The following is a 57,671-nucleotide window of genomic DNA, read 5'->3' as shown; positions in this document are numbered from 1 at the left end:
GACCTCGCAACACTATGGTTCACAGGTAAGTTCGGAGCTAAGCCGATGCATTTCTTCGGACTCTTGGGCTCGCTCATGTTCATCATCGGATTCATCGCAGTCATGGTGGTCGGATTCGGGAAACTCTGGGACATGGCTCACGGCAATCCTTACATACTCGTGACGGATTCACCATATTTCTATCTCTCGCTCACAATGATGCTACTGGGAACGATGCTGTTCCTTACAGGATTTATCGGCGAGCTGATTGTCCGCAACGCTCCGGGACGCAACCACTACGAGATCAAGGAGTGGCTCGGAGTCAAGGAGAATGAATGAAGATCCCGCCACCGGCAGAGGAACGAACAAGAACATACGCATTACCACGCCGGCCAGACTGACCGGCCAATAAAATAGGACTGACAATGAAATCAAACGCATACCCCCAACTATACCGCATAGCCGAACAGCGATTCTCATGCCGCGCCTACTCCGACCGCAAGGTCGAGCGCGACGCCATCCTGACGGTCATCGACATTGCACGTCTCGCACCCTCGGCCTGCAACCGCCAGCCATGGATGTTTCTCGTGGCAGACTCCGAGGAGCAGCGCGCTGCAATCCTGAAAAGCTATGACCGCGACTGGGCACGCACAGCACCGGAATTTATCGTGGCCTGCGGTCTCCATGACGAGGCTTGGCACCGCGGAAGCGACGGCAAGGACCACACCGACATCGACGTGGCAATATCCGTGGAGCATCTCTGTCTCGCCGCAACGACCATCGGACTTGAGACATGCTGGATCTGCAACTTCGATCCGCAGCCCGTCCGCGAGGCTTTCGGACTACCTGATGGCGTAGAGCCCATAGCCATTCTCCCCATCGGCTATCCCGCCGAAGGGACAGAAGCTCCCGTCAAGAAGCGTAAAGAGCTTTCGGAAATAGTCAAATGGGGTAAGTTCTGATCCTTACGGGACGCGGCGTGCCGCGTATGCCGACCTGAATGGCAAACCCGCACACGATAAACAATAATATAAACGCCCACTCTCTTTTGTGAAAAGCTTTTTCCACATAATCACGGTCGTCGTGGCGATATGGCTCGCTGTGAGCGCGTGCAGCAACGTCGGATGTACGGAGAATCAGAATTCGGTTCCCCTCGCCGGCTTCTACTCAAGCTCGACCGAAGAGTCCATACTCCCCGACTCTATCGCAGTCGGAGGTGTCGATGCCCCCAACGACACCCTCCTGCTCGGACCGGGTTCGCGCGCCTCACAGGTCTATCTTCCTCTGCGTGCCACAAGTCCTTCAACGGAGTTCTACATCAAGTACAAACAGAAGGCCCTTGATTATCCGTGGCTCGTCGATACGATCCGCTTCGACTATACGGCTACACCCTACTTCGCATCGGAGGACTGCGGAGCAATGTATCACTACCTAATCACTTCTTACTCCTACACCACTCATCTCATCGACTCCGTCGCGGTCACGGATTCACTCATCACGAATCTTGACATCGAGCGGATCAAGATTTTCTTCCGCACGGCTGACCCTGACGAGGGTGACGGTGACGGCGACGGCAATGGAGATGGAGATGGGGACGTACAGGAAGAATGAGCACTTGGAAGCTGCCTATGACAATGCACAGACTCATATCACACATACGTCCGTCCTTCGGATTGCCGGCGCGCTTGCTGACGCTCGTAATCGTGACTGCCGTCGGCCTTCAGCTGTCGGCACAGCGACGCGTCACTCCCGTCCAGCCCACTTCACCCGGAACTACACCGACTGTGGAGCGCGAACGGAAACTTGACCGCACGAATCTCGTCGAGATGCTTGATCCCAACGGCAATACCATCCTTGTCGATACCGTCTCCGGCAAGGAAGTGGTCGATTCAGGAATGCTCGCTGCTCCTCCTAAGATGGAATACCCGCTGCTCCATGAGATAATTGGTGGTGTAAACCTGTGGAACGGCCTCATGCGCGCCACCGGATCTCACTACGGACTCGGCGACGTATGGGCTGAAGTCAGCCTCCATAACCGCTATTTTCCCTTCCTCGCCATCGGAGTGGATAACTGCAACGACACCCCCGACGGATCTAACTTCACGTTCAGGACTCCCGTGTCGCCCTACGTGAAACTTGGTGCGTCCTATAATTTCTTTTACAACTCAAATCCCGACTACAAACTGCAGATGGGTCTGCGTTACGGTCTGACCAACTTCAAATGGAGCGTTACAGACGTGACGGTCGATGAAGGCTACTGGAATGATCCGTCGCATTTCACCATCCCTGATCAAAGATCCACCGTAGGTTACATCGAGATAACTTTCGGACTGAAAGTTAAGATCTACAAGGCGTGGTCGCTCGGATGGAACATCATCTATCACTCGGTCATGCACGAGAGCAAAAATCCTGTGGGAGAACCGATGTTCATCCCCGGTTTCGGCAAACGCGGTGCATCCATGACCGGCAACTTCTCGCTTATGTACACCATTCCCTTCAAAAAGCTCAAGAAGGGAAATGACAGAATCGTTATCGAAAAGCCGGAACAGAGCACCGAGCCACAAAATATTGAGTAGCAAGTAGAGACAAGCCATAACACTAAACAATTTACCTTAACCAACTCTTAAATATTAAAACGTCAATAAGTTTTTTCGTTAGTAACCCTTGCGGGACTTTTATACTCTCTATGGCTTTATTTTGGCTAAAATCCATTCATCGGACTGTATATCCTATACGCTCCATCACCATTCTCGGATTTTATCTCAAAATAAATCTCACACATCGTATAAATTAATTTTTAAGAGTTACTTATCTTTAATCAGATCATATACATTAATTCTCATGATTGAACGAATTGTTATTATAGATAATGTTGATCCGGTGAATTTTTACGGAGTCAACAACTGCAACATGCAGCTGATACGCAACCTCTTTCCGAAACTCCGCATGGCTGCGAGAGGATCGGTGATAAAGGTGATCGGCGATGAGCAGGAAACCGCTGAATTTGAAAAACGCATAAAGGAACTCGAAGAATACTGTGTCAAATACAATAAGCTCACTGAGGACGTGATCCTCGATATCGTCAAGGGGAAATCGCCTGAAACACCCAAGCATGACGATGTGATCATCTACGGTATAAACGGCAAGCCTATCAGCCCGCGCAACACAAATCAGAGCCTCATGGTAAAGTCGGTACATGAAAATGACCTGACTTTCGCTCTCGGTCCTGCCGGCACTGGTAAGACCTATCTTGCCATCGCTCTTGCCGTGCGCGCCCTGAAGAACCGCGAGGTCCGCAAGATCATCCTGTCGCGTCCGGCTGTGGAGGCAGGTGAAAAGCTCGGCTTTCTGCCCGGTGACATGAAGGACAAGATCGATCCGTATCTCCAGCCCCTCTACGATGCTCTGGAGGACATGATTCCGGCCGTGAAACTTAAGGAATACATGGAGACAAACGTCATACAGATCGCACCATTGGCGTTCATGCGCGGCCGCACGCTCAACGATGCAATCATCGTGCTCGACGAGGCTCAGAACACTACCGTGCAGCAGATCAAGATGTTCCTTACCCGTCTTGGCATGAATGCCAAGATGATCATAACCGGCGATGCCACACAGATCGATCTCCCAAGGTCAGTCACGTCAGGTCTCATCCAAGCACTGAAGGTGCTGAAGGATGTCCCCGGTATAGGACGCATCGAATACGGTAAAAAGGACATTGTCCGCCATCCCCTCGTGCAGCGCATAGTCGAAGCGTACAATCAATTCGACAAGCAGGAAGGGGAGAATAAAAATATAGAGGGGAAAGTGTAAAGTATAGAGGAATAGGTGTAGAGTATAGATAATACCTATATCTATATCTTTTCTTATGACTTGCAGGGATTTTTCCCTATAATTTGTAGGGAATTTTTCCCGATGAGTTGTAGGGACGCGGCGTGCCGCGTCCCTACAAATTTTATTCCGTCTAAATGATATTTTTAATCTTATTCCGCCTAAATGATAGTTTAAATTTTATTCCGCGTAATGATAATTTATGCCGGAGGGAGGGAACGTTTCTTGAGGTCAGGAAGGAGGAGGGCTACAACGCCGAGCAGGGGGGTGTAGGCGCAGAAACGATAGACGGCTTCAATGCCGTAAGCGTCAGCGAAATCACCGAGGACAGCCGATGCAATGCCACCCACACCGAAAGCGAAGCCGAAGAAAAGGCCGGAGATCATGCCGAGTTTTGTCGGAAGAAGCTCCTGCGCGTAAAGCAGTATGGCCGGGAACGCCGACGAGAGCATGAAGCCCGCACAGAAACTCAGGACGATTGTTAGCGAAAGGCCAGCATGAGGCATAAGCAGCGAGAACGGTGCAGTCCCAAGTATTGATATCCATATCACCGTCTTACGTCCGTAACGGTCACCGACGGGACCGCCGACAAGAGTGCCGACAGCTGTCGAGACCACAAATACGAAAAGACAGATCTGCGAAAGCGACACTGTGATCCCGAAACGGTCGATGAGATAGAATGTATAATAGCTCGAAAGGCTCGCCATATAGACATACTTCGAGAAAATCAGTATGACTATGACACAGATAGTGAAGATTGTGCGAGATTTAGACAGCGGAAGATGCGCCTTGCGTTCGGCTCGGACCTCACGGCTACGCACATCGCGGAGATATGAGGCGTACCAGCGGCATATCGGTGCCATGGCTCGGAAACATAGCAGGGCAAAGATCAGGAACAGAGCTACATACTGACGACCATGAGGAGCGACGATCAGAGCTACAAGCAGCGGACCGATCGAGCCGCCGAAATTGCCACCGACCTGAAAGACCGACTGCGCAAAACCACGCCGTTGACGGCCGGCAAGCGAAGTGATGCGCGAAGCCTCCGGATGGAGAGTCGAAGAGCCCAGACCCACCATGAACACGGCAAAGAGGATGCCGGGAAGGGATGTACTGAAAGCGAAAAGCAGGATACCGATTGCCGTGGAACACATGCCAATCGGAAGACTCCACACGAACGGACGGCGGTCGAACACATAGCCTACCACCGGCTGAAAGATAGAGGCAGCAAGCTGATAGACAAGCGTGATGAGACCGATTTCGGCAAAATTAATACCGAGGTCAGCTTTTAGCATGGGATAGACAGCCGTGATGACTGACTGGAGCAGATCATTGAGACAATGGGCGGCACTGAGCGCAAGCAATATGTGGAAATTAGGCGTTGCAGCCAGTCCTTTGAGTTTCCGGAAAAAATTTGCCATGATTGGAATGATGAACTGGGTCTTTATTTTGGGAGTGCAAAGGTAGGAATTTATTTTCAAGGTTGCTATATTGGATTTACAAAATGCCGATTGGTCAAAACAGGAAGAAATGAGGGCATTATTGACAATTTTACAATTTTTATTGTGCCATTTTTCGCTTATTGGCTAATCATTTGGTAATTTTGCACCTTAAAATTCGGAAAATAGTAAAAATAGGTATAAATAAGTAACGAAAAGAATGACAATGAAATCCATCGCGTTATCGAAAAGCAGCATCGGAATGATGCTCGCAGCCGTGGCCTTGTTTCCCTCATGCTCGAAGCAGCAACAGCAGATGCAGATGCCGGCACCCGAAATCGCAACAATCACTCTTACACCACAGACAGCGGATCTGAACTCGACTTTCCCCGCTACCATCAAGGGTAAGACAGACATCGACATCCGTCCGCAGGTGACAGGATTCATCACCAAGGTTCACGTAGATGAAGGCCAGCACGTACGCAAAGGCCAAGTGCTTTTCACACTTGACCAAGTGACATTCCAAGCAGCTGTGGATCAGGCCAAGGCTGCTGTCAACAGCGCGCAGACCGCAGTCAACACCGCCAAGATGACCGCCGACAGCAAAAAAGCTCTTTTTGACAAAAACATCATCAGCGAATACGAGTATCAGCTCTCTCAGAACTCTCTCGCTCAGGCACAGTCACAGCTCGCCAACGCAAAGGCTGCTCTGGCTTCAGCACAGAAGAACCTCGCATACACTGTAGTCACCTCGCCCAGCGACGGCGTGGTCGGCACTATCCCCAGCCGTGAAGGTTCACTCGCATCTCCCTCTTCAGCCCAGCCCCTGACCACCGTCAGCGACAATTCACAGGTCTATGCCTATTTCTCACTTACCGAAAATGATCTCCTCAACCTCGTCGGTGAAGGCGAGCGCAGCATGGAAGCAGCCATCAAGGCACTCCCCGAAGTCCGCTTCAAGATGAGCGACGGCAATATCTATCCCCTCGAAGGCAAGGTTGCCACAGTTTCGGGTGTGATCGACAACAATACCGGTGCGTCAAGCGTCCGCGCCCTCTTCAATAATCCGCAGGGCATACTCCGCAGTGGTGCCACAGGCCAGATCATCATGCCTGACAACAAGGAATCAGTGCTCGTGATCCCCCAGAAGGCCACTTTCGAACTTCAGGACCGCCGCTTCGTCTATGTGGTCAACGACTCCAACAAGGTTGTCTCCACTCCCATCGTAGTCGAGGCCAACAATGACGGCAAGAACTTCGTGGTCACTTCCGGCCTCCAGCCCGGTCAGCGCATCGCCATCGAAGGTGTGGGCACCAAACTTTCCGACGGCATGGCTATCAATCCCGTAGCTCCCAAAACCGAGGGTACACCCGCTCAGGCCGGTGAAGCTCCCGCCGAAGCCGCACAAGCTCCCGCAGCAAAATAATCAAAAATTCATTCACATTTCTGTCAGTCAAAGGATGTCTCAAGTCCGGCAACTGACTTACGAACAAAGAAAAAGCAATGAAATTAGATACTTTTATCAATAGGCCGGTGCTTTCGACGGTGATCTCCATCTTCATCGTCCTTCTGGGTCTGATCGGACTTTTCACCCTCCCCGTCACCCAGTTCCCTGACATCGCACCTCCTACCATCCGCGTATCGACCACCTACACAGGTGCGAACGCTCAGGCCGTGCTCAACTCCGTCATCGCCCCTCTCGAAGAAGCGATCAACGGTGCGGAAGGCATGACCTACATGGAATCAACCGCGACCAATACCGGTTCGGCTGACATCACAGTATATTTCGAGCAGGGTTTTGACCCCGACATGGCAGCCGTCGATGTGCAGAACCGTGTGGCCAAGGCTCAGAACCTCCTCCCCGCTGAAGTAACACAGGTGGGTGTGCTTACGCAGAAACGCCAGACCTCAATGCTTCTCATGATCGCCCTCTATGACGCTTCGGGCAACTACTCGTCCGAGTTCCTTGACAACTACGCGAAGATCAACATGATCCCTCAGTTGCAGCGTGTGTCCGGCGTAGGTGACGTGATGAGCTTCGGCGCGGACTACTCAATGCGTATCTGGCTGAAGCCCGACGTGATGGCTCAGTACGGACTCGTCCCCACCGATATCTCCTACGCTCTCGCAGAGCAGAACATCGAGGCCGCTCCCGGTTCGTTCGGCGAGCAGGGTGACCAGAGCTTCCAATATACAATGAAGTACAGAGGACGTCTGACAACCCCCGAACAGTTCGAGGACATCGTCGTGTCGGCCAAACCGACCGGTGAGGTGCTCCGTCTCGGCGACGTGGCAGACATCGAACTCGGCCGCGTGACCTACGGTTTCTCCAACTCACTCAACGGTTATGCTTCGACGAGCTGTATCGTATTCCAGACCGCAGGTTCAAACGCGACACAGATCATCAACGACTGTCTCAAGGTGGTTGACAGCATGAAGAAAGAACTTCCCGCCGGTCTTGAGATCGCCGTCCCGATGAACAATAATGACTTCCTCTACGCTTCAATCCATGAGGTTATCAAGACCCTCATCGAGGCGTTCATCCTCGTGTTCTTCGTGGTTTATGTGTTCCTTCAGGACATCCGTTCGACCATCATCCCCGCTATCGCCATCCCCGTGGCACTTATCGGTACATTCTTCTTCATGAACCTGATCGGCTTCTCGATCAACCTCATCACTCTCTCGGCTCTCGTCTTGGCGATTGCGATTGTGGTCGATGACGCGATTGTGGTGGTCGAGGCAGTCCATGCGAAACTTGACGTGGGCTACAAGAGTGCGCGCAAGGCATCCATCGACGCGATGAGCGAAATCGGTGGTGCGCTTATCTCGATCACACTCGTCATGATGCTCGTGTTCATCCCGGTGTCGTTCATGAGCGGTACGACAGGTGTGTTCTACCGTCAGTTCGGTCTTACGATGGCCATAGCGATCGGTCTTTCGGCACTGAACGCGCTCACGCTGTCGCCCGCACTCTGTGCCGTGTTCCTTAAAGCCCACGGCGACGAGTCATCACTCAGAGAGCGCATGGGCAAAGCATACAAGGCTGCCGGCGAAGCTGTGGTAGGTCAGGCAAAGCGTCGCTTCACACTTGACCTTCCCCCGCTGATCACATTCGCCTTCCTTGTGGCAACCATCACATTCATGGTGCTCGGATGGTACAACATCCATAAGCCCCTCCAGCTCTCCATCGCAGCCATCTGTGCCATCATCACTATCCTCGGCATATTCGGTAAGCGATTCCACAAAGGCTTCGACGTCGGTTTCAACCGCATCCTCAAGGTCTATGACAGACTGACAGCTTTCTATATCAACCACAAGATTCTCTCTTTCGGCTTCGTTGGTGCGGCTATCGCCGTCCTCGTATGGCTTATGAGCATCACGACTTCGACACTTGTCCCCAACGAGGATACCGGTACGCTTTTCTGTATGATCGACATGCCTCCGGGCACATCTCAGGAACGAACCAAGGAGGTCCTCGACCAACTTGACAAGATCCTTGCCCAAGTACCGGAAATCGAGTACCGTCAAGAGATTGCCGGTTATAGCTTCCTTGCCGGACAGGGTGCCACCTACGGTACATTCATTCTCAAGCTCAAGAACTGGGAGGACCGTAAACAGGCCGACCAGACCTCTGACGCAATCCTTGCCAAACTTTACGGAATGACATCCAGCATCAAGGACGGACGTGTGATGATCTTCGCTCCTCCTATGATCACTGGTTACTCCATGACAAACGGTTTCGAGCTCAAGATGCAGGATAAGACCGGCGGTGATGTCAACGAATTTTTCGCCGTGGTCCAGAACTTCCTTGCCGTGCTGAACCAGCAGCCTGAAATCCGTATGGCATATACGACATTCAACCCGACCTTCCCGCAGTACATGATCGATATCGATGCCGCCAAGGCAAAGCAGGCAGGTCTCTCGCCCAAGGACATCCTCACCACACTCCAAGGTTACTACGGCGGTATGTATGTGTCGAACTTCAACCGTTTCGGTAAGATCTACCGTGTGATGATGCAGGCCACTCCCGAATCGCGCGTGAGCCCCGAAACCCTCTCGTCGATCAAGGTGCGCAACGGAAACGAGATGGCATCGCTGTCCAACTTCGTCACTCTCACCAAGGTGTATGGTCCTGACCTTCTGAACCGCTTCAACATGTTCCAGTCAATCTCCGTGAACGGTCAGCCGGCTCCCGGCTATTCGTCGGGCGACTGTCTCGAAGTCATCGCCCGTGTGGCCAATGAGACTCTCCCCGCAGGTTTCGGATATGAATATTCAGGTATGACCCGTGAAGAGGCATCGTCAGGCGGCGGTTCGACAACCGCAATCATCTTCGGTCTCTGTCTGCTCTTCGTCTATCTCCTCCTCTCGGCACAGTATGAGAGCTACATCCTCCCGTGGGCGGTTATCCTCTCTATCCCCTTCGGTCTCATGGGTACGTTCATCTTCGCTCAGATCTTCGATATAGCCAACAGTATCTATCTCCAGATCGCGCTCATCATGCTTATCGGTCTCTTGGCTAAGAACGCCATCCTCATCGTCGAGTTCTGTATCGAACGCCGCAAGACCGGTATGTCTATCGTCAACGCAGCCATCCAAGGTGCATCAGCCCGTCTGCGTCCTATCCTCATGACCTCGCTGGCCATGATCATCGGTCTTCTCCCGATGATGTTCGCCACCGGTGCGGGTGCAAACGGTAACCGCGCTCTCGGTACGGGTTCGATCGGCGGTATGCTCATCGGTATGATCCTTCAGGTGCTCATCGTGCCCGCCCTCTTCGTGATCTTCCAGAAGATTCAGGAGAAGATCACCCCGATAAAGTGGGAGGATACCGACAACGAAGGCATCGAGAACGAAATCGAGCAGTACTCACACTAAACCAATCATCACTGTCTCTCATCAGTCAACAGACAATTCAATGAAAATCAAGAATTTTTCACTTATCCTTGCAGCCGGACTGAGCGTCACCGCGCTCAGCGGCTGCGGGATTTACCAGAAATATGACGCGAAGAATATCGACAGCCAGCTTGTGAAGGAGTATGCCGAAGCCCTCAAGGCTCAGGATGATTCCCTGACTTTCGGTAATCTTTCATGGCGTGCGGTGTTCACCGACCCGGCACTCGCCGACCTTATCGAACGAGCTCTTGCCGCAAACAAGGATCTGCGCAATGCCAAGCTCAATGTGGATATAGCCCACGCTCAGCTCAAGGGAGCCAAGCTCAGCTATCTCCCCTCACTTGCCTTCGCACCCAACGGTGCGGGCGCGAAGTATGCCGACAATGATTTCAGCTGGACCTACCAGCTTCCCCTCGCCGTCAACTGGGAGGTGGATATCTTCGGCAAGCTGCTCAATTCAAAGCGTGGGGCACAGATGGCGGAGCTTCAGAGCAAAGCCTACGAACAGGCTGTGCGTTCGCAGATCATCGCCGGAGTGGCTCAATGTTACTACTCGATCGGTGCACTTGAGGCCCAGCTCAAACTCTCACGCGAGACTTCCGAACTCTGGAAGGAGAGCGTGCAGGTGATGCGTAATCTCAAGGAGGCCGGCCGATTGAGAGAGGATGCCGTTGTACAGAGCCTCGCTCAGTATTACAGCATCGAAGCTTCAATCACCGACATAGAGGTTTCGCTGCACGAAGCGAACAATACCCTCTCGCTCCTGCTCAACGAAATGCCGCAGAAGTGGACTATCTCGGCTGAAAGTATGCTCAACGTACCGGTGATGAAGCGTGCAGCCATCCCTATGTCAGAACTTGCCGTGCGTCCCGACGTGCGTGCATCGGAAATGGCTCTCGCATCGGCTTTCTATTCAACCGCATCGGCCCGCGCAGCTTTCTATCCCAGCCTCAACATTACAGCTAACGGAGGTTTTACTAATCTTCTGGGTGGTTTCGTGAAAAATCCCGGTGACTGGTTCGTCCAGCTTGCCGGCAGCCTCACCGCTCCAATTTTCTCACGCGGACAGAATATAGCACGTCTTGAAGCGGCTAAGGCACAGCAGCAGCAGGCTCTCAATAATTTTGAATATACCCTCATGAGCGCGGCTGCTGATGTCAGCAGTGCCATGACTGTTTATGAGAAGAGTATCCAGAAGCAGCAGTGGCTCGAACTCCAAGTCGAGAATCTCAGCAAGGCAGCCGAAATCACCAACGAACTCCTCATGTTCGACGGATCGACCACCTATCTTGAGGTATTGACTGCACAGAAGAACCTCCTTGCCGCGCAGACCGCGCAGATCACTACAAACCTCACCACCGCACGTTCGATCATCAATCTCTATCAGAATCTTGGCGGTGGCCGGTAAATAAAATAACACCTTTAAACGAAACATCATGATTAGCGACAAAGCTCATATCGACCCCTCAGCCAAAATAGGCGAGAATGTCACTATCCATCCTTTCGCTTATATCGACAAGGATGTTGAGATCGGCGACAATACTGTCATCATGCCCTTTGCAAGCATCATCCGGGGCACCCGTATCGGAAAGAACTGCAAGATCTATCAGGGCGCAATCGTCGGTGCTGATCCGCAGGATTTCCGCTGGAAAGGCGGTTTCACCTACTGCTATATCGGTGACAATGTGGTGATCCGTGAGAACGTGATCATCAACCGAGGTATCGAAACCGAAGGCGGCACACGCATCGGTGACGGCTCGTTCCTCATGGCCAACTCACATGTCGGTCATGACTCTCACCTGAAAGGCCACGACGTGATCGGCAATAACGTCTCGATCGCCGGCGATGTGGAGATCGGTGAATGTGCCATCCTCTCATCAAGCGTAGTCGCCCATGAAAATTCGCGCATCGGTGACTGGACACTCATCAAGGGCGGATGCCGCATCACAGGCAATGTGCCTCCCTTCTGTATCATGGCCCACAATCCTACGGTCTATTTCGGTGTCAACGCGACCATACTCCGCAAGCACGGTGCTATGTCGGAGGATCGCATCGATGATATTGCCAAATGTTACCGCCACATCTATCAGACAGGCACTTCGGTGTTCAACGCTCTCAAGCGTATCGAAGCCGACGTCGATCCTTCTCCCGAACGCGATAACATCATTACCTTCATCCGCGATAACAATCTCCGCATCGTAGCTATCCCGAAGGATCTTGAATAATAGTCCAAAGGATTATCCATCATAAAAATCGGCCCTGCAATCAACACAAACGTGTGATTTGCAGGGCCGATTTTTTTCTCATCATTATGCCTTACAACATAAAGCTATCAATAATACGCGCAATGACAATTATACCAGTATCCTGACGATTTCCTTGTCTAACATATCGGATATCCGATAAAATCGTTATCTTTGCGCTGAAAACACGGCATAATAAATGGATGATAAAACAAAATATTGGATAGATATGGCAGAGTATGATTTCGAGACGGCCAAAGCTATGCTTGAAACGAAACGATATCTATACGTGGGATTTATGTGTCATCAAGTAATTGAAAAGATGCTAAAGGCATACTGGAGTAAGGTCACAACGGATCCCCCATTAAAAATTCATGCTCTGTCGCGGCTTGCAGAAAAAACAGGCATTGACAAGGATATGTCTGAAGGACAGTTGGATCTTATAGATGCCCTCGAACCATTAAACATTGAAGCCCGTTATCCCTCATATAAGGAGAGATTAATGAAAAGTCTGAATGCTGACCGCTGTAAGAAGTTAATAGAACAAACAAATGAATTGAGAATATGGATAAGGAGCAGGCTATAAAACTTGCCCAACGCTACAAGGCGGTGGTTGCAGAACGGTTGCCACTTAAAGCTCTGTATCTTTACGGTTCATTCAGTAAGGGTACATATACAGCAGAAAGTGATATTGATATTGCCGTGGTGTTGGAGCGGCTCAATGATGATTACTTTGAAGATACGCCCTTACTATGGAAATTGCGTCGAAAAATAAGCAATCTGATAGAACCAGTGCTACTTACAGAGGATCAGGATAATCCACTCTACTCGGATATCATTAAAACAGGTATTTTAATTTAACATATCCCCAGTATCAGAAATAGTAATCTGATACTACATTTGCGCATATATGAAACTGATCGAACTGAATCTTCAACGCATCTTGGACTTATGCCGGAGGCATAAAGTCAAGACTCTTTCTGTCTTTGGCTCCATCTTAACGGATCGATTCAATGACAAAAGTGATGTTGACTTTCTCGTTGATTTTGAGTCTCATAATCCCGATACATTCGACTATGTCACCAACTATTTGAATTTTCGGGATGCATTAGAGCGATTGTTCAACCGGAAGGTCGATCTCATCGAATACGGGGATAACCTCAATCCTCTATTTAAGAAATTAGTTGACAAAAAAAAGCTATTGATCTATGGATGAATATATAGCAGTCTATCTCTATGATGTCAAACGTGCCATCGAAGAAGTCGAGACTTACTTCGTTGATTATCCTATGCGTTATGATGTATTTGAAAAAGATTTTCTTCGTAGGAGTGCAGTAGAAAGAAAAGCTGAAATAATGGGGGAAGCTATAAATAGGATATTAAAAATTCAACCGGATTTTCCGTTGCCAAATGCAAGGGCTGTAATTGACACCAGAAATCGTATTATTCATGGATACGACTCTGTAAAACCTGAATTTTTATGGGGATTGATTATACGACATATACCTGCACTCAAGAAAGATGTCGAACGCCTCATCATCGAGTATGGCATTTCTCCCGATATTATCTAACAACATCATTAATTACTTCTATGATAAATGACTCAGCTGTTGCAGAGCGTGTGAGGGAAGTTATGGCCTCACACAAAGCCGGAGAACCGGTCAGGGTGCTTTTCGTATGTCTCGGTAATATCTGCCGTTCACCTGCGGCTGAAGGGATCATGCGCGATATCGTAAGCCGTAATGACGATGAAGCCGGATGGGTCATAGACTCCGCCGGAACGGGTCGCTACCACATAGGCGATCTGCCCGATCGCCGCATGAGGGTTCATGCTCGACAGCGTGGTCTTGAACTCACTCACCGCGCACGTCAGGTAGAGACCGAGGATTTCGACAACTTTGACCTTATAGTGGCTATGGACGCTTCAAACGCAATGAATCTCCGCCGGATAGCACCGAGCGTAGAGGCAGCGAGAAAGATCGTGCCGATGGCCGATTTCTTCTCAACGGGTGCAAGGTATGATCATGTGCCGGATCCATACTATGAGGGATCGGAGGGCTTTGAACTCGTACTCGACCTCTTGCAGGACGGATGCGGGAACATGTATGACATTTTGAATCCAAAAACCTTCCAATAAGCATCACCATGAGAACTTTCGATATCACCATACCCGTAACAGAGGTCAGTTTCGATGAATTGAGTCCGGAAAAACAGGCTCTCGTGACAGCGGCCCGCAAGGCCACATACCGCAGCTATGCACCCTACAGCAAGTTTAATGTCGGTGCTGCGATCGAGCTGTCAAACGGAGAGGTCGTGACCGGCTCGAATCAGGAAAATGCCGCTTATCCGTCAGGAATATGTGCGGAACGTACTGCCGCATATTATGCACATGCGACATATCCAGATGCGAAATTCAAGACAATCGCCATAGCTGCACGCGGGACTGACGGCAATGAAATCGGAAATCCTATATCACCTTGCGGAGCATGCCGGCAAGCACTGCTTGAATATGAAAAGCTGGCGGAAGAGAATGTTGAAGTGATCCTTGCAGGAAAGGATCGAATATTCATCTTCCCATCCGTCAATTCTACCCTCCCCTACTGCTTCGCGGAGTTTTAAGGGACAAAGGGATTAACCTTGTAGGGACGCGGCGTGCCGCGTATGCCGAACGAATCAGTTACTGCCTATATATTTCAGGCAAATGTATTCTATTCGGCATACGCGGCACGCCGCGTCCCTACAAAGAGGTAGATTTCAGATCGTGTTGACGACGATCAATCAGCCCTTGAGGGCGGTAAGGGTCTGTTCGATAGTTGTTATTTTGGTGGTAGCGTCAGAGAGCTTCTTGCGCTCGGCTTCAACCACAGCAGCAGGAGCGTTGTTGACGAAACGTTCGTTTGACAGTTTCTTCTCAACCGACGCACGGAAACCGCGGAGATAGTCAAGTTCCTTGGTGAGCTTGGCGATTTCAGCCTCGACATCCATATTGTTGAGCAGAGGAATGTTGAACTCCGTAGTGCCGACCATAAAGGAGGCTGCTGCGGGATCTTTCTCGCTGACGGTAGCTATGCCGGAAAGGTTACCGAGCTTGACGGCCACACTCTCCATAGGGATAGAGGCCCCGATGACGTTGAGCTGAAGAGCGTCGCGTGAAGGAATGTTGCGCTGGGCACGCACACCGCGCACACCGTTGATCACTTCCTTGACAGTCTCCATTTCGGCAAGGATCTTTGCATCGGGAACACCGGCGGCAGGCATGGAGGCATACATGATGGACTCGCCTTCACGACGGTCTCCTAAGTGCTGCCAAAGTTCCTCGGTGATGAAAGGCATGAAGGGATGGAGCAGTCGCAGGAGTGAATCGAAGAATCTGATCGTGGCTTCGTAACCGGCACGGTCAATGGGCTTCTGATAGTCGGGCTTGACCATTTCGAGATACCATGACGAGAACTCGTCGCGGAAGAGACGGTAAGCTGTCATAAGAGCCTCAGAGATGCGGAATTTGTCGAACAAATCATTGATCTCAGCCACAGCCTCGGAGAGCTTCGACTCGAACCACTCAACTGCCTTACGCGAGCTTTCAGGCTGTTCGATGGTGGGGTCAACCTCCCAACCCTTGACAAGACGGAAGGCATTCCAGATCTTGTTGCAGAAGTTACGGCCGTTCTCACAGAGCTTCTTGTCGAAGAAAATATCGTTACCGGCAGGAGCGGAAAGCATTATACCCATGCGGACTCCGTCGGCACCATAGTCGGCGATGAGTTCGAGGGGGTCGGGCGAGTTGCCGAACTGCTTCGACATCTTGCGTCCGATCTCGTCGCGCACGATACCGGTGAAATATACATTGTTGAAAGGCTGCTTACCCATGAACTCGTAGCCTGCCATGATCATACGCGCCACCCAGAAGAAGATGATGTCCGGACCGGTCACAAGATCGGAAGTGGGGTAGTAATATTTGATCTCTTCATTGTCAGGTTCGAGAATACCATTGAACAGAGAGATCGGCCAGAGCCATGATGAGAACCATGTGTCGAGACAGTCCTCGTCCTGACGCAGATCGGAAGCAGTGAGCGACGCATCCTTCTCTTGGGCGAGACGCAGAGCCTCGTCAGCATCCTCGGCCACTACGAAACTTCCGTCGGGGAGATACCATGCAGGCACTTGGTGACCCCACCAGAGCTGACGTGAGATACACCAGTCACGGATATCGGTGAGCCAGCGGTCATAGGTAGCCTTGAATTTGTCGGGCACAAACTTGATCACACCCTCATCCACAGACTTGAGTGCGGGTTCGGCGAGCGACTGCATCTTGAGGAACCACTGTTCGCTCAGACGTGGCTCAGTGACGGTGTCCTGATTGCGTTCGGAGTAACCGACCTTGTTCTCATAATCCTCGATCTTCTCGATGAGACCTGCATCGGCAAGATCCTTGGCGATCTGCTCGCGCACAGCGAAACGGTCCATGCCGACATACATTCCGGCAGCCTCGCTGATGGTGGCATCATCGTTGAAGATATCGATAGTCTCAAGCCCGTGCTTCTCACCGAGCATATTGTCGTTCATATCATGGGCGGGGGTGACCTTCAGACAGCCGGTACCGAAATTGATATCGACATAATCATCCTCGATGACCGGAATCTCGCGGTTGACAAGGGGAACGATCACTTTCTTTCCGCGCAGATGCTGATTCTTGGGATCGGCGGGGTTGATACACATTGCGGTGTCACCCATGATGGTTTCGGGACGGGTTGTGGCCACGATTGCGTATCCGTCCTCACCGACGATCTTGTAGCGGAGATAGTAAAGCTTGGAGTGCTCCTCCTTATAGACGATCTCGATGTCCGAAAGGGCGGTCTTGGCCTTGGGATCCCAGTTAACCATGCGCTTGCCACGGTATATGAGACCCTTGCGGTAGAGATCCACGAACACACGGATGACGCTCTTCGAGCGGATGTCATCCATAGTGAAAGCAGTGCGCTCCCAGTCACATGACGCGCCGAGTTTCTTCAGCTGTTCGAGGATAATACCACCATGTTTCTCCTTCCATTCCCATGCATGACGCAGGAACTCCTCGCGTGTAAGGTCGCTCTTGCGGATACCTTCCTGAGCGAGCTTATTGACCACCTTTGCTTCGGTAGCGATGGCTGCATGGTCAGTTCCGGGCACCCAGAGGGCATTTTTACCCATGAGACGCGCACGACGGATAAGAATGTCCTGAATAGTATTGTTGAGCATGTGGCCCATGTGGAGGATTCCTGTCACATTGGGGGGAGGAATCACTATCGTGTAAGGCTCACGGGCATCGGGTTCGGAGTGGAAGAGGCGGTGCTGCATCCAGTAGGCATACCATTTGTCCTCTACGGCACGGGGATCGTATTTCGTGGCTAATTCTTCCATAAAATATCGTTTGATAGAATGATTGATTTTCAAATTAATGTGCAAAATTACAAAATTTCACCGAACCCGCTGAGTGTTAGGATGGATTTTTTGTAATTTTGCACTCCCAACCAAGGAGCATTCCTATTTTCCAACATGACAGATACTTCAATACGATATTTCACCCTCTCCAACGGCATGCGCCTCGTGACCCGTACTCTCCGTCTGCCGGTGGAGCATTGCGGCGTGGTGATCAATGCCGGAAGCCGTGACGAAGCCTCCGATCTCCACGGACTCGCACACTTTGTCGAACACACAATATTCAAGGGCACGGGATCGCATCGCGCCTCGTATGTGCGTGACCGCATGGAACTTGTGGGGGGCGAACTCAACGCCTACACCACCAAGGAGGAAACCGCCATCTACTCCACATTTCCCGAAGGCCACCTCAGCCGCGCGCTCGCATTGATCGCCGAGATGGTGACCGACGCTACTTTTCCCGAAAGCGAGCTCGCCAAGGAGAAGCTCGTGGTCGGTGAGGAGATCGATACTTACCTCGACACTCCGTCGGATGCCGTATTCGATGATTTCGAGGAAATAATGTATGCCGGATCATCTTTGGCTCACAATATCCTCGGCACGCGCGAATCACTTGCCCGTTTCACCTCCAACGACTGCCGCCGGTGGCTTGAGGAGCGTTTCACTCCCGGACGTATGGTCTGCTTCTACGCCGGTTCGGCCGATCCTGAAAAGGTCCATCAGCTTGCCGAAAGGTATTTCAAGAATCTCACGCGTCCCGACACTCCGCTTGACCGTACCGTGCCTCCGGTGAACGTCCCCTTCGAGCAGATCAACGATACGCGCGATTCATATCAGGCACATACGGTGATCGGCACTCGTATCCCCGGCCTGCTTGATCCGGGCCGACTCGACATAGCCCTGCTGGCCAATATAATCGGAGGCCCCGGAATGAATTCGCTCCTCAACGTCGCGTTGCGCGAACGCCACGGTCTCGTCTATGGCATTGATGCCTCGACATCGCTCATGAGCGACAACGGACTGCTGACCATCTATTTCGGCTGTGATCCCGACGATGTCAGCAAATGTCTGCGTCTGATCGGACGCGTTATCGACAATGTAGCCGGTACTCCCCTGTCGGAACGCCGACTGGATGCGGCAAAGCGGCAGTTTACCGGCCAACTGACCGTGGGTTCGGTAAATTCAGAACAAGTGGCCATCTCGATGGGCCGTAGTACCCTCTACCGAGGATCGGCACGCACGCTTGCAGAGACAGTCGAAGCCATACATGCCATCACGCCTGCAAGCCTCTACGCTGCCGCGCAAGCCCTCCGCACCACCTCCCGCCTTACGCTGAAATGAGCTGAAAAGCAAAATTTTATAAATACCAAATCTAAAAAAATTATAGCCAAATGTTTCTATCTAACGGAACTTTTGTCTATCTTTGTAATAATCAAACATTCACAATTCAGAATCGAACATTATGAAACGACCTAAAATCGTAGAACTAATATCAAAATCCATGAAAGAGATTGCTCCCGAAGCAGTCACTATACTCTATGGATCGGAAGCTCGCGGAACAGCAAGGGAGGATTCTGATTTTGATGTTCTTGTCCTGATCCCTGATGAAAGTCAGAAATCGTTTGCCAAACGTAAAATTGAGATTTTCGACAAGTTGTATGAAATAGAACTTGAACGCAATGTCATGATATCTCCAATTATACTGTTGAAGAGCATGTGGGAACGCCGTCGCACCCCATTCACCTGTAATGTAATGAACGAAGGGATAATAATATGACAACTATTCTTGATGCAGAATCACGCAAAGATCTAATCGCATATAGACTACAGCGTGCTAATGAAACCCTTGAGGAGGCTGACTACAATGCAAAAGGGAACTATTTCAACACTGCCGTAAATCGTCTTTACTATGCTGCTTATTACGCAGCATCAGCACTTATGCTCGCTTACGGTATCGAATGTTCGACCCATGCAGGTGTAAAAAGTATGTTGTCGCTAAAATTCATCCGTCAAGGGCTTTTGGACAGTATCCACGGCAAAACCTTTATGACCCTTTTTGAGAGCAGACAGTCAGGTGATTATGAGGACTTTGTTTATTGTGACATTGATCTTTATAGTAATCTGCGACCTAAGACCAGTAATTTCATAGAGGCAATCACAGTCCTTATAGCTGATAAAAAAATATAATTTTTGAACTTAACGACCTCTTTCAACAATACATTGTCACTACAGTATCAACAGACCAGACATTGAGGATTAATCAAGACCGGAAGGCATACGATGACTGTCGAAACCGGCGATAATTAAATTTGTTTTCGTTTTTGAGAGATTTTGGTTATCTTTGTGATTGCAAAAATTTCTAATTTGAAAAGATAATCCATCATGCCATTTATTTTGGCTGAACAATTACAAATTTCTTTAACCGAAAATCATGAAACTCAAAGCTCTTTTACTTGGTCTGCTGCTCTCCTTAGGTATAAGTTTCGGAGCGAAAGCCGACACATATTTCCAATATCCACTGATCCCGGACTCAATAAACATATTTCAGAGTCGCTGCGACTATCTCGCACGTCATTTCTGGGATTTCTGTGACATGAAGAAGGCTTTCTCAGCCAAATCAAGGATGGCGGAGGAATTCAAGGTCTATATTTCCATCCTGAAGAATGCGACTCCTGACTCGGCTATAGCTTCGGTGGTCCGCTTCAATAAACAACTTGAAAAACAGCCTGCCGACCAGCTCTTCATGGCAGAATGTGCAGAAAACCTGCTCTATGGCGACACGGCCGAGGTTTGGATCGACGAACTCTATCTCCCCTTCGCCCATGCCATAGCCTCCAACAAACGCATCGACAAGGCTTCAAAAGCCCGCTTTGCTCATCAGGAAAAGATACTCAAAAATTCCCTCGTCCGTTTTCCGGCTCCATCAATACCCTACACCACGCGCGAAGGTGCGAGCGGAAATCTCGACAATGACTCGGCACAGGTGGTGGTGGTGTTCTTCAACGATCCGGACTGCGAGGACTGCAATATGGCCCGCATCCGTCTCGACGCAGACATCTCAATGACCGAACTCATCCAAGAAGGCAAAGCCAAAGTAGTCTCCATCTCCCTTACCGATCCTACGCCGGAATGGAAGGAAGCGGTCAGCTCCTATCCATCGACATGGGTCGTGGCAGCCAGTCCGGATGCCGACATGAACATTGACCTCCGGGCCGGAACTCCCGAATTTTACATCCTTGACCGCAAGCACAACATCCATTTCAAACATCTCGGAATAAATCAGGTGCTTGACGTGGCCCGACAGTTGAAAAAACGCTGATAGGCCACCGGGCTGTCAACCCATCGTAAAACTCACCATCGTCACTCTAAATATTCCCAAAAGAAAAAGCAATCATGAACTGGTACAATTCCGCCCCTGTCAATTGCTTCATAAAGCTCACAGGCTACACATATACCAACCTCGCACGACTGTTCATGCGACTGTTTGTCGGCGTGATGCTGCTCCAGTTCGGCATACGCCATCTGGTCAACTATGATCTGCTCCGCGATTCCTTCCCGACTGTACTCCACATGTCGTCGGAATGCTCGCTTATCATAATGATAATCATTGAGCTTGTATGCTCACTGTTTCTCATGGTCGGCTTCCTGACACGCCTGAGCGTCATCCCGCCGATATGCGCCATGATAGCTGCGGAATATTATATCCTCCATGACATGGTGCCCAACCTGCCGGTCTATGGCCTTGACAGCACCGATCCCGGCTATCTCCCGATAATGTTTATCGGTATCTACATCTATATCCTCATCGCGGGAGCGGGCAAGATCTCGCTCGACTACTTCATTTCGCTCTATCTCATAGGCCAGAAAGGGAAATATGAGGAAGAGGAACTTGAGGACGTGTAATGAGGTCATATAAAAAACTATTGTGAACACAGTTCTATGAAAATAGCAGTACTGATTTCAGGTGGAGTGGATAGCGCGGTAGCTGTCAGACGGCTGCTTGACCAAGGCCATGACCTTCACCTATTCTATATACGCATCGGTCTTGACAACGGCGAGGGCGACTGCTCGGCCGAGGAGGACATTGAGATGTGCAGCTACATCGCCCGTCTCTACGGTCTGCCGTTTGATGTCGTGTCGCTCCATCAGGAATATTGGGACAACGTGATGGACTATGCTCTGCGGACAGTGCGCGAAGGTCTCACACCCAACCCCGATATCATGTGCAACAAAATGATCAAGTTCGGCTTCTTCGAGGAGCGTTGGGGTCATGAATTCGACAAGACAGCGACCGGCCACTATGCCACCACGCATGAGATCGACGGTCTCGTATGGCTCGGTACAGGCGTAGATCGCGTCAAGGATCAGACAGATTTTCTCTGCCGCATCTCCTACGACCAGCTCAAACATCTCATCTTCCCGATAGGTGACCTACCGAAGGCACGCGTCAGGGAACTGGCCATAGAGTCACGTCTGCCGAATGCATTCCGCCGCGACAGCCAAGGGATCTGTTTCCTCGGCAAGATAAATTACAATGACTTCATCCGCCGCCACCTCGGCGAACGTCCCGGTCCGATCATCGAGCTTGAGACCGGACGCAAACTCGGCGAACACCGCGGATTCTGGTTCCACACCATCGGTCAGCGCAAGGGTCTCGGTCTGAGCGGTGGACCGTGGTATGTGGTGAAAAAGAATGTCCATGACAACGTGATCTATGTCTCGCAGGGCTACGACACCGAGAAGCAGTATGGCAAACTCCTCCATCTCGACGAAATGCACTGGATCACGTGTGATCCGTGGCCGGAGGACTGCAATGAGGTGGATATTACTTTCAAGAACCGCCATTCGCCCGACTTCCTGCCCGCCAAGCTTACCCGCATCGAGGGCCGGGAATACATCATCGAATCATCCGTCCCCGTCCAAGGTATCGCACCCGGACAGTTCGGCGTGATCTATGACCGCGACTCAAAATTATGTTACGGAAGCGGAATCATCACCGGCCGCAACATCACCAATATATAGTCACTGACATAACAACGAATCAGATGGCAGACAACGACGACAGAATAAGACTTAAAGTGCTGGGGCTGTCCTACAGCCAGATACAGGCAGGTGCCTACGCCCTCATACTCGCGCAGGTCGGAGGTCCTTACCGCATTCCTGTGGTGATCGGGGCGGCCGAGGCCCAGTCGATAGCTCTGAAAATGGAGAGCATCACTCCTCCCCGCCCTATGACACACGATATTTTCGTCAGCTTCGCCCATGCTTTCGGCGTGAAGCTGCTCGAAGTGTTCATCTACAAGTTCGAGGACGGTATCTTCTCATCGGAAATGACCTTCTCGGACGGTGAACGATCCGTGACGATAGATTCGCGCACCAGCGACGCCATAGCGATAGCCATGCGCACCGGCGCACCGATCTTCACCACTCCTGAAATCCTCAACGAGACAGGATTTGAAATGGAAATAAAGGAGGAAGGAGAAGAGGATGATGAAGCCACAGACGGGGAGATGGACGGTGAGACAGGTCTCAACCGCGAACCGAAACTCGAAAACTATGCCGTCGAGGAGCTTGAAAAGACCCTCCAGAAACTTATCGAACGTGAGGAGTACGAGGAAGCCGCAAAAGTATCGGAAATTCTTAAACGCAAGCGCGGCGAACAACAATAAGCACCCCTGATTCCACATAAGGAATCTACAATAAGCCTTCAATAAATCCGGAATTTGATATACCACAAAAAAGCAAGCGACTAAGCCATGATTAAAGTCCGACCCATCGAAATGCGCCTTGCACTCATGAACTTTCTTGAGTTCGGCGTCTGGGGTGCCTACCTCATCTCTCTCGGCAATTTCCTTTACTCCATCGGTCTGGAGAAACAGATCGGTTGGTTCTACACCGTCCAAGGTATCGTGTCGCTCTTCATGCCCGCGATCATCGGTATCATAGCCGACCGCTATGTGCAGGCACAGCGTATGTTGAGCCTCTGCCACATTCTGGCCGGTTGCTTCATGGCCGCCGCCGGTATCTACTGTCTGACAACATCGCAGGTTGAGTTCGGGCCGCTGTTCAGTCTCTACACCCTGTCCGTGGCATTCTTCATGCCGACTATCGGCCTTGGCAATTCAGTGGCCTTCAATGCCCTGACCGGAGCAGGCCTCGACACAGTGAAACATTTTCCACCCATCCGTGTGTTCGGTACAGTCGGTTTCATCTGCTCGATGCTCTTTGTCAACTTCACCCAATTCCAGACCAACGCATGGCAGCTGATCACTTCGGCCATCCTGAGTTTCATACTCGCAGCCTATGCCCTCTCGCTCCCGACATGCGCAGTCAGGAAAGGAGAGAAAAGTTCTATTTCCGAGATACTCGGACTGAGAGCCTTCAGCCTGTTCAAGCAGAAGCGCATGGCCATATTCTTCGTATTCAGCATGTTGCTCGGTGTGTCATTACAGATCACCAACAGCTACGGAAACGCCTTCATCACATCTTTCTCGCAGATAGCTGAATTTGCCGATACATGGGGCGCACACAACGCCAACGCACTCATATCGCTCTCGCAGATGAGCGAGACACTGTGCATACTCCTTATTCCGTTCTGCCTCAAACGCTTCGGGATCAAGGGAGTAATGCTCATGTCAATGTTTGCATGGGTGCTACGCTTCGCTTTCTTCGGTCTCGGAAACACCGGTGACGGACTCTGGCTGCTCGTGCTCTCCTGCATAGTCTATGGTATCGCCTTTGACTTCTTCAATGTGTCGGGAGGTCTTTACGTCGATCAGGAGACCACTTCCGACATACGCAGCAGCGCACAGGGTCTCTTCATGATCATGACCAACGGTATCGGCGCGACTGTCGGTACGCTCTGCGCACAGGGCATAGTGAACCATTTCGTCTTCTCCCAGACCACACCGGAAGCACAACACGCCGGATGGGAAACAGCTTGGTACATCTTCGCCGCCTATGCGCTGGTTGTGGCCGTGCTTTTCATGTTTATTTTTAAAGATACCAATAAAAAAGAAATTCCCGAACTCATCCGCAAGGAGCTGGGCGAGACCAATTCGGGAGCAGACGGAATGATTGACGCATGATACAGTTCTACGCACCCGACATACTGACCACCCTCGAACTGCCCGAAAGTGACTCGCACCATGCCGTAAAGGTGTTGCGTATGCGCGAGGGCGACGAGCTGCAGGTGATTGACGGGCACGGCACGGCTTATCTGTGCCGTCTGGCCGACGCCCACCGCAAACATGCGGCCGTGGAGATCATTTCATCCTCTCCCCTGCCCTTACCGTGGAGTCAGCAGCTCGCCGTAGCGGTGGCCCCGACTAAACATCTCGACCGTATGGAATGGCTCGTGGAAAAGATGACCGAGGTAGGCGTCAACACCATCATTCCACTCCTCTGTGACCGCAGCGAGCGGCGTGAGATCAAGGTTGAACGCCTTGAGAAAATCGCTGTGTCAGCAATGAAACAATCCCTTAAAGCCATCCTCCCGACGATCATGCCGATGACCCCTCTGCGCGAGGTGGTGGGGATGATGCCTGACGCACAAAGGATGATGGCCTACTGTGATCCGTCCATCCCGCGTGTGGATTTTGCGCAGACATACAAGGCCGGACGCGACACTATGATACTGATAGGTCCGGAGGGTGATTTCTCTCCGGCAGAAATTGAGATGACTCTTGCCGCAGGGTTCAGTCCGGTGACACTGGGCGATAACCGCCTGCGCACGGAGACTGCTGCCCTCTATGCTCTTTCGGCTTGCCATGTCATTGATTCAATGCATAATTCGTAATGCATAATTTATCCCTTCTGCCATAGCCATATTCACTTCATAATGCCAATCAGCATTTACTAATCGCCATATTAACAATGAATTTCGCTGAATATGCCTCTCAACCGATGTTTTTTCTTCTTGCCGGTCCTTGCGTGATCGAAGGAGAAAAAATGGCTCTCGATATTGCCGAAAAGATGGTGGAAATCACTTCTGAACTCGGCATTCCATACGTGTTCAAAGGCTCATATCGCAAGGCCAACCGTTCGCGTCTCGATTCATTCACTGGCATAGGAGACCACGAAGCCCTGCGCATACTCTCAAAGGTCCGCGAAACGTTCGGGACGCCGGTGGTTACCGACATCCATACCGCCGAAGAGGCTTTTATGGCGGCCGAATATGTAGATGTGCTTCAGATCCCGGCATTCCTGTGCCGTCAGACCGACCTCCTCGTAGCGGCAGCGCGCACAGGCAAGGCCGTCAACATCAAGAAAGGTCAATTCCTGTCGCCGGAAGCCATGCAGTTTGCCCTCGGCAAAGTCCGCGACGCGGGCAACGACAATGTTGCGCTGACGGAGCGCGGTGTCACCTTCGGTTATCAGGATCTGCTCGTTGATTATCGCGGCATACCTGAGATGCAGAGCTTCGGCGCACCGGTGATCCTCGATGTCACCCACTCGCTACAGCAGCCGAATCAGTCGGCAGGAGTGACAGGAGGGCGGCCCGACCTCATCGAGACCATAGCCCGCGCGGGCGTGGCCGTGGGTGTCGATGGTCTTTTCATGGAGACTCATCCCGAACCCTCACGGGCCAAGAGCGACGGCGCGAACATGCTGCCCCTTGACCGCATACCCGAACTCCTGCGGCGCCTGAGCATCATCCGTCAGGCCGTCAACACACTCTGACAGATGCCGGAAAAGCCGAACTGTCAAAAAACTTTACACTCTTGTTTTTCGAGCAGCAGGTTAATCACCTGTTGCTCTTTGTTTTATCTAAAATCTGCAAATTCAGCCACTATCTTTGCAATGTAAAAAATTTTTTCTATTCCTCACTTCAAAGCCATTCACCACAGTGAAACTCTATTACATCCTCCACTCCATGTCCTCTCAGAAAGGAGCTAACGCCATCAAGGTTATCTCGGTGGCCATAGGTCTCCTTGCGAGTATCCTCGTGTTCTGTCGTCTAAATGCCAACTACAGCTACGACAAGTGTTTCCCCGACCGCGACAACCTTTATCAGATATGGATGTCATACGAAATCAACGGTGAGACGCTCGGTCCATTCAGCAGTTGTCCCGGCAGACTTGCTGAAGGAGCTATCGAAGCCCTCGGCGACGACCTTATAAGCGCAACGGCTACCGGCCATATCGGCCTGCCCGACCTCTTCGATGGCGACAGACTGCTCCACGAATCCGTTTTCGGCGTGGATTCACTCTACTTCAAGACAATGGGACTCGAAATCCTCCAAGGAAATCCTATGGCCGATTTCACAGTACCGGGCACAATCTATATCTCCGAATCGCTTGCCAATCAGCTCTACGGCAAGGATGATCCCATTGGCAAGACCCTTACATTTGACCGGGAGAAGGAGATGACAGTCAGGGGTGTTTACCGCGACTATCCCGACAATGTGACAGTCAAACGTGCCAAGGCCCTGATCTCCATCCCGACATACCCGCAATACGAAGGACGGAGATATTGGGCTGGTGGAGATAACTGGCCGGTCTATTTCCGACTGAAACCGGGCCATAATCTCACTGAGGCCGACATAAACTCCCGGCTCAACCGTATGTATCAGTCACACAACCCCGACACTGACGAAGTGAAGACCGTGATCAGTGCCCGCCCGATCAGCCGCACATATCTCGACCGCGACGCCGTCAAGCGCATGAACCTCATCCTCTGGATTCTCGGTTCGTCCCTACTCCTCATGACGACGCTCAACTATGTCCTCATCACCATTGCCTCGCTCAGCCGTCGTGCCAAATCGATAGGTGTCCAGAAATATTCCGGTGCGGGGAGCGGGACAATCATGTCCATGTTTCTCGTCGAGACTCTCATCGTGCTTCTATGCTCCATAGTACTCATGGGTGTGATCCTCTACGTCACCGAGCCGCTTATTGAGCGCACGCTCACACTCACTCCCGCTGAAATCTTCGCGCCTGACCGTCTGTGGCTTCCCATAAGCCTGCTCGCCTTCTTCTTCCTTATCGGCGGACTGCTCCCCGGACGTATCTTCGCCCGCATACCGGTCACTCAGGTGTTCCGCCGCTTCACCGAGCGCAACAGCACGTGGAAACGATCGCTGCTTTTCATTCAGATAGCAGGAGTGTCGTTCGTATGCTCCATCCTGATCGTCGTAGCCGTGCAGTATAACGATCTTGTCAACCGCGACATGGGTTTCAGCGTGAAGAATCTCGCCTCATTCGGCATCCCCTACAATGTTGACAGGAATGTGTTCAAAACCACGGTGGCTGATCTTCCATACGTTGAAGCTATCGCTGCTGCAGAAGATGATCCCCTCGGCGGCTACTCCGGTTCCATGGTGACCGACGGCAAGGGCGCAACCTTATTCAACACCCGCATCAACTGGATCGACGAGAACTATATAGATATTATGGGGATAACCCTGCTGCAAGGGCGTGAACCTAAGAAAAGACACAAGGAAGCTGCTGTTTCCGAGGAATTTATACGTCGTATAGGATTCGGTGCAGATCCCTTAGGCAAAACCACTATCGTGGATAGCGACACTCTTGAGATTGTAGGCGTGGTGAAGGACTACATTATCGGCGGTTTTACCAACGACCTGAAACCGATAGTCCTCATTGCAAAGGACAGGTTTTCCGGTATGGCCACCGTAAGACTCAAAGAACCTTTCGACGCCAACCGTCAGCAGCTCGAAGCTTTCCTTGACGAAACTTTCCCCAACAACCGCTTTGACATGTATAGCCTGCCCAAGCGTGCCGTCAAACTCTACTCCGATGTCCGCATGTTCCGCGACTCGGCCCTCATGGCCGCCGTCACCCTCATATTCATCTCACTGATGGGACTCGTGGGATTCGCACGCGACGAGGTGCAGCGACGCAGCAAGGAGATAGCTATCCGCAAGGTCAACGGTGCAGAGTCCATCGACATAATCAATCTTCTCACTGCCGACATACTCCGTCTGGCTCTCCCGGCCACCATCATCGGCACGCTTTTAGCCGCTTACGTGAGCCACGTATGGCTGCTGTCAAACTTCTCGGTTACTGCTCCGCATATCTGGATCTACTATATCCTCGCCGACATAGCCGTGATTGCCCTCGTGATTTCATGTGTCCTCTCCATCATCCTCCGAACAGCCAACGAGAATCCTGTCAATCGACTCAAGGTTAATGCATAATCATTTAATTCATAATAATTGCCCTGCCAGCATCAGCCCCAACTCCCCCTCCGGTCCGGCATACGCGACACGCCGCGTCCCTACAACCTATCGAGGAATCAATCCCCCCAAGGTATTATCTAAACCCCTAAACTCTAAACTCCTTAAACCCTAAACCCCAAACCAACAATGCTCCATACGACCAACCTCTCAAAGACTTTCCGCACAGACGAAATCGAGACCGTGGCTCTCAACGGTATCAACCTAAACATAGCCGACGGCGAATTTGTAGCCATAATGGGTCCCAGCGGATGTGGAAAATCCACCCTCCTCAACATCCTCGGCCTCCTCGATAATCCTACCGGCGGACAGTATAACTTCGACGGCACAGAAGTGGCAGGTATGCGCGAACGCCAGCGCGGACAGCTCCGCAAGGGTCGCATAGGCTTCGTGTTTCAGAGTTTCAACCTCATTGATGAGATCGATGTGGCCCACAATGTCGAACTCCCTCTAACCTATCTCGGCCTCAAACGCTCCGAACGCCGTAAACGCGTCGAAAAAATGCTTGCCAAGGTCAATATGAGCCACCGTTCGCGCCACCTTCCCCAGCAACTCTCCGGCGGACAGCAGCAGCGCGTCGCCATAGCCCGCGCGCTCGTCACCCGACCCTCCATCATCCTCGCCGACGAGCCTACCGGCAACCTTGACTCTCACAACGGCCGCGAGATCATGGAACTCCTCGCCGAGCTCAACCGCGAGGGTACGACTATCGTCATGGTTACCCATTCCGACCGCGATGCGGCTTACGCTTCTCGCATCATTAATCTCTTCGACGGCACAATCATTGGTGAAGTACAGAAAAATCAATAAATTTGCAGTTGGAAGAATGCATAATTCATAATGCATTGTCATTTCCCGCGACCGCACCAGTTTCATTCCCCCTCCGGTATGGCATACGCGGCACGCCACGTCCCTACAACTGATTGGGTGATCAATCATCATAAGGTATTATCTAAACCCTTAAACCCCTAAAGTAAACCCTTTAAACTTTAAACCCCTTAAACTCTAAACTTTAAACTCTAAACTAAACCTCCCCCAATGACCCTCCTCGTTGTTGACGACAACCGCTCAGTTCTCGCCGCTGTCAAACTCCTTGCCGAGATTAAATTTGACCGCGTCGTCACCACCACATCCCCTTCGCGCATCCCTGCCCTCCTGCGCGAAGAGCAACCGGCGTGTGTGCTCCTCGACATGAACTTTGCCTCATCCGTCACCAACGGCAACGAGGGACTCTACTGGCTGAGCGAGATCCGACGGCTGTCACCCGACATCCCGGTGGTTCTCTTTACGGCCTACGCCGACGTGCCTCTTGCCGTACAGGGGCTGAAAGAGGGTGCTATCGATTTCGTCAGCAAACCGTGGGACAATGCCCGACTTCTCCAGACTCTACTCCACGCTGTCAATACCGTCCCCACATCCGACTCCCGATCAAACTCCGACTCCCGATCATCCTCAGACTCCCGGCTATCTCTCACCGGAAAAGCCGATCCTCCATCCGCTCCTCACAAACCGACCCTCGAAGATATGGAACGCCGCATGATCGCTGAGGCCATTGCTGACAATGGCGGCAACCTCTCCGCCGCCGCTACCCAACTCGGCATCACCCGCCAGACCCTCTACAACAAAATCAAACGCCACAATTTGAATTAATGGATAATGTAATTCATAATGCATTATCATTTCCCACGACCGTATCAGTTTCAGTCCCCCTCCGGTTCGGCATACGCGGCACGCCGCGTCCCTACAACCTATCGGGGAATCAATCCCACAAGGTATTATCTAAACCCCTATAAACCCCACTAAACCCTAAACCCCTCTAAACCCCTCTAAACCCCTTTAAACCCTAAACTCCCCCCCTTGCTCCACCGCCTCATCATAGTCTCAGCCATCCTCCTGATTCTCCTCATCATCTGGGGAGGCTATCGACTGTATCTCCACCACACACGTCTGCGCCGGCGGCTCAACCTCATCCTCGAAGCCTTTGACCATGCCGACACCTCCATCCGTTTTCCCGTCAGTGCCGATCCCGAAATCAATCCCATCCTCAACCGCATTACCCAAAACCTCTCCGACCTCCGGTCACAGATAATATGTGCCGAAAAATTTCATGAAACGGTCCTCCGCGACATCTCCACAGGTGTCATCATAGCCCAACCCACCGGCCATATTCTCCGCGCTACCCCCTCGGCCCTGCGCCTCCTCGACCGTAGCGTGATTACCCACCTCAATGCACTCGCGGACTCATGGCCCGAACTCACCGACCTCCTCACACCACTGCGACCCGGAATTGACGCTACAGTCCGCAACCTTGCCGTAAAAACCACAGCCTTCACCTCATCACCCGACAAACATCAACCCGAACCCTCCACCCCTGCCTCTATACTCTCCACTTCCCCATCTATACAAAAAAACCACTCCATACTATCACCCTCCTCGCTGATTATAATCACCATCGACGACATATCCTCACAGCTGGAAGCTGCCAACGTCAACACATGGATGGAAATGAGCCGCATACTCACCCACGAGATCATGAACGGTATAGCCCCCGTAGTCTCCATCGCCGACACCCTCCTCACACGCTACGCCCCCGAACAAACCACCCCCGAACCACTAAATCAGAATCTCATCGATGGACTCCAAGCTATATGCGAATCCACCCGCGGTCTCAGCGATTTCGTCACCCGCTACCGCGCCCTGACCCATATACCTACCCCTGAACCCACCACCTTTCCCCTCCTCGCCTTCCTCCGTCAGACCATAGCCCTCGCCTCTCAACCCGACGCCGAATCCTCCACCTCTGCGCCCGCACCCTCTATCAAGCTCCACATATCCGGTCCAACCTCATCCACACATTCGCCAGAACCAACCATTCCGACAGCCACCTCGACCGCAGACCTACCCGTAGAACCAACACTGACCACCGACCGCGACCAACTCCGCCAAGTACTCCTCAACATCATCAAAAACGCCATCGAAGCCCACGCGCACAACATCACACTGCGCCTAACCGCCACACCCGGACGGACAATAATCATCATTGAGAACGACGGTGACCCGATCCCTTCCGACATCGCTTCACACATATTCACCCCCTACTTCACTACAAAAACTACTGGCTCTGGCATCGGACTCAGCATCAGCCGCCGCCTCATAATAGCCAACGGCGGGACCCTCACCCTAACAACCTCCACCGACACCAACACACGCTTCACCATCACCCTTCCTACCCCACACATCCACCCTCATATTGATTGACACAGGCACATTGCCCGATGCGGACGCACTGCCTGACGTAGGCGCATTGAACGCGCTCTTACAATACGAAAAACGAAAAATCATTTATCTATACTCTATACTTTCTCCTCTATACTTAAAAAACTCTATACTTAAAAGCCCCCCTACACTAACCCCTCCCCGTCTCCGTACAATATCGGACATCCGGAATCGGACACCAAAACACCGAAAAACACGCATTATTGCTCCAAAAAAGCCACAAACTGTCCATTTTCGGATTATTTTTTCATATTTTTTTCAAAAACATTATCTCAATCTAAAAATTTTATATACATTTGCCATAATTTACCAAATTTACCTTAAATTTCCTTTCAAAAATAGGAACTTTAGCGGACTTCATTGTGGTCTTAATTTATCACTCTCAATTTTAACCAAAAAACAGCATCATGAAAAAGTATCCCAAGACCCCTTCTTCGGGCTTCAATGGCCTCGTTGATAGGAAAATGGCTTGTGCAGTGCTTGCTCTATGCCTTATGGGAGGCGCATCCCTGACAGCTCAGGCCGCCGACAGTAGGGGGGGTCAACCGTCTGACGCACAACAAGTTGCAGCTTCTCATCGCGTTAGCGGTACAGTCCTTGACGAAAACGGCGATCCCATGATCGGCGTATCCGTTCAGGAAGAAGGCACAAAGGTTGGTGTCGCAACTGACATTGACGGAAACTTCACACTTAACGTCCGTCCCGGAGCAGTCCTCCACTTCTCTTACATTGGCTACAAACCTCAGAGCGTAAGTGTTGGTGACCGCCGTAACATTGAAATCACAATGGAGCCAGACTCCAACGTCCTTGACGAAGTAGTGACAATCGGTTACGGTACTATTAAGAAACGTGACCTTACCGGTGCTGTCGCTTCGGTTAAAGGCGATGACATCACCCTCTCACCCACCGCAAACGCGATGGACGCCCTTCAGGGTAAAGTAGCCGGTCTTGATATCACCCGTTCATCAGGTCAGGCAGGTGCTACTCCGACAGTACAGCTGCGCGGTACACGCTCACTTACAGCATCCGGCGATCCCACATATATCATCGATGGTATGCCCGGTGACATCAATACCATCAACCCCAATGACATCGAGAGCATCGAGGTGCTCAAGGATGCATCATCAACTGCAATCTACGGTTCATCCGGTGCTAATGGTATCATTATCGTAACCACAAAGAGCGGCAAAGAAGGAAAGACAGTGGTTAACTTCAATGCTTATCTTGGTGTAAATGGATGGTCAACAGTGCCTAAGGTTTACAATTCACGTAATTTTTACAAGCTACGCGAACAGGCAATTGCCGCAGGTGGTGGATCAACCGATGCAATGAACGTTCTTGGCAGTGCATCTTCCGCATACCAAAGCGCGCTTGATCTCAATCCGAATCTCACTGTAGATTCTTGGCTCGGTGCAAACTCCATTGACTGGGCTGACGAATTGCTGAAAACCGGTATTACACAGAACTACTCGTTGTCAGTCAGTGGCGGAACAGAGAAGACCAAGGCATACTTATCATTCAACTTCTCTGACGAGCAGGGTCAATATGACAACGACAACAACAAGATCTACTCGACCAATATCCGTATCGATCACAAGGTGCGTAACTGGCTTGATGTAGGTGTCAACCTTCAGGGCAGCTACACCTACCGTAACTCTGCGTATGCCAAACTCGAAGGTGTACTCAAACAGAGTCCTATCGGTTCGCTCTACGATGAAAACGGCAATGTAAATCTCTCACCTGTAGCCGGTAGCGACACTCCGAGCCTCCTGCTCAACAACCACAGCAACTACCGCAACAACTATCAGGTTACACGCATCTACTTCAATCCTTATATTCGTGTAACCCCGCTCAAGGGCCTTACTTGGGAGAGCCGTATCAACGCATCGCTCATTTACAACACTCATAACTACTTCCAAGGTGAAGGTTCTTATCTCTACTACAACTCCAGCAGTATCACATCTCAGGGCACAAACGCCAATGTTTACGCTTACGTTGACCAGAACAACTACACCAATTATAAGTGGGAAAACATCCTTACCTATAATTTCACCGTCAACCGTGACCATAACTTCACCCTCACAGGTGTGACATCTTGGAATCATAACCGCCAGTCTCAGGTTTATGGTCATGGCACCAACCTTTCGTCAAACACCTATCTTTGGCATAACCTCTCGGAGGGTAAGGCAAATATCTCCAACACCTACGCTCAGACAGACTATATCATGTCGAAGGGTCTCGGTTTCGTCGGCCGTATCAACTATTCCTACGCCGGTAAATATCTTGCAAGCGTATCTGTTCGCCAAGACGGCTCTTCTCGTCTCGCTGACGGAAACCGCTGGGACACCTTCCCTGCTTTCTCGCTCGGATGGCGCATCTCAGATGAGGGCTTCATGAGCAAACTTCGAGACAGCTGGCTCGACAATCTCAAGCTGCGTGTCGGCTACGGTGTCACCGGTACTGCCTCCATCGCTCCTTATTCAAGCTTCTCATCTTTTGTTCCGGGTATGACCATCCTCGGTGGCGGTCTCTCCAACACGAGCCAGTTTACCCAGAACATCGCAAACCTCTCGCTCACTTGGGAAAAGTCAAAGAGCTGGAATATCGGTCTTGACGCAAGTGTGCTTAATGACCGTATCGAGCTTACCGCAGACTATTACCGCACCAAGACTGACGGTGTGATCTATAGCCGTCTCGTACCTGTAACAAACGGTGCTTACGATGCATCAAATCAGTACAAGACCAACGTTAATGTTTGTGAGACCCTCAACAACGGTGTCGAACTTACTCTGACCGCACGTCCCTTCATCGAACGTCATCCCGGTGACTTCACTTGGACTATCAACGGCACATTCACTGCCAATAAGGAGAAAATCACCCGACTCATGACTGACGATCAGGAGTATATCACCAACGGTGACGGTGGTAACGTTTATTACAAAGGCCACCCCGTCAACTCTTACTATCACTACAAGCTCCTCGGCACTTGGAAGACCTCCGAAGCTGAAGATGCTGCCGTATTCGGCTGCAAACCCGGTGATCTCAAGGTCTATGTGCCTAATATGATCCATGACGGAGCAGGTAAATACTCCCGATGGGAGGATGTCGAAGGTGCTAACGGTGAGATCGAGCGTCAGCTCATCCACTACGACGCTGATAACAGATACACCGTCAGCGGAAACGACTATCAAGTTCTCGGTCACAACTCACCTGACTGGACTATGGGCTTGAAGAACACCTTTACTTACAAGAACTTCGATCTCTCAGTCTATATGTTCTGGCGTTTTGGTCAGATGTTCAGCTACGGAATGCTCGGTGCATACGACCCGACTGCCGGATCTAACTTCCCCACCTACTTCGACTACTGGACCGAGGCAACTGGTGATCAGAACCACTATTTCCCCGCACTCAACAACAGCCGCGAACTTACGAGCTATACAGGTTACTATGCACTGTCATTTGTTGATGGTTCATATTTCAAGATCAAGAACATTACTCTCGGCTATACCCTTCCTGATAACTTGATGAAGCGTGCCGGCATCAGTAAGCTCCGTGTTTATACCACACTTACTAATCCGCTTGTAGTTGCCAAGAGCGATCTTCTCAAGGACTACGATCCCGAAATGAACGGTAATCTCAATTACCCTCTTACCAAACAGTTTGTTTTCGGAGTTAATCTTACATTCTAAAAAACAACAACAATGAAAAACTTTCTTAAATATACATTGGCTGCACTTGTGGGCTCTTCCCTCGGATTGACCTCATGTGATCTTGACGAGTATAACCCGTCGGCCGGTAATCAGGTTATCACTTCATTCGACACATGGAAAGGCCTGACCACTTACTGCTACTCCCCGCTCGCAACCCAGCTCTATAGTGTCTATGACTTCCTGAGTGTGGCAGAAGGAGGTACTGATATGTGGCTATGTCCTTCTGGCCAGCGCGACTACGCAAAACAATTGATCTATTACGACGGACTTACTACTAACACCAATGCCTCCAACAAGCTCTTCAAACAGGCATACTCAGCAATAGCATCCTGCAATTCTGTTGTATCCCACGCTGATAATGTGCAGGGTGGCACAGAAGAAGAAAAGTCAAAAATCGTCGCAGAGGCCAAGACTCTCCGTGCATTCTATAACCTGCTGCTCGTCACATATTACGGACCTGTAACCCTGACAACCGAGGAAGTGGGTAATATCAACACTGCTCCTACTCGTAACACCATCGAAGAATTCTACACAGCCATTGTAACGGACCTCAAGGAAGCAGCCGCTGCCCTTGACAACACACCTGTAGATGGCAACTATGCCCGCGTGACCAAGAAAACAGCTCTCGGTATTCTGGCTCGTGCCTACGCTCAGGGCGCAGGCGAAGGTCTTACAGAGGATGGTAAATCATACTGGCAACGTGCACGTGAGGTAGCAGAGGACATGATCACTAACTCCTCAGCCTACAACATGTATCTCTACGACAATATTGATGACCTTTGGGCTCAGGAGAACAACCGCAACAATAAGGAAGCTCTCTTTATTGCATCAGGTGCAAACACCACAATCTCCGACTTTGCAAATGGAAACTATACGAAGAACAACCTCTTCACATATACCGTTTGTAACCCCAACAAACTCACTGACCTCTACACAAGGAGCGACAAGACAAACTACTATCTTGGTCGTACTAATAACGCTACTTTCGCTCCTTCACAGTACTCTATCAACGTATTCGATCCTTCATGGGACCGCCGTTGGGAGAACACTTTCATGACTGCTTTCGGTATGTTCTCAATGCTTGAACCCAACTGGATTGGCCCGTACAGCGGCAGCAACACATGTGTAACCCTCACTCCTCCGCTGATCAAGAAATATGGCCTCGATACGAAGTTTACAGGTAAGAAGATCTATCCCTATGTAGATATGACAGTAATCGAGGGTGGAGCATGGAATCAGTACGTTCCGACAGGTGTATGGCCCAAAGGCGAGACTTCTGGTGACGCTACTAAGCTCATGCAGGTCAAGAACGTCTATGTGATTGATTATCCTGTGGATCTTGACGATAGTCGTTTTGCAATCGTTATGTCCAAAGAACCGCGCACAGCCGAACAGAAAGCCGAAAGCCCCTATTTCACCATCAATATCGACGATCTATTCGGTAGCAGCGAGTACTCAACCGAGTATAAGACCGAAGAGTTTGACGGCACTAACTCTTACCAGCTCTATCCCTCGCTGATAAAGTTCAACTGGTGCTATAATGGCTCATGGGGTAGCGCGCTCAACACAAAGAACGGCGAAGTCATGATCATGCGTACAGCTGAGATTTACCTGATCGCAGCCGAGGCTTGTCAGCAACTTGGCGATGCGGCTTCAGCAGCTAAGTATCTTGAACCCCTCCGCTCACGTGCTGCACGTCCCGGTGTAAACGTTCCCTCTCTTGGCACTGTAACCGAAGATGTCATCCTTGATGAATACGCTCGTGAAATGGCAGGTGAGCTCAACCGCTGGGCACTACTCAAGCGTCACCACGCATTTGAGACCCGTCTCAAACTGTACAACAAGCGAGCTGCAGCTTTCTTTAACCCCGACAAGCATTATGTCCGCCCGATTTCGGCTGACTTCCTCAACCAGATCGACAACAAGAACCAGTACGGAGACAATGGCTACGGTACCACACCCGGCAAGGGTTTCTAACCGTAAGCAAACCGCAAAATCTAAAAAGCCCCCGGCCGCAAGGCCGGGAGCTTATATTCAATAATTTATCAATCTCTCAAACAAAAATTCGATGAAGAAAGTTTTACTCCTCGCGGCTGCTTCTGCTATGGTCATGGCTGCATCCGCCCAGACAGTTATCGCTCCTCCCACTGTGGATGCAGCTAAGGCAGCAGGCTATGAAGGTCTTTGGGGTGACTACCAGTACGGCTATGTGATGCCCAACGGAACTACTTTGGTTGACGATGACAACATCAAAGTTGTAGTTGACAATGGCAGCACTGACAAACCCGGTGCTAACGTTGCCCTTTCAAGCCTCAATACCACACTCTTTGGAAGTGGTTTCTATATGGGTTCTGCTGCATCGGCAGGCTATTTCGAAAGCGTATATTCACTTCAGGCTCTTTCCAACGGTATCAAGCAGCCCTACGCCATCTTTAATGTTAATGCAAAGGTTGGTGGCGAACTGACCATGTACTTCAACCGTGGTAAGAACAAAGCCACAATGTATGTATGGGATATTACCGTTGGTGACGGCGTCGGTACATACGTTCTCGCAAGCACTGTTCAGACCGGCGTTGCCGATCTCGTAAGCGAAGCCACCGTAGGTCTTACTGCAGAGCACAACTATTGGATCTTCGTTGATGGAACAGGCTCTAACACTCTCATGTATGAGATGGTTTACACACCTTACACATCTGAAAGCTACTCTGCTAAGGGATTCGATACTTCTAAATTCTCGACCTCAGTCCTTCCTCCCACTGTTGACGAAGCTAAGGAGAAAGGCTATGAAGCTCTTTGGGGTGACTATCAGTACGGCTATGTAATTCCTAATGAAACCGCATTGGTTGACAACGATGAGATCAAAGTAGTCGTTGACAATGGCAGCACTGACAAACCCGGTGCTAACGTTGCCCTTTCAAGCCTCAACACCACTGCTTTTAACAGTGGCTTCTATATGGGTTCTGCTGCTTCATCAGGCTATTTCGAAAGTGTATATTCACTTCAGGCTCTTTCCAACGGTATCAAGCAGCCCTACGCTATCTTCACTGTTGATGCAAAGGTTGGTGGCGAACTGACTATGTACTTCAACCGTGGTAAGAACAAAGCTACCCTGTACGTATGGGATACGACCATTGGTGACGGCGTCGGCGCATACGTTCTCGCAAGCACTGTTCAGACCGGTGTCGCTGATCTTGTAAGCAAAGCTGTCGTAGGTCTTACCGCAGAGCACAAATACTGGATCTTCGTTGATGGAACTGGCTCTAATACTCTCATGTATGGTATGGGCTTCAACAGTTACACTTCACCCAACTACGGCTACACCGGTGAGGAAGGTGGCGATTCAAGCGCAATCACTGACATCATCGTTGATCAGCAGTCTAACTCTAATGTCATCTACAACGTTCTTGGTCAGAAAGTTGACGAAAGCTACAAGGGTATCGTCATCAAGAACGGCAAGAAATATATCCAGCGTTAACAACATCTAAACATCGCTCATTATATCTTTTGCAAATATTGAGTTGCACTCTGATATTTGACCTCAAATATTAAAATCGCACCCTAATATTTACATGACGTAATAATGACCATCATGGGTCCCTGCGTGAGCAGTGGCCCATGATTTTTTTTATCCCCCGCCGTTTGCCACACATAACGCGGGCGCATTGAAATGCGTCCCCACAAACCATCCACCTCCCCCTACAACCATCGCATCCACCAAATCTATTATCTAAACTTTAAACCCGAACCACCTATATATTGTATATATTATATATATTATATATCTTTGTATCGTAAAACTTAAAATTATGGCAACAGCATTGAACATCAAGCGCAAAAACATCGACCTACCTGTCGATACATTGCAAAAGCTCTCAATCATGGCAGTGGCACAGGGTAAGAGCTTAAAGAATTTCATTGAAACAATCCTCATCACAAAAGCCAATTCGGTAGCGGTGGCAGTAGATGAAAACCCCTCTCCCTCCGGCGATCCTTGGTTTAACGACCCCGAAAACATGGCATCGGTGCAACGAGGAGTCGCCGAAATGAAAGCCGGAAAAGGTAGAGCCTACACAATGGATGAAATAAGGGAACTTTTAGGCGTATGATTTACGAATTAATTCTAATGCCCGAAGCCGAAAAGCACTTAAAAGAGTGGCACAAGTCCGGGCAAAAGAAAACGCTGAAAAAGATTGCCGATTTATTCGAGGAACTGCGACAGCATCCCACTACTGGAACGGGACACGTTGAACAACTCAAAGGCAACCTATCCGGGTTGTGGAGTAGGGAAATAAACAAAGGCGACCGGATGATTTACGCGATCGAGGATGACAAGGTAATCGTCACAGTCGTCGCGCTCAAAGGTCACTACACATAGCACTTCCGGCGTGGATTCATGAAAGCAATAGAGAAGTTTGTGATGGGATTACAGATTTTTATCCAATAATTTGTCACGGACAAAGTTTATTGATTAATTTTGCACGATAATCATTCTAACAGGTAATAAAACCAAACTGGCCTGACAAATGCAGTCCGTTACCACAACCGTTGACAGCGTGGTCATTATTCCTACCTATAATGAGAAGGAAAATGTCGCCGCAATCATCGAGGCAGTCTTTGCGCTGCCCCGAAAATTTGACGTACTGATAATCGATGACAATTCGCCTGACGGCACAGCCGATATAGTCAAGGATTTACAGAAAGATCACCCCGGACATCTCCACCTGCTGCAACGCGCCGGGAAACTCGGCCTCGGAACTGCCTACATAGCCGGTTTCAAATGGGCTCTCGAACACGGCTACAGCTACGTGTGTGAGATGGACGCCGATTTCTCCCACAATCCCAACGACCTCCTGAAACTCTACGACGCCTGCGCCAACCAAGGCGCGGACGTGGCCATCGGCTCTCGCTACGTGACGGGAGTCAACGTGGTCAACTGGCCGATGGGACGTGTGCTCATGTCGTTTTACGCGTCGCGCTACGTCCGCATCGTCACGGGAATGCCCATCAACGACTCGACAGCCGGATTCGTGTGCTACCGTAGCGAAGTGCTGCGCAAGCTCCCGCTTGACTCCATACGGTTCAAGGGCTATGCCTTCCAGATCGAGATGAAATTCCTTGCCTACAAATACGGATTCAAGATCGTCGAAGTCCCGATCATCTTTGTCAACCGTGTGCTCGGCACATCCAAAATGAGCTCCGGAATCTTCAGCGAAGGCTTCTTCGGAGTGCTCCGCCTCAAATGGTCAAGCCTTTTCCACAAATACCGGTAGGGACGCATTTCAATGAGTCCGCATCAGCCGTCGGTATTGAAAAGACGGATGAAAACCGCGAGCCGGACGCATTAAAACGCGAGCAAACAATAACCAATCCTAAAAAACCGGACGCATTTCAATGCGTCACCCACAGTTAACCAAATGAACACTCTGCTCCATAACGCCCGCATCGTCAATGAAGGCCGGATATTTACCGGCAGCCTTGTCATCGACGGTGAAATGATCAGCCGTATCGTTGACCACTCGGACTTGCCGGCCGACGAGACCACCCGTCTGATCGACTCGCTCAAATCAGGTGCAGACAGGGTGATCGACTGCGAGGGCGCGCTGCTGATGCCCGGAGTAATCGACACTCATGTCCACTTCCGCGATCCCGGACTGACGGAGAAAGGCGACATGGAGACTGAAAGCCGTGCAGCTGTAACCGGCGGAGTCACGTCGTATATCGACATGCCCAACACCCGCCCCGCGACAATCACCCGCGAAGCCGTGACCGACAAGATCAAACGCGCGTCGGAAGTCTCGGCCGCGAACTTCGGCTTCTTCATCGGCGCGACCAACGATAATCTCCCCGAACTCCTCGCCACGGACTACACACGCGTGGCAGGCATAAAACTTTTCCTCGGATCATCCACCGGCAACATGCTCGTCGATGATCCTGAGACACTCCGCCTCATCTTCCGCGAGAGTCCCGCCGTCATTGCGGTCCACGCCGAGGACGAGGCCATCATCCGCGCCTCGCGCGAACGCCTCCTCGACGAATGCGGCGGCACCATCCCGGTGGAGCGTCACCCTGACGTCCGTCCCCGCGAAGCATGTGTCGAGGCCACCCGACGCGCCATAGACCTCGCACGCAAGAGCGGCGCAAGCCTCCACATCTGCCACATCTCGACCGCCGACGAGCTTCAACTCATCCGCGAAGCCAAGGCAGAAGGCGTGAAAGTGACGGCCGAGACATGTCCGCAGTATCTCCTCTTTGACCGCAACGACTTCCTGCGTCTCGGAGCGCGCATCAAGTGCAATCCCGCCATCAAGGAAGCGTCGGACCGCATAGCACTCCTGCGCGAACTGCTCCCCGGAGGGTGTATCGACACCATAGCCACCGACCATGCTCCACACCTGCTCTCGCAGAAAGAGGGCGACGCGCTGACAGCCGCATCCGGAATGCCGATGGTGCAGTTCTCGCTACGGGCCATGCTCGAACTGGCCGACACCGAAACCGAACTCTCCGCCATCGGCCCTGAACGCATAGCCGAACTCATGGCCCACAATCCGGCACGCCTGCTCGGCCTCGACCGCCGAGGTTTCATCCGCGAGGGTTACTATGCCGACCTCGTCCTTCTCGAACCGGATACCACACCCGGCGCAAAGGTCACGGACGCAGAAGTGGCCGGCCGCTGCGGATGGACTCCTCTCGACGGCATGACCCTCGGTCCGCGCGTCAGGATGACCATCGTCAACGGATCTCCCGCCTATGAGCGCGGCACATTCGCACAGCCTCACGGCTCTCCGCTGCGCTTCGGCTCTCCCGATATACAGAAATGACTGCATGAAGTGATTTTCACCATGAACAACATTAATACAAAACATTAACCTTTACACATTATGTTAGACAAGACCAATGTCAAGACCCTCGACAAAGTTGTGGTCCGCTTCTCCGGCGACTCCGGCGACGGTATGCAGCTTGCAGGCAACATCTTCACTAATGTCTCAGCAGGGTTAGGAAACAAAGTGTCAACTTTCCCTGACTATCCGGCCGAAGTCCGTGCCCCGCAGGGCTCGCTCAGCGGCGTGTCAGGTTTCCAAGTAAGCGTCGGCGTAGATGTCCACACTCCCGGTGACCTCTGCGACGTGCTCATCGCCATGAATCCCGCCGCACTCAAGCAGAACATCAAGTTCCTCAAGCCCGGCGGCGTAGTGATCGTCGATATCGACTCTTTCAAAGAAGCCGATCTCAAAAAGGCCCTCTTCGAGACCCTCGATCCCTTCAAGGAACTCGACATCAAGGCTCAGGTTGTTGAAGTACCCGTTACCTCGATGACCAAGGATGCACTCGCTGACTCCGGCCTTGACAACAAGAGCGTGCTCAAATGCCGCAACATCTTCGCCCTCGGCCTCGTCTGCTGGCTCTTCGACCGTCCCCTCGAAGGCGCGCTCCGAATGCTTAAAGGCAAATTCGCCAAGAAACCCGCCATCTATGAAGCCAACGCCAAAGTTATCGAGGCCGGCTACAATTATGGCCACAACATACACGCCAGCGTCTCGACCTACCGCATCGAGACGGAGGAAGCCGTTCCCGGTGTCTATACCGACATCAACGGCAACACCGCTACCGCTTGGGGTCTCATCGCCGCATCGGAGAAATCCGGCCGTCCCCTCTTCCTCGGAAGCTACCCCATCACTCCCGCAACCGATATCCTCCACGAACTTGCCAAGCGCAAGGATCTCGGCGTGAAAGCCGTGCAGATGGAGGATGAGATCGCAGGCGTATGCTCAGCAATCGGCGCGTCGTTCGCCGGTCATCTCGCCGTCACCTCCACTTCAGGACCCGGTCTCGCACTCAAGAGCGAGGGCATCGGTCTGGCCGTCATCGCCGAGCTTCCCCTCGTCGTGGTCGATGTGCAGCGCGGCGGTCCCTCTACCGGTCTCCCCACCAAGACCGAGCAGACTGACCTCATGCAGGCTCTCTATGGCCGCAACGGCGAGTCGCCCCTCGCTGTCGTAGCTGCTTCGACTCCCACCGACTGTTTCACAATGGCATTCGAGGCCGCACGTATCGCCGTCGAGCACATGACTCCCGTCATCCTCCTCACCGACGCCTTCATCGGTAACGGTTCGAGCGCATGGCGCATACCCGAAGCCTCGGAACTTCCCGAAATACATCCTCCGCTGCTCACCCCCGACAAACTCGACGAGGCTTGGCAGCCTTACACCCGTAAGGACGAGAACAATGTGCGCTACTGGGCCATCCCCGGCACTGAAGGCGCGATGCACCGCGTAGGTGGTCTCGAAAAGGACTTCAATACCGGTGCAATCTCCACCGATCCCATCAACCATGAGAAGATGGTGATGGCACGCCGCGAGAAAATCGCCCGTATCGCCAACGACATCCCTGCGCTCGAAGTGCTCGATCCGAAGGATGCCGACACCATCCTCGTAGGCTGGGGCGGTACTTACGGACACCTCCGCACAGCCGCCGGCGAACTCTGTGCCGATGGCAAGCCGGTGGCATTCGCCCACTTCAACTACATAAACCCGCTTCCCGCCAATACCGAAGAAGTGCTCAGCGGTTATAAGACGGTGATCGTGGCCGAACTTAACACAGGCATGTTCGCCGACTATCTTCAGGCCAAATTCCCCGCGCTCAACATCAAGCGCATCAACAAGATTCAGGGTCAGCCCTTCCTTGTGAGCGAAGTAGTGAAAGGTGTAACCAAAATCATGGAGGAAAAATAATCATGGAACAGACTCAATATACCCCCGCCAACTATAAGAGCAACCAACCCGTCCGCTGGTGTCCCGGCTGCGGCGACCACGCAATCCTCAACACTCTCCACAAGGCGATGTCGATCATCGGCGTGCCTCCCCACAAGACTGCAGTGATTTCGGGTATCGGCTGTAGCTCACGTCTCCCCTACTACATGAACACCTACGGCTTCCACACCATCCACGGACGTGCGGCAGCCATAGCGACAGGTTTCAAGGTAGCACGTCCCGATATGACCGTATGGCAGATCTCAGGCGACGGTGACGGCCTCGCGATCGGTGGTAATCATTTCATCCATGCAGTGCGCCGCAATGTCGATATCAACATCCTGCTCTTCAACAACAAGATCTACGGTCTGACCAAGGGTCAGTATTCACCGACAAGTGACCGTGGTTTCGTTTCAAAGTCATCACCTTACGGAACAACAGAAGATCCCTTCATTCCAGCAGAACTCGTATTCGGTGCGCGCGGCAACTTCTTCGCACGCAGCATCGACGTAGAGCTCCAGATCTCGCAGGAAGTTCTCGTTGCCGCCGCACGCCACAAGGGTGCATCTGTCGTCGAGATACTCCAGAACTGTGTGATCTTCAACCACGGTATCCATAACTTCATTACCGACAAGGAGCACCGCGCAGAGCGCACAATCCACCTCGTCGATGGCGAGAAGATGCTCTTCGGTAAGGACAAGGAAATGGGTCTCGTTCAGGACGGCTTCCTCCTGAAGGCTGTAAAGGTCGGTGAGGACGGCTACACGATGGATGATGTGCTCGTGCATGACTCACACACACCGTCAAACTTCCTCCACCAGCAGCTCGCCATGATGGACGGCCATGACCTCCCGCTCGCAATCGGAGTGATCCGCGACGTCGAATCGCCCGCCTACGATCAGGCTGTAGAGCAGCAGGTGGCCGAAGTACGCGCCCGCAAGAACTTCAGCTCCCTCCGCGACATGGTCCTCGCCGGCGAAACTTGGACAGTGGAGTAAATATTCCCGATAATAAAACTAATAAAGTGGCCTGAGCGTAATGATCAGGCCACTTTTACATATTTTAATATTATGCACGACCTATTGGTCGTAATTTCACTATATTTAGTCATAGCGGTGTATTATTTACTTATTTTAGCACAGCTAAGGGATTTTTTAAATAAAAATTATTTCACATTATAAAAATTAGCAGTACTTTTGAGGGCTGAAATGCAATGCGGGGATTCATTGCTCACAGTGCAAGCTTTTTAGAGTGTCTATCGGTTTACGTCCGAGGGCTTTGGGAAGCATAGATGCTCCGGCTGACAATCTTGGACATCCCTCCAATTAACCAACACGGATTCGTCGCCAATGAACCAACACTATCGCGTTTCAGATAAAGAATATCAATTCAGAAAAAACAATCAAAAAAATAAAACCTTAATAATTTACTATCAATTAGTAAGCAACCATCATGGCAACATCTACCGTAAAACCCGCCAACGGTAAGCTTGGCGTACTCGTAGTAGGACTTGGAGCAGTAACCTCCACCTTCATGACCGGTGTCCTCATGGCCCGTAAAGGTCTCGCAAAGCCTGTAGGCTCGATGACTCAATATGACAAAATCCGCGTAGGCAAAGGCGCAGACAAAAAATACCTCCACTATAAGGACATCGTGCCTATGGCCGACCTGAACGATATCGTGTTCGGCGCATGGGACGTTTATCCCGCAAACGCATATCAGAGTGCAATGTATGCCGACGTTCTTCAGGAGAAGGACATCGAGCCTGTAAAGGACGAACTTGAGAAGATCGTTCCCATGAAGGCTGCTTTCGACAAGAACTATGCCAAGCGTCTCGACGGCGACAACGTAATGACCGACAAGACCCGTTGGGAAATGGCCGAGCAGCTCCGCGAAGACATCCGTAACTTCAAGAAAGAAACCGGTGTTGACCGCGTAGTTGTCCTCTGGGCTGCTTCAACCGAAGTATATGTTCCCGTTGACGAAAAGGTACACGGCTCACTCGAAGCTCTCGAAGCTGCAATGAAGGCTGACGACAAGGAGCACATCGCACCCTCTATGTGCTACGCTTACGCTGCCCTCAAGGAAGGTGCTCCCTTCATCATGGGTGCTCCCAATACCACTGTCGATATCCCCGCAATGTGGGAACTCAGCGAGCAGACCGGTATGCCTATCGCCGGTAAGGACTTCAAGACCGGTCAGACCCTCGTGAAGTCAGGCTTCGCCCCCATTATCGGCACTCGTTGCCTCGGTCTCAACGGATGGTTCTCAACCAACATCCTCGGTAACCGCGACGGTCTCGTGCTCGACGAACCCGCCAACTTCCGCACCAAGGAGGTTTCAAAGCTTTCTACCCTCGAATCAATCCTCGTACCTGAGGATCAGCCCGATCTCTACAACGCCAACTGCGGCGGTGCAGAGGAAGGTGGCCATCAGGGTTACTACCACAAGGTACGCATCAACTACTACCCCCCGCGCAATGACAGCAAGGAAGGCTGGGACAACATCGACATCTTCGGCTGGATGGGCTATCCCATGCAGATCAAGATCAACTTCCTCTGCCGCGACTCTATCCTCGCTGCTCCCCTCTGTCTCGACCTCGTGCTCCTGAGCGACCTCGCTGCCCGCGCCGGCCGTCACGGAATCCAGCGTTTCCTCAGCTTCTTCCTCAAGAGCCCGATGCATGACTACACCAAGAACGAGGTGCCCGTCAACCACCTCTTCCAGCAGTACACCATGCTCAAGAACGCTATCCGCGAGATGGGCGGTTACGAAGCTGACGAAGAAATCGACTAAATCACATATAAGTGAAGAAAATAACATTCATCACATTGGCAATCATATAGCCTAAACCGTAAGGAAAGAAAAAAAATGAAATGAAAACAGTGCGGTCTGTCGAGATGACAGACCGCACTTTTCGTTTATTTACACATACGGTCTCCGGCATCCGACTCAATCACATCTTACGCATCGTCCTATTCGTATTCAATCCCCACCGTATTCCGAGGCCGCATCAAAGCACGGACATGCTTTGGCTGCAAATTCATAATGGGAATGGACGGTAGCACCGGGAAAACGCTTACGGAGGCCGGAAACGAGGCTCTGCAAGGCTTTTTTCTGAGCCGGCGTGCGTGTATCAGCCGGAGAGCCATCGACAGCCGAGAGACCTCCTACATACACAACACCGATACTTCCGGCATTGTGGCCGAGACAGTGGGCACCGATCTCGGAAACAGGACGGCTCTCGGACACACTGCCGTCGAGGCCGACCACATAGTGATAACCTATGCAACGGAAACCTCGCGCCTTGTGCCATGCATCAATTTCAGATACGGTGACATTACGTCCGGCCTTGGTAGCCGTGCAGTGAACAATGATTTCAGTGATTATCCTCATTTGATAAAGATTTAATGATAAAAATTTAACGCCGTAAAAAACATTCAAAGAACGGCAAAAAAAGATCTAAAAAACGATACAAAAATACGCACCTTTTCTACCCGAAAAGGTGCGATAATGAAAACGAGAGTATATTTTTCTTGTGAAATCTATAGCCGTACAGCCTATCTCACAACCTCGATCCCGACCTGCTCTATGCCGCGGAGGGTATCGACGCGCATGATATGACGGAGGCTCACAGGCTGCGTGACATCGATCATGGATGACGGACTGACCGTGGCTTCCTGCTGATACGAGGCCCCGAAGCCGCTTCCGAGCCAACGACCATAGACATCGGCCAGACGAAGATTTATAGTATCGCGCATAAGCCGGCGTCCATCGGTGTGATAGGTCATTTCAAGCCAAAGGTTGGAATAACGGTAAGAATTGCCATGACGCACGGCAATCCTGATAGCACCGTTCACGAGCGAGTCATTGTCGTAGAGAGACGTATCGACCGGCAAGAGGAACACCGTATCGGCATATACCCATCCTTCCGTCGGCAGATTAGCCCAACGGCTGTAACTACGCTCGCCACATGAGCCGAACGAAAGAGCCACAAGGACGACGATACATATATTATATATGAGCGATCGCATCAATTCTTAGCATTGTTTTCACCGTTGTTACGGAAAGCTTTCGGAATACGGTTGGGACGTGGCTGGGATTGCTGCTGTTCGCCGCCATTGGACTGCTTGGGCTGCTGACGGGTCTGTCCGTCAGAAGAAGGACCTCCACCCTGCTCACGCTTCTGCGCACCGCCATCCTGAGGCTTGCGCTGCTTCTTGGGACGCGGCTTGCGGTCACCCTGCTCCTGAGGTTGTGAAGGCTTAGGCTGTTCGTTTTTAGAAGACCCGTCGCCTTTCTGCCGTGGCTGCTCAGCGGCGGGATTTCCACCCTCCTGCGTAGCCGTTGCAGAACCGCTCTTCTTTTTCCGCTTCTTCTTTTTAGCCTTATCGAAACGAGTGAGATCATCCTGCGAAGCGAGGTCAATAGGCTTAGCCTTAGCACCGGGCTTGTGGTCACCTTCACGCATCAGCTCCTCCGGTTTCTCACCACGGCGATTCATCTCGATAATCTCGAAAGCCCTCTCGGCATCAATCGTGACGAGGTTGGCAGGAATCTGCTTGTCGGTCGAATATGTTATGAGCTTCTTGAAAATATCGGTCTTGAAGTGGTAATATGTATTGTCGAGCGTCTCAAGACGGATATCACGACCGGGCATCTGACGCGAACTCTCAACGTATGTATCCACCTCGAAATTCAGACAGCATTTCAGCTTGGCACACTGCCCGGCAAGCTTCTGAGGATTGAGCGATATGTCCTGATATCGGGCAGCACTCGTGCCGACCGATACGAAATTGGTCATCCAGCTCGCACAGCACAGAGGACGGCCACACGAACCGATGCCACCGATGCGCCCTGCCTCCTGACGCGCACCGATCTGCTTCATCTCTATGCGCACCTTGAATGTGTCGGCAAGCACCTTGATGAGCTGACGGAAATCCACACGCTCGTCGGCTATATAATAGAAAATCGCCTTATTACCATCGCCCTGATACTCCACGTCGCCGATCTTCATGTTGAGATGCAGCGACTCGGCAATCTTGCGGGCACGGATCATAGTGTCGTTCTCACGGGCCTTGGCCTCCTCATATTTATCAATATCAGCAGGTTTGGCCTTGCGGAACACTCGGCGGATCTCGGCATCAGGACGCACATTGGCACGACGCATCTGCAGGGCAACGAGTTTACCCGTCAGCGTCACAGTGCCGATATCATGACCCGGAGAAGCCTCGACAGCCACCATATCGCCGGGAGCGAGATCAAGATTTATCGAGTTACGGTAAAAACCCTTACGGGTATTCTTGAACTGGACCTCGACTATGTCGAAGTCAGTCATGCCGCCGGGAATGTCCTCCAGCCAGTTGTAACAGTGGAGCTTCCCGCGCGGACAACGACGGTCCTTATCTTCCATTTCCGAACCTCCCTCTTACTTGGCGAAGCTTACGGAGCGGGTCTCGCGGATAACGGTGATTTTGACCTGTCCGGGATAAGTCATCTCGTCCTGAATGCGGCGCGCGATCTCGCTTGACAGCTTCTCGGTCTCGACATCGTCGATCTTGTCAGCACCGACAATGACGCGGAGCTCACGACCTGCCTGAATGGCGTAGGTCTTGATCACACCGGGATATGAAAGGGCAAGCTGTTCAAGATCGTTGAGGCGTTTGATATATGCCTCGACAATCTCACGGCGTGCGCCGGGACGTGCACCTGAAATGGCATCACACACCTGAACAATTGGAGCAAGGAGCGATGTCTGCTCGATCTCGTCATGGTGAGCACCGATTGCGTTGCAGATCTCAGGCTTCTCCTTGTATTTTTCGGCAAGTTTCATGCCGAGAAGTGCGTGGGGAAGTTCGGGTTCCTCATCGGGCACCTTGCCTATATCGTGGAGTAGGCCTGCACGGCGAGCCTTTTTGGGATTGAGACCAAGTTCGGCCGCCATGATGGCACAGAGATTGGCAGTCTCACGCGAGTGCTGGAGAAGGTTCTGACCGTAGCTTGAACGATACTTCATCTTACCTACCATACGGATGAGATCGGGGTGGAGACCGTGGATACCGAGATCGATGGCCGTACGTTTACCGGTCTCGACAATCTCTTCCTCGATCTGCTTGCGGACCTTGGCCACCACTTCCTCGATGCGTGCGGGGTGGATACGTCCGTCGGCCACGAGTTGATGGAGCGCGAGGCGGGCGATCTCACGACGGACAGGGTCGAAACCTGAAAGGACGATGGCTTCAGGAGTATCATCGACAATGATCTCGATGCCTGTGGCCGCTTCGAGAGCGCGGATGTTACGACCCTCACGACCGATGATGCGACCTTTGATCTCGTCACTGTCGATATGGAAGACCGTTACCGAATTTTCGATGGCCGTTTCTGTAGCCAGACGCTGAATGGACTGAACCACAATACGCTTGGCCTCTTTGTTGGCCGTCATCTTAGCCTCGTCCATTATGTCGTTGATATACGCACTTGCAGCTGTCTTGGCCTCGTCCTTGAGGGATTCGATAAGCTTCTCCTTTGCTTCTTCGCTCGAAAGGCCGGAGATATGTTCGAGAGCCTCCTGTGCGTTGCGACGGAGATGTTCGAGTTCCTCCTTGCGCTGTTCTACCACGGCCATCTGATTTTCAAGATTCTGACGCACCTGATCATTCTCATTGCGGGCACGTGCATTCTCGCTCTGCTGTTGATTGAGCTGAGTCTGACGCTGCTTGATCTTAGCCTCTTCGCTCTGTATGCGCGAAAGTCGCTGATTGGCCTGCTTTTCAGCTTCGGTCTTGATTTTAAGTTCTTGCTCGCGGGCTTCGAGCAGCTTGTCTTTCATGATCACTTCGGCCTCGCGGTTGGCATCGTCAATGATGGTCTTGGCTCGTGAACGGGCCGTGGCACGCTGCACGGCTACCAGAATCGCTATTCCGATGGCCGCTCCTATGAGCGCAGCACAAACATAAAATAATATATCCATAAAAAGAAATACGGAATTAGATAAAATGTATATAAAAAAGCACGACCGGGATTCTTCCGGTTCCACCGCCGGCAATCCACCTTTCCGGTGGTCAGCCAGACAGCAGCCCCATCAAAGAATGCTGAGCGTGCGTGAAATTATCGGTTATAAGTATGTATTGTATCCTTAAACCCAGATTCCGGTAAGCATCGGCATGACAGCTGAGTGAATCACACAGCCGGAGATCTGGAACAGACGGCTCACCGCGGCTCTCTCGCCACGTTGCCACCTTCAGGATTGAATTCAAGGAGCACCTTGTCAAGGCTCTTCTCCAGTCCTTCGAGAGTCTTATCGACCCTCATTGATGTCTCCATCGCCGTGAAATAAAGCTGAGCGAACCTGAAGGTTACCATAGCGAGTATTTCAGCCGAGGTTTTGTCTTTAAAGCCATCCATTGCCGACCATTTGCGCCACAGTTCGTTGATATTGGCTTCGGCCCTTCGGACTATCTCCTCCTGACCGGCAGGAATGCGGAGCGGCATACGGGGCTGATCGGCGATACGGATTGATATATTAAGAATCTTTTCAGTCATCAAAGGCTTAACTGGTTGATGCACTTGTCTATTTCGCGCACTAATTCAGAGAGCAAGGCGCGTGTGGCCTCCACGTTGCGGTGATCGGGAGTCAGCACAGAGGCTACTTTCAGGTATTCGATCTGACGGTCACGTTCGGCGATCTCACGCCTTTGGCTTTCGACAGTTGCGTTCAGCTCTTCAATGCGGCCGTTAGCTTCAGCCAACATCTGCCGCAGACGCTCATAACGCTCGACTATCAACGTGGCCTTGGCTTGAATTTTTTCGATTCGTTCCTGAAGGTTGGCAGCCATGCGTCTCTAAATTTTCAGACAAAAGTAGTAATTTATTCGTGAATCCCGACAATTGGCGCAAGGGATTTTAATCAGCCGAAAGTATATTTAACACTTTTTTGGCAAACATGGATTCACACTTATCATGCGCAAACCGGTCAGAGCCGACAGCCACGATGGAAACATGCCAATTTCCGCAAGGCTTTTAAGCTTTCAAAATTTTGCATAAAATATTGGAAATTACTATCTTTGCAGGGATTTTTGTCCCCTGATGCACAATGCAGCTTATGCGGGAGTAACTCACATCACAAGAAACCTTATGAAAATCAAGCCTTTTCTATTTACGTTGCTTATGTTTGCCGGCGCGCTTTCTGCATCGGCGGCAATGACTGACGATGAAGTAATCCGGTATGTCAAGACTCAGATGGCCCTTGGTAAGACTGAGCAGCAGATCGGACGAGAGCTCGTAGCCAAAGGCGTGACACCTGAACAGGTTAAGCGTCTGAAATCTCAGTATGATGCAGGAACACTCGACACCGGCGACCAACCCGTGACGGCAACCGAAGGCCGTTCGACCGTGAGGAAAACCACAGGAGAGACCAGTGTCGTTTTCGAGGATGTCATTCAGAATCCCGAGGCTAACGCAAGCGCGCCCGATGAAGCCATTAAGATTTATGGTCATAATGTGTTCAATTCCCGCAACCTCACATTTGAACCGAACGAGAACGTGGCCACCCCGCAGGACTACCGTCTTGGTCCGGGCGACGAGGTTGTTATCGATATCTGGGGTGTCAGCGAGGATCATCTCCGCAACACCATCAGTCCTGAAGGAAGTATCATGATTGCCCAGCTCGGCCCGATCTATCTTAACGGTATGACAATCGGCCAAGCCAACGATCATATCCGTTCGGCATTCGCATCGAAATATTCCGGTGTTGACAATGAAGCCACCGACATCGCCGTGACACTCGGCCAGATGCGCACCATTCAGGTAAACGTGATGGGTGAGGTCTCCACTCCCGGTACATATCGTCTGTCGCCGTTCTCAACAGTATTCCATGCGCTCTACAATGCAGGAGGTATCAATGAAATCGGTTCGCTCCGTAATGTAGAAGTGCGCCGCAATGGCCGCAAGATAGCAGACGTCGATATCTATGACTTCCTTTTCAACGGCAATCAGAAAGGCAACATCCGTCTTCAGGAAGGCGATGTCATCATGGTACCGGCTTATTCCCAGCTTGTCAACGTGACCGGTAACGTCAAGCGTCCTATGTTCTATGAAATGAAACCCAACGAATCGCTTGCAAAAGCCATTGAATTTGCCGGTGGTTTCTCAGGTGATGCCTACACTGACATGGTACGCGTAGCCCGTCAAGCCGGACGTGAGAAAGAACTCTACAATGTAGCTCAAGGGGAGCTTGATACTTATCGTCTCACTGACGGCGACATCGTTACCGTCGGAACGATCCTTGACCGCTACAGCAATCAGGTCGAGCTCCGCGGTGCTGCTATGCGTCCGGGTCTCTTCTCACTCGGTTCCGGTATCTCTACAATCCGCGACCTTATCAAGAGTGCGGACGGTCTTTCAGAGGATGCATACACCCAACGTGCGATGCTCTTCCGCGAAGCTCCTGACCTCACGCTGGTAACAGAAGCCGTCGATCTCGGCGCAATCCTCAACGGAACAGCTCCCGACATCACACTGAAGCGCAATGACGTCCTCATCGTCTCAAGCGTACGTGAAATTTTCGACCGTGGCAATTTCACCATCCGTGGTAGTGTAGCCAAACCCGGCGAATACCCTTATGCCGAGAATACATCAATCGAGGACCTTATCCTGACTGCCGGGGGTCTGCTTGAAGGCGCGTCTTACGCCAAAGTCGATGTCTCTCGCCGTATCATTGACCCATTGGCCACTAAATCCGAGAATCAAATTGCACGCATTTATAGCTTCTCCCTTAAAGATGGCCTGCTTATCTCTGACGATAATGATTTTATCCTTCAGCCATACGATATCGTAGAAGTTCGTCATAGCCCGAACTACGTCGCCCAGCAGTTCGTAAATATTGACGGACAGGTGACGTTCACCGGAGGCTACGCCATACAGCAGCGTAACGAACGCATCAGCAGCATCATCAAACGAGCCGGCGGTCTTACGCCTGAGGCATACGTACGTGGTGCGAATCTTGTGAGAGAATTGACCGATGACGAGAAGGTGGCACGAGATGAAGCCCTGAGACTTGCCAGAAACTCCGCAGAAGATGACTCGATTTCTACTAATAAGCTTGAGGTTTCAGACTTCTATTCTGTCGGTATCGATCTTGAAAAAGCTCTTGCCAATCCCGGTGGCCCTGAAGACATCGTAATCAAGGCTGGTGACAAGATCTTTATCCCCGAAGAAATCAGTACCGTAAAGATCTCCGGAGATGTCATGGTTCCGAACACAGTCACTTATACTCCCGGTAAGAAAGTCAAACATTACATCGAGCTTGCAGGTGGCTACGGCGACCGAGCTAATAAAGGCAAGGCATTTATCGTCTATATGAATGGTATGGTCGCAAAAGCCAAGAAAAATACACCTGTCGAACCCGGTTGTCAGATAATCATTCCGTCCAAACCTGACAAGGGTGGCTTCGACTGGACAAAGGCTCTTACTATTGCATCAACCCTTGGTTCATTAGGAACGATGACTGCAGCCGTAGCTACAATGTTTAAAAAATAATCTTTCACTTTCAATACCCATAGCTATGAGTAATGAACAAGACGTAATCGTCCGCAACAATAATAATGACGAGGAAGAAATCGATCTTCTCGAAATCGCGTCAAAACTGTGGAAATCGCGTCGTACCATATTTATATATTGTGGCATTGGTGCCATCTTAGGCCTGATTGTTGCATTCAGCATTCCTAAAGAATACACCACTACCATCAAACTCGCTCCGGAACTCAACGGTTCATCCAGCGGGGCGAGTAAGCTCGGTTCACTCGCCTCGATGGCCGGTATAAATCTCGGTTCAGCCAATGCTGGTGGCGACGCCGTGATGCCGCAGCTCTATCCCGATGTGCTTTCATCTACTCCGTTCCTTGTAGGACTCTTTGATGTACCGGTCACCGAAAGCAAGACGGATGCTACCTATCCCCTCTATACCTACATAGAGGATCATACCTCCGGAACTTGGTGGGGCTACCTGTTCGGTCTGCCGTTCAAGGCTATTGGCGGAGTGATGTCGCTCATTCGTGGAAATGATGATGAAGAAGGTGTTGGAGACGGGGAGCTGAACCCCTTCCGCCTTACAAAAGATCAGGAAGAGATAAAGAACGCTCTTGCAAAACGTATTGTCTGCTCTTATGATCAGAAAACAGGTGTGAACACGATTTCTGTCACCATGCAGAATCCTCTCGTGTCAGCACTCGTTGCCGATACAGTTGCGGCCCATCTTCAGGCATTCATTACGGAATACCGTACGTCCAAGGCTCGTCAGGATCTCGCTTATGCCGAGCAACTCAACGAAGAAGCACGCAAGGAGTATTATGACGCCCAGCAGCGTCTCGCTGATTATCTCGACCGCAACCAGAACCTGAGCTACTATTCTGCACAGGTGACCCGCGACCGTCTGACCAATGAATCTAATCTTGCATTCAGCCTCTTCAACCAGACAGCCCAACAGCTCCAGATGGCCAAGGCGAAAGTACAGGAGACGACTCCGGTTTATGCTACTGTTGAACCTGCCACTGTCCCCATCAAAGCGTCCAAACCATCCAAGGTGATGGTTCTCTTCGGCTTCATTTTCCTCGGTGGCGTGATCGCATCAGCCAAGATAATCTTTGCTGACAAGATCACCGAGCTGAAGCAATCCTTCTCTAAATAATCGATCATTCATCTCCTCTCCAATCCTTACAGACTATCGTGAAAGTGAATCTTAAAGCTTCACTACTTTTTATCTCGCTCGCAGCCGCTCCGGTTGCGAGCGCTGATATTGTAGTGTTCGGTAACGACACCATCGTCACTGCCACCGACACAACATCTGTCATCCCCGCCTCCGCTTTCGATCTGATTCTTGAATCAATGGCATCGGAGACAGCCAATCAGACAACCCCCTACGTGCTTGCAACGACCCTCGACTACATGAGTAGTCTTTTCGACTCCGGATTCATAGGCGTAAACAAAGCCGGCGGCCTTTTCAGCAAGGAAAAAGTTCCCGACGGGGATATATTCATCAATGTAAGCGAATTTGTAATGCCGGCAAAAGGTCCGATCACCTCCGATTTCGGACCTCGCCAGCGCGGACGTAAACGCAAACGAATACGTGAGCATCGCGGTGTTGATATCGGAATCCGTAAAGGTGCTCCCGTGCTCGCAGCCTTCCCCGGCACAGTGGCCAAAACAGGCTACGACAAACGCGGCTACGGACATTATATGATAATGAGCCACCCCAACGGCCTCCAAACCCTCTATGCTCACCTCGACTCCATCATCGTAACACCTACAATGACTGTCGAAGCCGGCGAGCAGATAGCCATTGGAGGAATGAGCGGTAACTCAACGGGCCCACACCTGCATTTCGAGACACGCTACCGGGCAATACCCATCAACCCAAATGACATAATCGACTTTAGCGCACGCAAAATTCACAACCCTACATACGTTTTCAATAAAGAAGAGATCCTCCGTAAGCAGGCCGATGCTGTCGAAGCCATACAAACAGCACAATCGAAAAGCAAATAGGCAGAAACCCGACAGCGTCTTTTACCGCAAATTTCCTTAATTTGCTGCGCTCACTCTACTCTTCAGACACTTTTTGCATAAAAATTCAAGATTTATTGAAAAAAGTTGCCGAAAAATTTGCACAGTCCAAAAATCGTGCCTAACTTTGCAGTGCTCAAAGCGAGAAAGGGCGCTTAGCTCAGCTGGTTCAGAGCGTCTGCCTTACAAGCAGAGGGTCGGGGGTTCGAATCCCTCAGCGCCCACAACCATAACTTCTCTCGCTTTTAGATAATAACCCAATCCTTGGAAGAATTGACGAAGTCATTTTCCTCCGTTCATTTCAAGGGCGCTTAGCTCAGCTGGTTCAGAGCGTCTGCCTTACAAGCAGAGGGTCGGGGGTTCGAATCCCTCAGCGCCCA

At 51.2% G+C, this 57,671-nt stretch carries 50 protein-coding genes, 2 tRNA genes and 1 pseudogene (1 of these 53 running past the window's edge); 45 read left to right on the top strand and 8 right to left on the bottom strand.

The features are described 5' to 3' along the window. From K2G41_RS08940 to K2G41_RS08920, 5 genes are all read left to right on the top strand, one after another. Positions 1 to 318: the 3' portion of a glycosyltransferase family 2 protein gene (locus tag K2G41_RS08940; RefSeq protein ID WP_300117458.1), read on the top strand. It extends 651 nt beyond the left edge of the window; only the last 318 of its 969 coding nucleotides appear in the window; its start codon lies off the left edge, out of view; it ends in the stop codon at positions 316 to 318. An 86-nt stretch (positions 319 to 404) separates the two neighbouring features. Continuing rightward, a complete protein-coding gene (locus K2G41_RS08935) occupies positions 405 to 941 on the top strand; it encodes a nitroreductase family protein (protein ID WP_300117456.1) in 537 nt (178 codons plus the stop codon). A gap of 88 nt (positions 942 to 1,029) precedes the next feature. Continuing rightward, positions 1,030 to 1,590 carry a DUF6452 family protein gene (locus K2G41_RS08930; protein WP_300117454.1) on the top strand — a complete coding sequence of 187 codons (561 nt, stop codon included), beginning with the start codon at positions 1,030 to 1,032 and terminating at the stop codon, positions 1,588 to 1,590. A gap of 23 nt (positions 1,591 to 1,613) precedes the next feature. Further along, positions 1,614 to 2,555: a DUF6048 family protein gene (locus tag K2G41_RS08925; protein ID WP_300117452.1), complete on the top strand. Its 942-nt coding sequence runs from the start codon at positions 1,614 to 1,616 to the stop codon at positions 2,553 to 2,555. 265 nt (positions 2,556 to 2,820) lie between these two features. Further along, positions 2,821 to 3,792, top strand: a complete 972-nt coding sequence (locus tag K2G41_RS08920; protein ID WP_300117450.1) for a PhoH family protein — start codon at positions 2,821 to 2,823, stop codon at positions 3,790 to 3,792. 218 nt (positions 3,793 to 4,010) lie between these two features. On the opposite strand, the gene K2G41_RS08915 is transcribed toward K2G41_RS08920, so the two are convergent. Beyond that, positions 4,011 to 5,231 carry an MFS transporter gene (locus K2G41_RS08915; RefSeq protein WP_300117448.1) on the bottom strand — a complete coding sequence of 407 codons (1,221 nt, stop codon included), beginning with the start codon at positions 5,229 to 5,231 and terminating at the stop codon, positions 4,011 to 4,013. A gap of 244 nt (positions 5,232 to 5,475) precedes the next feature. Here K2G41_RS08915 and K2G41_RS08910 point away from each other — a divergent pair, with 244 nt between their 5' ends. The 10 genes from K2G41_RS08910 (at position 5,476) to K2G41_RS08865 (ending at position 15,007) form a co-directional block, all read left to right on the top strand. After that, complete coding sequence (locus K2G41_RS08910; protein ID WP_300117446.1) at positions 5,476 to 6,675, top strand: efflux RND transporter periplasmic adaptor subunit; 1,200 nt, start codon at positions 5,476 to 5,478, stop codon at positions 6,673 to 6,675. A 77-nt stretch (positions 6,676 to 6,752) separates the two neighbouring features. Next, positions 6,753 to 10,127 (top strand): efflux RND transporter permease subunit, encoded by a 3,375-nt coding sequence (locus K2G41_RS08905; protein ID WP_300117444.1) that lies wholly within the window; start codon positions 6,753 to 6,755, stop codon positions 10,125 to 10,127. Between the two features lie 40 nt (positions 10,128 to 10,167). Beyond that, the gene (locus K2G41_RS08900) at positions 10,168 to 11,553 is read left to right on the top strand and encodes a TolC family protein (RefSeq protein ID WP_300117442.1); all 1,386 of its coding nucleotides are present in this window, start codon (positions 10,168 to 10,170) and stop codon (positions 11,551 to 11,553) included. A gap of 28 nt (positions 11,554 to 11,581) precedes the next feature. Then, positions 11,582 to 12,370 (top strand): acyl-ACP--UDP-N-acetylglucosamine O-acyltransferase, encoded by a 789-nt coding sequence (gene lpxA / locus K2G41_RS08895; protein WP_300117440.1) that lies wholly within the window; start codon positions 11,582 to 11,584, stop codon positions 12,368 to 12,370. Positions 12,371 to 12,587: 217 nt separating this feature from the next. Next, the gene (locus K2G41_RS08890; RefSeq protein WP_300117438.1) at positions 12,588 to 12,974 is read left to right on the top strand and encodes a HEPN domain-containing protein; all 387 of its coding nucleotides are present in this window, start codon (positions 12,588 to 12,590) and stop codon (positions 12,972 to 12,974) included. Continuing rightward, positions 12,953 to 13,249, top strand: coding sequence for a nucleotidyltransferase domain-containing protein (locus K2G41_RS08885; protein WP_300117436.1), 297 nt, complete (start codon positions 12,953 to 12,955; stop codon positions 13,247 to 13,249). The genes K2G41_RS08890 and K2G41_RS08885 overlap by 22 nt, the downstream gene beginning before the upstream one ends. A 49-nt stretch (positions 13,250 to 13,298) precedes the next feature. After that, positions 13,299 to 13,604, top strand: coding sequence for a nucleotidyltransferase domain-containing protein (locus tag K2G41_RS08880; RefSeq protein ID WP_300117434.1), 306 nt, complete (start codon positions 13,299 to 13,301; stop codon positions 13,602 to 13,604). Next, positions 13,597 to 13,959 carry a HepT-like ribonuclease domain-containing protein gene (locus tag K2G41_RS08875; RefSeq protein WP_300117432.1) on the top strand — a complete coding sequence of 121 codons (363 nt, stop codon included), beginning with the start codon at positions 13,597 to 13,599 and terminating at the stop codon, positions 13,957 to 13,959. Before K2G41_RS08880 ends, K2G41_RS08875 begins: the two co-directional genes overlap by 8 nt. 62 nt (positions 13,960 to 14,021) lie before the next feature. Beyond that, entirely contained in the window at positions 14,022 to 14,525 is a 504-nt protein-coding gene (locus K2G41_RS08870) for a low molecular weight protein-tyrosine-phosphatase (RefSeq protein WP_300117582.1), read from the top strand. 8 nt (positions 14,526 to 14,533) lie between these two features. Then, a complete protein-coding gene (locus K2G41_RS08865) occupies positions 14,534 to 15,007 on the top strand; it encodes a cytidine deaminase (protein ID WP_300117431.1) in 474 nt (157 codons plus the stop codon). Positions 15,008 to 15,166: 159 nt separating this feature from the next. Here the strand turns inward: K2G41_RS08865 and K2G41_RS08860 are convergent, their stop codons facing one another. Further along, positions 15,167 to 17,785, bottom strand: a complete 2,619-nt coding sequence (locus K2G41_RS08860; RefSeq protein ID WP_300117429.1) for a valine--tRNA ligase — start codon at positions 17,783 to 17,785, stop codon at positions 15,167 to 15,169. Positions 17,786 to 17,920: 135 nt separating this feature from the next. Here K2G41_RS08860 and K2G41_RS08855 point away from each other — a divergent pair, with 135 nt between their 5' ends. The 25 genes and pseudogenes from K2G41_RS08855 (at position 17,921) to K2G41_RS08740 (ending at position 47,529) form a co-directional block, all read left to right on the top strand. Then, positions 17,921 to 19,144: a pitrilysin family protein gene (locus K2G41_RS08855; protein ID WP_300117428.1), complete on the top strand. Its 1,224-nt coding sequence runs from the start codon at positions 17,921 to 17,923 to the stop codon at positions 19,142 to 19,144. A 121-nt stretch (positions 19,145 to 19,265) separates the two neighbouring features. Further along, positions 19,266 to 19,580, top strand: coding sequence for a nucleotidyltransferase domain-containing protein (locus tag K2G41_RS08850; RefSeq protein ID WP_300117426.1), 315 nt, complete (start codon positions 19,266 to 19,268; stop codon positions 19,578 to 19,580). Next, a complete protein-coding gene (locus K2G41_RS08845) occupies positions 19,577 to 19,990 on the top strand; it encodes a HEPN domain-containing protein (RefSeq protein ID WP_300117424.1) in 414 nt (137 codons plus the stop codon). Before K2G41_RS08850 ends, K2G41_RS08845 begins: the two co-directional genes overlap by 4 nt. Before the next feature lie 244 nt (positions 19,991 to 20,234). Then, positions 20,235 to 21,122 carry a DUF5106 domain-containing protein gene (locus tag K2G41_RS08840; protein WP_300117422.1) on the top strand — a complete coding sequence of 296 codons (888 nt, stop codon included), beginning with the start codon at positions 20,235 to 20,237 and terminating at the stop codon, positions 21,120 to 21,122. Positions 21,123 to 21,196: 74 nt separating this feature from the next. Then, complete coding sequence (locus K2G41_RS08835) at positions 21,197 to 21,706, top strand: DoxX family protein (protein WP_300117420.1); 510 nt, start codon at positions 21,197 to 21,199, stop codon at positions 21,704 to 21,706. A gap of 36 nt (positions 21,707 to 21,742) precedes the next feature. Continuing rightward, positions 21,743 to 22,825 (top strand): tRNA 2-thiouridine(34) synthase MnmA, encoded by a 1,083-nt coding sequence (gene mnmA / locus K2G41_RS08830; RefSeq protein WP_300117418.1) that lies wholly within the window; start codon positions 21,743 to 21,745, stop codon positions 22,823 to 22,825. A gap of 23 nt (positions 22,826 to 22,848) precedes the next feature. Beyond that, positions 22,849 to 23,472, top strand: a complete 624-nt coding sequence (locus K2G41_RS08825; RefSeq protein ID WP_300117416.1) for a bifunctional nuclease domain-containing protein — start codon at positions 22,849 to 22,851, stop codon at positions 23,470 to 23,472. 87 nt (positions 23,473 to 23,559) lie between these two features. Then, positions 23,560 to 24,891, top strand: coding sequence for an MFS transporter (locus tag K2G41_RS08820; protein ID WP_300117414.1), 1,332 nt, complete (start codon positions 23,560 to 23,562; stop codon positions 24,889 to 24,891). Continuing rightward, the gene (locus K2G41_RS08815) at positions 24,888 to 25,601 is read left to right on the top strand and encodes a 16S rRNA (uracil(1498)-N(3))-methyltransferase (protein WP_300117412.1); all 714 of its coding nucleotides are present in this window, start codon (positions 24,888 to 24,890) and stop codon (positions 25,599 to 25,601) included. The genes K2G41_RS08820 and K2G41_RS08815 overlap by 4 nt, the downstream gene beginning before the upstream one ends. A 77-nt stretch (positions 25,602 to 25,678) precedes the next feature. Next, positions 25,679 to 26,485, top strand: coding sequence for a 3-deoxy-8-phosphooctulonate synthase (kdsA, locus tag K2G41_RS08810; protein ID WP_300117410.1), 807 nt, complete (start codon positions 25,679 to 25,681; stop codon positions 26,483 to 26,485). Positions 26,486 to 26,651: 166 nt separating this feature from the next. Next, positions 26,652 to 28,961, top strand: coding sequence for an ABC transporter permease (locus tag K2G41_RS08805; protein WP_300117408.1), 2,310 nt, complete (start codon positions 26,652 to 26,654; stop codon positions 28,959 to 28,961). Positions 28,962 to 29,129: 168 nt separating this feature from the next. Further along, positions 29,130 to 29,810, top strand: coding sequence for an ABC transporter ATP-binding protein (locus K2G41_RS08800; RefSeq protein ID WP_300117406.1), 681 nt, complete (start codon positions 29,130 to 29,132; stop codon positions 29,808 to 29,810). Between the two features lie 228 nt (positions 29,811 to 30,038). Next, positions 30,039 to 30,398: pseudogene (locus K2G41_RS12410) on the top strand (response regulator); the annotation flags it as partial. A gap of 126 nt (positions 30,399 to 30,524) precedes the next feature. Continuing rightward, positions 30,525 to 30,650, top strand: coding sequence for a helix-turn-helix domain-containing protein (locus K2G41_RS12405; protein ID WP_366145414.1), 126 nt, complete (start codon positions 30,525 to 30,527; stop codon positions 30,648 to 30,650). A 207-nt stretch (positions 30,651 to 30,857) separates the two neighbouring features. After that, positions 30,858 to 32,258, top strand: a complete 1,401-nt coding sequence (locus K2G41_RS08790; protein ID WP_300117402.1) for a HAMP domain-containing sensor histidine kinase — start codon at positions 30,858 to 30,860, stop codon at positions 32,256 to 32,258. Between the two features lie 425 nt (positions 32,259 to 32,683). After that, positions 32,684 to 35,965: a TonB-dependent receptor gene (locus K2G41_RS08785; RefSeq protein ID WP_300117399.1), complete on the top strand. Its 3,282-nt coding sequence runs from the start codon at positions 32,684 to 32,686 to the stop codon at positions 35,963 to 35,965. A 12-nt stretch (positions 35,966 to 35,977) separates the two neighbouring features. Then, positions 35,978 to 37,963 carry a RagB/SusD family nutrient uptake outer membrane protein gene (locus K2G41_RS08780; RefSeq protein ID WP_300117397.1) on the top strand — a complete coding sequence of 662 codons (1,986 nt, stop codon included), beginning with the start codon at positions 35,978 to 35,980 and terminating at the stop codon, positions 37,961 to 37,963. Positions 37,964 to 38,054: 91 nt separating this feature from the next. Next, complete coding sequence (locus K2G41_RS08775; RefSeq protein WP_300117396.1) at positions 38,055 to 39,461, top strand: hypothetical protein; 1,407 nt, start codon at positions 38,055 to 38,057, stop codon at positions 39,459 to 39,461. 331 nt (positions 39,462 to 39,792) lie between these two features. Continuing rightward, the gene (locus tag K2G41_RS08770) at positions 39,793 to 40,092 is read left to right on the top strand and encodes a hypothetical protein (RefSeq protein WP_300117394.1); all 300 of its coding nucleotides are present in this window, start codon (positions 39,793 to 39,795) and stop codon (positions 40,090 to 40,092) included. Between the two features lie 17 nt (positions 40,093 to 40,109). Continuing rightward, on the top strand, positions 40,110 to 40,361 hold the full coding sequence (locus K2G41_RS08765; RefSeq protein WP_300117392.1) for a Txe/YoeB family addiction module toxin: 252 nt from the start codon (positions 40,110 to 40,112) through the stop codon (positions 40,359 to 40,361). 148 nt (positions 40,362 to 40,509) lie between these two features. Beyond that, on the top strand, positions 40,510 to 41,256 hold the full coding sequence (locus K2G41_RS08760; protein ID WP_300117390.1) for a polyprenol monophosphomannose synthase: 747 nt from the start codon (positions 40,510 to 40,512) through the stop codon (positions 41,254 to 41,256). A gap of 144 nt (positions 41,257 to 41,400) precedes the next feature. After that, entirely contained in the window at positions 41,401 to 42,804 is a 1,404-nt protein-coding gene (locus K2G41_RS08755) for an amidohydrolase family protein (protein ID WP_300117388.1), read from the top strand. 60 nt (positions 42,805 to 42,864) lie between these two features. After that, complete coding sequence (locus tag K2G41_RS08750; RefSeq protein ID WP_300117386.1) at positions 42,865 to 44,715, top strand: 2-oxoacid:acceptor oxidoreductase subunit alpha; 1,851 nt, start codon at positions 42,865 to 42,867, stop codon at positions 44,713 to 44,715. 2 nt (positions 44,716 to 44,717) lie between these two features. After that, positions 44,718 to 45,731 carry a 2-oxoacid:ferredoxin oxidoreductase subunit beta gene (locus K2G41_RS08745; protein WP_300117384.1) on the top strand — a complete coding sequence of 338 codons (1,014 nt, stop codon included), beginning with the start codon at positions 44,718 to 44,720 and terminating at the stop codon, positions 45,729 to 45,731. A 454-nt stretch (positions 45,732 to 46,185) separates the two neighbouring features. After that, a complete protein-coding gene (locus K2G41_RS08740; protein ID WP_300117382.1) occupies positions 46,186 to 47,529 on the top strand; it encodes an inositol-3-phosphate synthase in 1,344 nt (447 codons plus the stop codon). Between the two features lie 189 nt (positions 47,530 to 47,718). Here the strand turns inward: K2G41_RS08740 and K2G41_RS08735 are convergent, their stop codons facing one another. The 6 genes from K2G41_RS08735 to K2G41_RS08710 all read right to left on the bottom strand — a co-directional run bounded on the left by K2G41_RS08735 (position 47,719) and on the right by K2G41_RS08710 (position 52,517). Beyond that, the gene (locus K2G41_RS08735; protein WP_300117380.1) at positions 47,719 to 48,129 is read right to left on the bottom strand and encodes an N-acetylmuramoyl-L-alanine amidase; all 411 of its coding nucleotides are present in this window, start codon (positions 48,127 to 48,129) and stop codon (positions 47,719 to 47,721) included. 164 nt (positions 48,130 to 48,293) lie between these two features. Continuing rightward, positions 48,294 to 48,767, bottom strand: a complete 474-nt coding sequence (locus K2G41_RS08730; RefSeq protein ID WP_300117378.1) for a gliding motility lipoprotein GldH — start codon at positions 48,765 to 48,767, stop codon at positions 48,294 to 48,296. Then, entirely contained in the window at positions 48,767 to 50,146 is a 1,380-nt protein-coding gene (gene ricT, locus K2G41_RS08725) for a regulatory iron-sulfur-containing complex subunit RicT (RefSeq protein WP_300117376.1), read from the bottom strand. Before ricT ends, K2G41_RS08730 begins: the two co-directional genes overlap by 1 nt. Positions 50,147 to 50,161: 15 nt before the next feature. Further along, positions 50,162 to 51,703, bottom strand: a complete 1,542-nt coding sequence (rny, locus tag K2G41_RS08720) for a ribonuclease Y (protein WP_300117374.1) — start codon at positions 51,701 to 51,703, stop codon at positions 50,162 to 50,164. 239 nt (positions 51,704 to 51,942) lie between these two features. Then, a complete protein-coding gene (locus K2G41_RS08715) occupies positions 51,943 to 52,275 on the bottom strand; it encodes a cell division protein ZapA (protein WP_300117372.1) in 333 nt (110 codons plus the stop codon). Next, positions 52,275 to 52,517: a hypothetical protein gene (locus tag K2G41_RS08710; RefSeq protein WP_300117370.1), complete on the bottom strand. Its 243-nt coding sequence runs from the start codon at positions 52,515 to 52,517 to the stop codon at positions 52,275 to 52,277. The genes K2G41_RS08715 and K2G41_RS08710 overlap by 1 nt, the downstream gene beginning before the upstream one ends. 349 nt (positions 52,518 to 52,866) lie before the next feature. On the opposite strand from K2G41_RS08710, the gene K2G41_RS08705 reads away from it, so the two are divergent. The 5 genes from K2G41_RS08705 (at position 52,867) to K2G41_RS08685 (ending at position 57,671) form a co-directional block, all read left to right on the top strand. Then, entirely contained in the window at positions 52,867 to 55,269 is a 2,403-nt protein-coding gene (locus tag K2G41_RS08705; RefSeq protein ID WP_300117368.1) for an SLBB domain-containing protein, read from the top strand. 25 nt (positions 55,270 to 55,294) lie between these two features. Then, complete coding sequence (locus K2G41_RS08700) at positions 55,295 to 56,416, top strand: Wzz/FepE/Etk N-terminal domain-containing protein (protein ID WP_300117366.1); 1,122 nt, start codon at positions 55,295 to 55,297, stop codon at positions 56,414 to 56,416. A 38-nt stretch (positions 56,417 to 56,454) separates the two neighbouring features. Further along, positions 56,455 to 57,273, top strand: coding sequence for a M23 family metallopeptidase (locus K2G41_RS08695; protein WP_300117364.1), 819 nt, complete (start codon positions 56,455 to 56,457; stop codon positions 57,271 to 57,273). Positions 57,274 to 57,440: 167 nt separating this feature from the next. Continuing rightward, positions 57,441 to 57,515 (top strand) — tRNA-Val (locus K2G41_RS08690). An 81-nt stretch (positions 57,516 to 57,596) separates the two neighbouring features. Then, a tRNA-Val gene (locus tag K2G41_RS08685) sits at positions 57,597 to 57,671 on the top strand.

It is taken from the genome of Duncaniella sp. (genome assembly GCF_029056165.1).
Lineage (GTDB): Bacteria > Bacteroidota > Bacteroidia > Bacteroidales > Muribaculaceae > Duncaniella.
Note: the sequence above shows the minus strand (reverse complement) of the source record. Positions and strands in the feature narration are given on the sequence as shown.

Coding starts and splice junctions, on each gene's coding strand:
- K2G41_RS08935 (WP_300117456.1), top strand. CDS start 405: ATGAAATCAAACGCATACCCCCAACTATACCGCATAGCCGAACAGCGA.
- K2G41_RS08925 (WP_300117452.1), top strand. CDS start 1,614: ATGCACAGACTCATATCACACATACGTCCGTCCTTCGGATTGCCGGCG.
- K2G41_RS08920 (WP_300117450.1), top strand. CDS start 2,821: ATGATTGAACGAATTGTTATTATAGATAATGTTGATCCGGTGAATTTT.
- K2G41_RS08915 (WP_300117448.1), bottom strand. CDS start 5,231: ATGGCAAATTTTTTCCGGAAACTCAAAGGACTGGCTGCAACGCCTAAT.
- K2G41_RS08910 (WP_300117446.1), top strand. CDS start 5,476: ATGAAATCCATCGCGTTATCGAAAAGCAGCATCGGAATGATGCTCGCA.
- K2G41_RS08905 (WP_300117444.1), top strand. CDS start 6,753: ATGAAATTAGATACTTTTATCAATAGGCCGGTGCTTTCGACGGTGATC.
- K2G41_RS08900 (WP_300117442.1), top strand. CDS start 10,168: ATGAAAATCAAGAATTTTTCACTTATCCTTGCAGCCGGACTGAGCGTC.
- lpxA (WP_300117440.1), top strand. CDS start 11,582: ATGATTAGCGACAAAGCTCATATCGACCCCTCAGCCAAAATAGGCGAG.
- K2G41_RS08890 (WP_300117438.1), top strand. CDS start 12,588: ATGGATGATAAAACAAAATATTGGATAGATATGGCAGAGTATGATTTC.
- K2G41_RS08885 (WP_300117436.1), top strand. CDS start 12,953: ATGGATAAGGAGCAGGCTATAAAACTTGCCCAACGCTACAAGGCGGTG.
- K2G41_RS08880 (WP_300117434.1), top strand. CDS start 13,299: ATGAAACTGATCGAACTGAATCTTCAACGCATCTTGGACTTATGCCGG.
- K2G41_RS08875 (WP_300117432.1), top strand. CDS start 13,597: ATGGATGAATATATAGCAGTCTATCTCTATGATGTCAAACGTGCCATC.
- K2G41_RS08870 (WP_300117582.1), top strand. CDS start 14,022: ATGGCCTCACACAAAGCCGGAGAACCGGTCAGGGTGCTTTTCGTATGT.
- K2G41_RS08865 (WP_300117431.1), top strand. CDS start 14,534: ATGAGAACTTTCGATATCACCATACCCGTAACAGAGGTCAGTTTCGAT.
- K2G41_RS08860 (WP_300117429.1), bottom strand. CDS start 17,785: ATGGAAGAATTAGCCACGAAATACGATCCCCGTGCCGTAGAGGACAAA.
- K2G41_RS08855 (WP_300117428.1), top strand. CDS start 17,921: ATGACAGATACTTCAATACGATATTTCACCCTCTCCAACGGCATGCGC.
- K2G41_RS08850 (WP_300117426.1), top strand. CDS start 19,266: ATGAAACGACCTAAAATCGTAGAACTAATATCAAAATCCATGAAAGAG.
- K2G41_RS08845 (WP_300117424.1), top strand. CDS start 19,577: ATGACAACTATTCTTGATGCAGAATCACGCAAAGATCTAATCGCATAT.
- K2G41_RS08840 (WP_300117422.1), top strand. CDS start 20,235: ATGAAACTCAAAGCTCTTTTACTTGGTCTGCTGCTCTCCTTAGGTATA.
- K2G41_RS08835 (WP_300117420.1), top strand. CDS start 21,197: ATGAACTGGTACAATTCCGCCCCTGTCAATTGCTTCATAAAGCTCACA.
- mnmA (WP_300117418.1), top strand. CDS start 21,743: ATGAAAATAGCAGTACTGATTTCAGGTGGAGTGGATAGCGCGGTAGCT.
- K2G41_RS08825 (WP_300117416.1), top strand. CDS start 22,849: ATGGCAGACAACGACGACAGAATAAGACTTAAAGTGCTGGGGCTGTCC.
- K2G41_RS08820 (WP_300117414.1), top strand. CDS start 23,560: ATGATTAAAGTCCGACCCATCGAAATGCGCCTTGCACTCATGAACTTT.
- K2G41_RS08815 (WP_300117412.1), top strand. CDS start 24,888: ATGATACAGTTCTACGCACCCGACATACTGACCACCCTCGAACTGCCC.
- kdsA (WP_300117410.1), top strand. CDS start 25,679: ATGAATTTCGCTGAATATGCCTCTCAACCGATGTTTTTTCTTCTTGCC.
- K2G41_RS08800 (WP_300117406.1), top strand. CDS start 29,130: ATGCTCCATACGACCAACCTCTCAAAGACTTTCCGCACAGACGAAATC.
- K2G41_RS12405 (WP_366145414.1), top strand. CDS start 30,525: ATGGAACGCCGCATGATCGCTGAGGCCATTGCTGACAATGGCGGCAAC.
- K2G41_RS08785 (WP_300117399.1), top strand. CDS start 32,684: ATGAAAAAGTATCCCAAGACCCCTTCTTCGGGCTTCAATGGCCTCGTT.
- K2G41_RS08780 (WP_300117397.1), top strand. CDS start 35,978: ATGAAAAACTTTCTTAAATATACATTGGCTGCACTTGTGGGCTCTTCC.
- K2G41_RS08775 (WP_300117396.1), top strand. CDS start 38,055: ATGAAGAAAGTTTTACTCCTCGCGGCTGCTTCTGCTATGGTCATGGCT.
- K2G41_RS08770 (WP_300117394.1), top strand. CDS start 39,793: ATGGCAACAGCATTGAACATCAAGCGCAAAAACATCGACCTACCTGTC.
- K2G41_RS08765 (WP_300117392.1), top strand. CDS start 40,110: ATGCCCGAAGCCGAAAAGCACTTAAAAGAGTGGCACAAGTCCGGGCAA.
- K2G41_RS08760 (WP_300117390.1), top strand. CDS start 40,510: ATGCAGTCCGTTACCACAACCGTTGACAGCGTGGTCATTATTCCTACC.
- K2G41_RS08755 (WP_300117388.1), top strand. CDS start 41,401: ATGAACACTCTGCTCCATAACGCCCGCATCGTCAATGAAGGCCGGATA.
- K2G41_RS08750 (WP_300117386.1), top strand. CDS start 42,865: ATGTTAGACAAGACCAATGTCAAGACCCTCGACAAAGTTGTGGTCCGC.
- K2G41_RS08745 (WP_300117384.1), top strand. CDS start 44,718: ATGGAACAGACTCAATATACCCCCGCCAACTATAAGAGCAACCAACCC.
- K2G41_RS08740 (WP_300117382.1), top strand. CDS start 46,186: ATGGCAACATCTACCGTAAAACCCGCCAACGGTAAGCTTGGCGTACTC.
- K2G41_RS08735 (WP_300117380.1), bottom strand. CDS start 48,129: ATGAGGATAATCACTGAAATCATTGTTCACTGCACGGCTACCAAGGCC.
- K2G41_RS08730 (WP_300117378.1), bottom strand. CDS start 48,767: ATGCGATCGCTCATATATAATATATGTATCGTCGTCCTTGTGGCTCTT.
- ricT (WP_300117376.1), bottom strand. CDS start 50,146: ATGGAAGATAAGGACCGTCGTTGTCCGCGCGGGAAGCTCCACTGTTAC.
- rny (WP_300117374.1), bottom strand. CDS start 51,703: ATGGATATATTATTTTATGTTTGTGCTGCGCTCATAGGAGCGGCCATC.
- K2G41_RS08715 (WP_300117372.1), bottom strand. CDS start 52,275: ATGACTGAAAAGATTCTTAATATATCAATCCGTATCGCCGATCAGCCC.
- K2G41_RS08705 (WP_300117368.1), top strand. CDS start 52,867: ATGAAAATCAAGCCTTTTCTATTTACGTTGCTTATGTTTGCCGGCGCG.
- K2G41_RS08700 (WP_300117366.1), top strand. CDS start 55,295: ATGAGTAATGAACAAGACGTAATCGTCCGCAACAATAATAATGACGAG.